This is a genomic window from Psychromonas sp. MB-3u-54 (assembly GCF_002836415.1).
Classification (GTDB): domain Bacteria; phylum Pseudomonadota; class Gammaproteobacteria; order Enterobacterales; family Psychromonadaceae; genus Psychromonas.
Window position 1 is genome coordinate 1 of sequence record NZ_PJBP01000173.1, and the last position, 57,671, is coordinate 57,671.

The 57,671-nt window shown below is 41.1% G+C and carries 54 protein-coding genes; 31 read left to right on the forward strand and 23 right to left on the reverse strand.

Annotation, left to right across the window (positions count from 1 at the left end; translation table 11 throughout):
• The first annotated feature begins 1,348 nt into the window (after positions 1 to 1,348).
• From CXF72_RS14360 to CXF72_RS14395, 6 genes are all read left to right on the forward strand, one after another.
• Positions 1,349 to 1,960 carry a dual OB domain-containing protein gene (locus CXF72_RS14360; protein ID WP_101039890.1) on the forward strand — a complete coding sequence of 204 codons (612 nt, stop codon included), beginning with the start codon at positions 1,349 to 1,351 and terminating at the stop codon, positions 1,958 to 1,960.
• 9 nt (positions 1,961 to 1,969) lie between these two features.
• Positions 1,970 to 2,410, forward strand: coding sequence for a DUF488 domain-containing protein (locus CXF72_RS14365; RefSeq protein WP_101039892.1), 441 nt, complete (start codon positions 1,970 to 1,972; stop codon positions 2,408 to 2,410).
• Entirely contained in the window at positions 2,411 to 3,016 is a 606-nt protein-coding gene (locus CXF72_RS14370) for a DUF4326 domain-containing protein (protein WP_101039894.1), read from the forward strand.
• Between the two features lie 124 nt (positions 3,017 to 3,140).
• Complete coding sequence (locus tag CXF72_RS14375; RefSeq protein WP_101039896.1) at positions 3,141 to 3,416, forward strand: hypothetical protein; 276 nt, start codon at positions 3,141 to 3,143, stop codon at positions 3,414 to 3,416.
• Between the two features lie 1,287 nt (positions 3,417 to 4,703).
• Complete coding sequence (gene leuE / locus CXF72_RS14390; protein WP_101039902.1) at positions 4,704 to 5,339, forward strand: leucine efflux protein LeuE; 636 nt, start codon at positions 4,704 to 4,706, stop codon at positions 5,337 to 5,339.
• Positions 5,340 to 5,470: 131 nt separating this feature from the next.
• A complete protein-coding gene (locus tag CXF72_RS14395; RefSeq protein WP_332870232.1) occupies positions 5,471 to 5,671 on the forward strand; it encodes a YgaP family membrane protein in 201 nt (66 codons plus the stop codon).
• 364 nt (positions 5,672 to 6,035) lie between these two features.
• Here the strand turns inward: CXF72_RS14395 and CXF72_RS14400 are convergent, their stop codons facing one another.
• From CXF72_RS14400 to CXF72_RS14415, 4 genes are all read right to left on the reverse strand, one after another.
• Positions 6,036 to 7,136: an ABC transporter ATP-binding protein gene (locus CXF72_RS14400; RefSeq protein WP_101039906.1), complete on the reverse strand. Its 1,101-nt coding sequence runs from the start codon at positions 7,134 to 7,136 to the stop codon at positions 6,036 to 6,038.
• A gap of 20 nt (positions 7,137 to 7,156) precedes the next feature.
• Positions 7,157 to 8,344: a carbohydrate ABC transporter permease gene (locus CXF72_RS14405; RefSeq protein ID WP_232784996.1), complete on the reverse strand. Its 1,188-nt coding sequence runs from the start codon at positions 8,342 to 8,344 to the stop codon at positions 7,157 to 7,159.
• A gap of 2 nt (positions 8,345 to 8,346) precedes the next feature.
• Positions 8,347 to 9,357, reverse strand: coding sequence for a carbohydrate ABC transporter permease (locus tag CXF72_RS14410; protein ID WP_101039908.1), 1,011 nt, complete (start codon positions 9,355 to 9,357; stop codon positions 8,347 to 8,349).
• A 70-nt stretch (positions 9,358 to 9,427) separates the two neighbouring features.
• On the reverse strand, positions 9,428 to 10,786 hold the full coding sequence (locus tag CXF72_RS14415; RefSeq protein WP_101039910.1) for an ABC transporter substrate-binding protein: 1,359 nt from the start codon (positions 10,784 to 10,786) through the stop codon (positions 9,428 to 9,430).
• A 258-nt stretch (positions 10,787 to 11,044) separates the two neighbouring features.
• On the opposite strand from CXF72_RS14415, the gene CXF72_RS14420 reads away from it, so the two are divergent.
• The 6 genes from CXF72_RS14420 (at position 11,045) to CXF72_RS14450 (ending at position 18,039) form a co-directional block, all read left to right on the forward strand.
• On the forward strand, positions 11,045 to 12,088 hold the full coding sequence (locus tag CXF72_RS14420; RefSeq protein ID WP_198552613.1) for a substrate-binding domain-containing protein: 1,044 nt from the start codon (positions 11,045 to 11,047) through the stop codon (positions 12,086 to 12,088).
• Between the two features lie 347 nt (positions 12,089 to 12,435).
• The gene (locus CXF72_RS14425; protein ID WP_101039914.1) at positions 12,436 to 14,139 is read left to right on the forward strand and encodes a glycoside hydrolase family 13 protein; all 1,704 of its coding nucleotides are present in this window, start codon (positions 12,436 to 12,438) and stop codon (positions 14,137 to 14,139) included.
• 163 nt (positions 14,140 to 14,302) lie between these two features.
• Positions 14,303 to 14,674, forward strand: coding sequence for a DUF302 domain-containing protein (locus CXF72_RS14430; RefSeq protein WP_101039916.1), 372 nt, complete (start codon positions 14,303 to 14,305; stop codon positions 14,672 to 14,674).
• 223 nt (positions 14,675 to 14,897) lie between these two features.
• Positions 14,898 to 16,088, forward strand: a complete 1,191-nt coding sequence (gene hmpA, locus CXF72_RS14435) for an NO-inducible flavohemoprotein (protein WP_101039917.1) — start codon at positions 14,898 to 14,900, stop codon at positions 16,086 to 16,088.
• A 323-nt stretch (positions 16,089 to 16,411) separates the two neighbouring features.
• Positions 16,412 to 16,828, forward strand: coding sequence for a GFA family protein (locus CXF72_RS14440; RefSeq protein ID WP_101039919.1), 417 nt, complete (start codon positions 16,412 to 16,414; stop codon positions 16,826 to 16,828).
• A gap of 620 nt (positions 16,829 to 17,448) precedes the next feature.
• Positions 17,449 to 18,039: a TetR/AcrR family transcriptional regulator gene (locus CXF72_RS14450; protein WP_101039920.1), complete on the forward strand. Its 591-nt coding sequence runs from the start codon at positions 17,449 to 17,451 to the stop codon at positions 18,037 to 18,039.
• Positions 18,040 to 18,148: 109 nt separating this feature from the next.
• Here CXF72_RS14450 and yghU read toward each other — a convergent pair whose 3' ends face one another.
• Positions 18,149 to 19,006 (reverse strand): glutathione-dependent disulfide-bond oxidoreductase, encoded by an 858-nt coding sequence (gene yghU / locus CXF72_RS14455; protein WP_101039922.1) that lies wholly within the window; start codon positions 19,004 to 19,006, stop codon positions 18,149 to 18,151.
• Positions 19,007 to 19,268: 262 nt separating this feature from the next.
• Positions 19,269 to 19,946, reverse strand: coding sequence for a haloacid dehalogenase type II (locus CXF72_RS14460; RefSeq protein ID WP_101039924.1), 678 nt, complete (start codon positions 19,944 to 19,946; stop codon positions 19,269 to 19,271).
• Between the two features lie 315 nt (positions 19,947 to 20,261).
• Between CXF72_RS14460 and htpX the strand changes: the two genes are divergently transcribed.
• The 4 genes from htpX (at position 20,262) to CXF72_RS14485 (ending at position 26,274) form a co-directional block, all read left to right on the forward strand.
• Entirely contained in the window at positions 20,262 to 21,113 is an 852-nt protein-coding gene (gene htpX / locus CXF72_RS14465; protein ID WP_101039925.1) for a protease HtpX, read from the forward strand.
• A 726-nt stretch (positions 21,114 to 21,839) separates the two neighbouring features.
• Positions 21,840 to 24,440 (forward strand): bifunctional aconitate hydratase 2/2-methylisocitrate dehydratase, encoded by a 2,601-nt coding sequence (acnB, locus tag CXF72_RS14475; RefSeq protein ID WP_101040008.1) that lies wholly within the window; start codon positions 21,840 to 21,842, stop codon positions 24,438 to 24,440.
• Between the two features lie 310 nt (positions 24,441 to 24,750).
• Entirely contained in the window at positions 24,751 to 25,587 is an 837-nt protein-coding gene (locus tag CXF72_RS14480; RefSeq protein ID WP_198552614.1) for a winged helix-turn-helix domain-containing protein, read from the forward strand.
• A 315-nt stretch (positions 25,588 to 25,902) separates the two neighbouring features.
• Positions 25,903 to 26,274 carry a YacL family protein gene (locus CXF72_RS14485; protein WP_101039931.1) on the forward strand — a complete coding sequence of 124 codons (372 nt, stop codon included), beginning with the start codon at positions 25,903 to 25,905 and terminating at the stop codon, positions 26,272 to 26,274.
• Between the two features lie 84 nt (positions 26,275 to 26,358).
• Here CXF72_RS14485 and mgtE read toward each other — a convergent pair whose 3' ends face one another.
• The 9 genes from mgtE to kdsC form a co-directional block, all read right to left on the reverse strand.
• Positions 26,359 to 27,720 (reverse strand): magnesium transporter, encoded by a 1,362-nt coding sequence (mgtE, locus tag CXF72_RS14490; RefSeq protein WP_101039933.1) that lies wholly within the window; start codon positions 27,718 to 27,720, stop codon positions 26,359 to 26,361.
• A gap of 14 nt (positions 27,721 to 27,734) precedes the next feature.
• Positions 27,735 to 28,013 (reverse strand): HPr family phosphocarrier protein, encoded by a 279-nt coding sequence (locus tag CXF72_RS14495; RefSeq protein WP_101039935.1) that lies wholly within the window; start codon positions 28,011 to 28,013, stop codon positions 27,735 to 27,737.
• Positions 28,014 to 28,735: 722 nt separating this feature from the next.
• Positions 28,736 to 29,584, reverse strand: a complete 849-nt coding sequence (gene rapZ / locus CXF72_RS14500) for an RNase adapter RapZ (protein WP_101039937.1) — start codon at positions 29,582 to 29,584, stop codon at positions 28,736 to 28,738.
• A 14-nt stretch (positions 29,585 to 29,598) separates the two neighbouring features.
• Positions 29,599 to 30,045 (reverse strand): PTS sugar transporter subunit IIA, encoded by a 447-nt coding sequence (locus tag CXF72_RS14505; RefSeq protein WP_198552615.1) that lies wholly within the window; start codon positions 30,043 to 30,045, stop codon positions 29,599 to 29,601.
• A 92-nt stretch (positions 30,046 to 30,137) separates the two neighbouring features.
• A complete protein-coding gene (locus tag CXF72_RS14510) occupies positions 30,138 to 31,589 on the reverse strand; it encodes an RNA polymerase factor sigma-54 (RefSeq protein ID WP_198552617.1) in 1,452 nt (483 codons plus the stop codon).
• Between the two features lie 223 nt (positions 31,590 to 31,812).
• Positions 31,813 to 32,538, reverse strand: a complete 726-nt coding sequence (lptB, locus tag CXF72_RS14515) for an LPS export ABC transporter ATP-binding protein (protein WP_101039943.1) — start codon at positions 32,536 to 32,538, stop codon at positions 31,813 to 31,815.
• 2 nt (positions 32,539 to 32,540) lie between these two features.
• Positions 32,541 to 33,071 carry a lipopolysaccharide transport periplasmic protein LptA gene (lptA, locus tag CXF72_RS14520; protein ID WP_101039945.1) on the reverse strand — a complete coding sequence of 177 codons (531 nt, stop codon included), beginning with the start codon at positions 33,069 to 33,071 and terminating at the stop codon, positions 32,541 to 32,543.
• A complete protein-coding gene (lptC, locus tag CXF72_RS14525) occupies positions 33,058 to 33,621 on the reverse strand; it encodes an LPS export ABC transporter periplasmic protein LptC (RefSeq protein WP_101039947.1) in 564 nt (187 codons plus the stop codon). The genes lptA and lptC overlap by 14 nt, the downstream gene beginning before the upstream one ends.
• Complete coding sequence (gene kdsC / locus CXF72_RS14530; RefSeq protein WP_101039949.1) at positions 33,622 to 34,170, reverse strand: 3-deoxy-manno-octulosonate-8-phosphatase KdsC; 549 nt, start codon at positions 34,168 to 34,170, stop codon at positions 33,622 to 33,624. It abuts the gene before it with no gap.
• A gap of 556 nt (positions 34,171 to 34,726) precedes the next feature.
• Between kdsC and CXF72_RS14535 the strand changes: the two genes are divergently transcribed.
• The 6 genes from CXF72_RS14535 to murA all read left to right on the forward strand — a co-directional run bounded on the left by CXF72_RS14535 (position 34,727) and on the right by murA (position 39,662).
• A complete protein-coding gene (locus CXF72_RS14535) occupies positions 34,727 to 35,536 on the forward strand; it encodes an ATP-binding cassette domain-containing protein (protein ID WP_101039951.1) in 810 nt (269 codons plus the stop codon).
• Positions 35,536 to 36,312, forward strand: coding sequence for a lipid asymmetry maintenance ABC transporter permease subunit MlaE (gene mlaE, locus CXF72_RS14540; RefSeq protein WP_101039953.1), 777 nt, complete (start codon positions 35,536 to 35,538; stop codon positions 36,310 to 36,312). Before CXF72_RS14535 ends, mlaE begins: the two co-directional genes overlap by 1 nt.
• A 466-nt stretch (positions 36,313 to 36,778) precedes the next feature.
• Complete coding sequence (gene mlaD / locus CXF72_RS14545) at positions 36,779 to 37,249, forward strand: outer membrane lipid asymmetry maintenance protein MlaD (protein ID WP_101039955.1); 471 nt, start codon at positions 36,779 to 36,781, stop codon at positions 37,247 to 37,249.
• A complete protein-coding gene (locus CXF72_RS14550) occupies positions 37,249 to 37,863 on the forward strand; it encodes an MlaC/ttg2D family ABC transporter substrate-binding protein (RefSeq protein WP_101039957.1) in 615 nt (204 codons plus the stop codon). Before mlaD ends, CXF72_RS14550 begins: the two co-directional genes overlap by 1 nt.
• A 271-nt stretch (positions 37,864 to 38,134) precedes the next feature.
• Positions 38,135 to 38,383, forward strand: a complete 249-nt coding sequence (locus CXF72_RS14560; protein ID WP_101039961.1) for a BolA family protein — start codon at positions 38,135 to 38,137, stop codon at positions 38,381 to 38,383.
• 19 nt (positions 38,384 to 38,402) lie between these two features.
• A complete protein-coding gene (gene murA / locus CXF72_RS14565) occupies positions 38,403 to 39,662 on the forward strand; it encodes a UDP-N-acetylglucosamine 1-carboxyvinyltransferase (protein WP_101039963.1) in 1,260 nt (419 codons plus the stop codon).
• A 97-nt stretch (positions 39,663 to 39,759) separates the two neighbouring features.
• Here the strand turns inward: murA and degS are convergent, their stop codons facing one another.
• The 3 genes from degS to CXF72_RS14580 form a co-directional block, all read right to left on the reverse strand.
• Positions 39,760 to 40,848, reverse strand: coding sequence for an outer membrane-stress sensor serine endopeptidase DegS (gene degS, locus CXF72_RS14570; RefSeq protein WP_101039965.1), 1,089 nt, complete (start codon positions 40,846 to 40,848; stop codon positions 39,760 to 39,762).
• A gap of 322 nt (positions 40,849 to 41,170) precedes the next feature.
• Positions 41,171 to 42,580 carry a pyruvate kinase PykF gene (gene pykF, locus CXF72_RS14575; RefSeq protein ID WP_101039967.1) on the reverse strand — a complete coding sequence of 470 codons (1,410 nt, stop codon included), beginning with the start codon at positions 42,578 to 42,580 and terminating at the stop codon, positions 41,171 to 41,173.
• Between the two features lie 136 nt (positions 42,581 to 42,716).
• Entirely contained in the window at positions 42,717 to 44,129 is a 1,413-nt protein-coding gene (locus tag CXF72_RS14580) for a Do family serine endopeptidase (RefSeq protein ID WP_232784997.1), read from the reverse strand.
• A gap of 147 nt (positions 44,130 to 44,276) precedes the next feature.
• Between CXF72_RS14580 and zapE the strand changes: the two genes are divergently transcribed.
• The 9 genes from zapE (at position 44,277) to CXF72_RS14625 (ending at position 51,175) form a co-directional block, all read left to right on the forward strand.
• Positions 44,277 to 45,404, forward strand: a complete 1,128-nt coding sequence (zapE, locus tag CXF72_RS14585) for a cell division protein ZapE (protein WP_101039969.1) — start codon at positions 44,277 to 44,279, stop codon at positions 45,402 to 45,404.
• Positions 45,405 to 45,668: 264 nt separating this feature from the next.
• Positions 45,669 to 46,097, forward strand: a complete 429-nt coding sequence (rplM, locus tag CXF72_RS14590; RefSeq protein WP_011771135.1) for a 50S ribosomal protein L13 — start codon at positions 45,669 to 45,671, stop codon at positions 46,095 to 46,097.
• A 13-nt stretch (positions 46,098 to 46,110) separates the two neighbouring features.
• Positions 46,111 to 46,500: a 30S ribosomal protein S9 gene (gene rpsI, locus CXF72_RS14595; protein WP_101039971.1), complete on the forward strand. Its 390-nt coding sequence runs from the start codon at positions 46,111 to 46,113 to the stop codon at positions 46,498 to 46,500.
• Between the two features lie 139 nt (positions 46,501 to 46,639).
• Entirely contained in the window at positions 46,640 to 47,164 is a 525-nt protein-coding gene (gene ftnA, locus CXF72_RS14600; RefSeq protein WP_101039973.1) for a non-heme ferritin, read from the forward strand.
• A 265-nt stretch (positions 47,165 to 47,429) separates the two neighbouring features.
• Positions 47,430 to 48,020 carry a ubiquinol-cytochrome c reductase iron-sulfur subunit gene (petA, locus tag CXF72_RS14605; RefSeq protein WP_101039975.1) on the forward strand — a complete coding sequence of 197 codons (591 nt, stop codon included), beginning with the start codon at positions 47,430 to 47,432 and terminating at the stop codon, positions 48,018 to 48,020.
• Positions 48,020 to 49,300: a cytochrome b gene (locus CXF72_RS14610; protein ID WP_101039977.1), complete on the forward strand. Its 1,281-nt coding sequence runs from the start codon at positions 48,020 to 48,022 to the stop codon at positions 49,298 to 49,300. Before petA ends, CXF72_RS14610 begins: the two co-directional genes overlap by 1 nt.
• A complete protein-coding gene (locus tag CXF72_RS14615; protein WP_101039979.1) occupies positions 49,297 to 50,028 on the forward strand; it encodes a cytochrome c1 in 732 nt (243 codons plus the stop codon). The genes CXF72_RS14610 and CXF72_RS14615 overlap by 4 nt, the downstream gene beginning before the upstream one ends.
• Before the next feature lie 107 nt (positions 50,029 to 50,135).
• Positions 50,136 to 50,771: a stringent starvation protein SspA gene (sspA, locus tag CXF72_RS14620; protein ID WP_101039981.1), complete on the forward strand. Its 636-nt coding sequence runs from the start codon at positions 50,136 to 50,138 to the stop codon at positions 50,769 to 50,771.
• Between the two features lie 8 nt (positions 50,772 to 50,779).
• The gene (locus CXF72_RS14625) at positions 50,780 to 51,175 is read left to right on the forward strand and encodes a ClpXP protease specificity-enhancing factor (RefSeq protein ID WP_198552618.1); all 396 of its coding nucleotides are present in this window, start codon (positions 50,780 to 50,782) and stop codon (positions 51,173 to 51,175) included.
• 546 nt (positions 51,176 to 51,721) lie between these two features.
• Here the strand turns inward: CXF72_RS14625 and priA are convergent.
• The 5 genes from priA to deoA all read right to left on the reverse strand — a co-directional run bounded on the left by priA (position 51,722) and on the right by deoA (position 57,539).
• On the reverse strand, positions 51,722 to 53,953 hold the full coding sequence (gene priA, locus CXF72_RS14640) for a primosomal protein N' (protein WP_101039987.1): 2,232 nt from the start codon (positions 53,951 to 53,953) through the stop codon (positions 51,722 to 51,724).
• Positions 53,954 to 54,095: 142 nt separating this feature from the next.
• Positions 54,096 to 54,854, reverse strand: a complete 759-nt coding sequence (udp, locus tag CXF72_RS14645; RefSeq protein WP_101039989.1) for a uridine phosphorylase — start codon at positions 54,852 to 54,854, stop codon at positions 54,096 to 54,098.
• A gap of 211 nt (positions 54,855 to 55,065) precedes the next feature.
• Positions 55,066 to 55,473: a cytidine deaminase gene (gene cdd / locus CXF72_RS14650; RefSeq protein ID WP_101039991.1), complete on the reverse strand. Its 408-nt coding sequence runs from the start codon at positions 55,471 to 55,473 to the stop codon at positions 55,066 to 55,068.
• Positions 55,474 to 55,477: 4 nt separating this feature from the next.
• Complete coding sequence (locus tag CXF72_RS14655; RefSeq protein WP_101039993.1) at positions 55,478 to 56,101, reverse strand: hypothetical protein; 624 nt, start codon at positions 56,099 to 56,101, stop codon at positions 55,478 to 55,480.
• A gap of 100 nt (positions 56,102 to 56,201) precedes the next feature.
• Positions 56,202 to 57,539, reverse strand: a complete 1,338-nt coding sequence (deoA, locus tag CXF72_RS14660; protein ID WP_232784998.1) for a thymidine phosphorylase — start codon at positions 57,537 to 57,539, stop codon at positions 56,202 to 56,204.
• Between the last annotated feature and the right edge of the window lie 132 nt (positions 57,540 to 57,671).

Here is a 57,671-nt window from a genome sequence, read left to right on the forward strand (position 1 = left end):
ACGAGCTACGAGCTACGAGCTACGAGCTACGAGCTACGAGCTACGAGCTACGAGCTACGAGCTACGAGCTACGAGCTACGAGCTACGAGCTACGAGCTTTTTTTAGCTTGTTTTTGCATTTTAAGTGTAACTTATTGTTTTTATTGGTTTTGTGATATAATGTGATATAATGTTATTTAATTAGATATTTTTTAGTGCACATTAATAGCTATGAGCGGTTCAATAGCTCTTGGTTTTTAATGTGGTTACTTTTGCATTCTACTTTTCAGTATTATCAATTCTAATTTAGTAGTGGCTTTAATTGAATGCAAATTCAATGGGGCTAAAATCATTTTATGCTTATTGAGTGTTTGTGATAGATAAAATAAAAACAAGAGATCGTATATGCATAAATGCAAATGTTGTGGTGAAGAATTACCGATTATGAGAATGCGTCGAACGTGGAAAGAAAGACATATTACCCACAGAAATACATTTAAATATCGATGTGAACAATGTAATGAAATTACATTTATAAGTATGCTTATGTCTTTTAAATAGCGCTAGTTAAAAGGGGCATTGAGCTTCGAGCTTTGAGCTTTGAGCTTTGAGCTTTGAGCTTTGAGCTTTGAGCTTCGAGTTTCGAGTTTCGAGTTTCGAGTTTAGATATTCGAGCTTTGAGATTCAAGCTTCGAGCTTCGAGCTTCGAGCTTCGAGCTTCGAGCTTCGAGTTTAGATATTAGATATTCGAGATTCGAGCTTTCAAGCCTTTCCGCCTTTCTACTTTCCTGTCCATAAATCTAAACTGACGTTTAATTCACTCCATTATTTCCTTTGCTAATGTCATTTCCCCGTTAAGAAAAAGGTTTGGCTGTCCAGTATTTTCTGTGGTCGCATAACTCGCCTAAAAGAATGCCATATACAGGGACAGGCAGAGCCTGTCCCGCTCATAAGCCTGAACTGCCGTTCAATTCGCTTAGACGTTTTTTATTCTTGTCTGTTCAATAACTTCTTAACGCACCGGCTTGGACAGCACATCCATGTGCAGAGCTAAGCCTAGTGGAAACAACAAGGGCACGCAGAGCTTAGTCCGCTCATAATTCTGAACTGGCGTTCAAATCGCTCCATGTTTCTACTTGCTAAAGGAATTGATTGAGCAAGAAAAACGGTCGGAAATTGCCTATCCGCATTGGCTTGGTTTAAAAAAGGCTTGGGTGTCCCAAACCATTTCTTAAAATATTGATTTATTGAGGTTAAATAGATATTGTTGTGATTATTTGGTATGGGATAGGTATCGCGACTTTTCGTGCATAGTGATGCTTATAAAGCTGTTAAGCACCAATCATATATCAATCAGCATGGAGGCCGAATGAGCCAAGTAGAAATTATTGTTTTAGCTAACTCAGTTAAACATCAACAGCATTGTGTCGCAGGAAAGAGTCTTGCGAATGGACAATGGGTTCGTCCAGTTTCAAGTGAAATTGGAGGAGAATTGAGCCATAATCAAGCAAAATATCAAAACCCTTATGGAATATTTACTGTAAAGCCGCTACAGAAAATTTTGATGAAATTCTCACGTCACGTTCCTTTATCTCATCAACCTGAAAATTATTTAATTGATAATACGGTTTGGAGACAAAACTACTCTATTAATTTAAATGAAATAAATAACCACCTAGACCATCCAAATGACCTATGGGGAGAAAGCAATCTAGTTCCATATATTCAAATTCAATTAGGCACAACTAAAATAGAACAATCACTTTACTTGGTAAAAGTGGACAATATTAAGTTATATATTAAAGATGATAAAAGAAAAGCATCTTTTACGTATAATAGAATAGCGTATGAATTACCTGTAACAGATCCTAACTTTGGTAATCTTGTTGATGACTTTTCAGGAATTACTGGAGTTCTTTGTATTAGCCTAGGGGAAGAATTTAAAGGTAATTGTTATAAACTAGTTGCTACTATATTTTAAGGGCATTAGATGGATATTTTTACTATCGGGTTTACTAAAAAAAATGCAGAAACTTTTTTTACATTTTTAAAAGAAGCAAAAATTTCAACTTTACTTGATGTTAGGTTAAATAATGTTTCTCAGCTTGCTGGCTTCGCTAAACGGGATGACCTTAAGTTTTTTTTAAAAGAACTTTGTGGAACTGATTATATTCATACTCCTGAATTAGCTCCAACGAAAGAAATGTTGAGATCATACAAAAAAGGAGATATGTCGTGGGAAAAGTATGAAGATAAATTTCTTGATTTAATGTCACAGAGGCAAATTGAAAAAATAGTAAAGCCTACTTTATTAGATCATGGTTGTTTATTATGTAGTGAGCATGAGCCACACTTATGCCACAGGCGTTTAGTAGTTGAGTACTTAAATGAAAGCTCTGATTTAAATTTAAAAGTTGAGCACCTATATTAAATGAATAAAATATTAATTTTGTATCCTAAGCAATTTAACTGTTATGAAAAATTTCATAGAAAAGTCACAAAGATAATTAAAAATATCAATGAATTTTCTGTTGTATACCCGAACGATCCTAACAATTTAATTGGTCGGCTTTTTGAGCAGGAATTTCCTGATATTTTCTTATCTGTTATGCCTCATTTTCAAAATTTAAATGTTACTCATGCCATTATATTTGATGATGGTGAAGAATTTCCTGACGATACATTGTTCTTGCAAAACGAAAAAATCCCCCTTAGATTAATTAAAATTAACATTACACGTGTTATCAATATAAAAAAAGATGTTGAATTCTCATCTGAAAAATCTACGCTCAAATATGAATATATTGGAAGAGGAGCATACTGGGGTAACCCTTACTCTATGTATGAAGAAGGTGATAGCCGTGACGAAGTTATTAGGAAATACAAATATGACTTTGATTATGAAAAATTTATTAATAAAGAAAAGTCCGAAGTTTATAAACTGGCAGGTAAGCGTTTAGGTTGTTTTTGTAAGCCACAAAGCTGTCATGGCGATGTATTAGCTGACTTTTTAAATTCATGGGATGATGGAAGTTAATACGAGTAATTGAGGATAGCCAAACCTTTTTATAAATAAAAAAACCGATACGGTTACGAAAATTTCCGACCGTTTTTCTTGTCTGGGAAATCACTTTAGCAAAGGAAATCATGGAGCGACAAATTTGTCAGGAAAAAATTTTAACGTTGGAGTTTATGACAACGACCTGAAAGGCGTAGGGCAGGACGCCCTGAGTCATTTACGCCAGTTCAGGCTTATGAGCGGGCTAAGCTCTGGTGACCTGTATTCTTTTGCTGTTGGAAGAGCATTACGCCCTCGAACTGCGAAACTGCGTTTCGGTTTCTCATTATCTACACGCCGTCAGGGCGGAATACCAACAATCAAAGTTAAACCAAAGGTTCACAAGCGAAGGCTTACAAATAACCAGTACGGTATTTAGATTACAGCGCGGAGCGTGGGAACGAGCGAGGCATTAGGGTCAAGTCTTTCGGGCATTAGGGGCATTAGGGTCAAGTCTTTCATTTTGCATTATCTTGTTTTTTACCCGCAAAATTAGGGGCATTAGGGTCAAGTCTTTCATTTTGCATTATCTTGTTTTTTACCCGCAAAAAAGGTTGGACACCCACTTATATTTCATCATCAATTCAATATATTAGAATTCCAAACCAATACGGTTACGAAAATTTCCGACCGTTTTTCTTGTCTGGAAAATTACTTTAGCAAAGGAAATCATGGAGCGACAAATTTGTCAGGAAAAAATTTGAACGTTGGAGTTTACGACAACGACCTGAAAGGCGTAGGGCAGGACGCCCGGAGTCATTTACGCCAGTTCAGGCTTATGAGCGGGCTAAGCTCTGGTGACCTGTATTCTTTTGCTGTTGGAAGAGCATTACGCCCTCGAACTGCGAAACTGCGTTTCGGTTTCTCATTATCTACACGCCGTCAGGGCGGAATACCAACAATCAAAGTGACACCAAAATCTCACAAGCGAAGGCTTACAAATAACCAGTACGGTATTTAGATTACAGCGCGGAGCGTGGGAACGAGCGACAGCTCGAAGCCCGCAGCTCACCGCCCGCATCTCGCAACTCATCGCCCACAGCCCGCAGCCGACAGCCGACAGCCGACAGCCCGCAGCCCGCAGCTCGCAGCCCGCATCTCGCAGCTCGCATCTCGCAGCTCGCAGCTCGCATCTCGCATCTCGCATCTCACATCTCGCATCTCGCATCTCGCATCTCACATCTCGCATCTCGCATCTCGCATCTCGCATCTCGCAGCTCGCAGCTCACATCTCACATCTCGCAGCTCGCAGCTCGCAGCTCGCAGCTCACATCTCACATCTCGCAGCTCGCAGCTCGCAGCTCGCATCTCGCATCTCGCAGCTCGCATCTCGCATCTCGCATCTCGCAGCTCGCATCTCGCATCTCGCATCTCGCAGCTCGCATCTCACATCTCGCACCTCGCAGCTCGCATCTCGCAGCTCGCATCTCGCATCTCGCAGCTCGCATCTCATCGCCCACAGCCGACAGCGGATAGCTCGCATCCGACAGCGGATAGCTCGCATCCGACAGCCCGAAGCCCGAAGCTCGTAGTCCTCCCTAGATAAATCAGTGTTTATTTTTCCAGCATAATGTAGGATCATATTTTTAATTCTATTGGTCGCAGAAAATAAGAATATCGGCTATTTTGTAGTACTAACCTATTCTGCTTATTGTGAGGAATTGATATGTTCGAAAGTTTTGGTGTCATTAATATCTGGACTTATATTGCCGGTCTTATTTTTATTATCCTGGCACCCGGACCTAATTCACTTTATGTGTTGAAAACCGGCGCAAGTTACGGCATCGCGACGGGTTATCGTGCCGTGGCGGGGGTGTTGTTAGGAGATGCGATTCTGATTTTATTGTCTTATCTTGGGGTCGCCTCGTTGGTTCAAGCGTCCCCTCTTTTGTTTACTGCAATGCGTTATTTAGGTGCCGCTTACCTTTTGTATCTTGGTATAAGCTTAATTTACAGTAACTGGGTAGCCCCGAAAGTGAAAGCATCTTCTCCAAAAATAAAAACAGAAAAAGTTTTCCGCAAGTCGCTTAGCTTGAGCTTGACCAATCCTAAAGCCTTGCTTTTTTATGTGTCATTTTTCATTCAATTTGTTGATTACAGTTATCACAGCACTTGGATTTCATATTCAATTTTGGCCATGATATTAGAGGTTTTTAGCTTAACTTATCTTAGTGTCTTAATTGTGCTGGGCAGTGCGTTGACGCGCTACTTTCATCAAAACAAGTCCTTAGCTAAACTGGGCAACAGCCTGTTAGGTTTATTTTTTATGGGCTTTGCGGCAAGGCTGTCGATCCTGAATTAGTATTGGCTCTTTCGTGAGCAGCTGGTTGCTAATATCAGCATCTATAGCTCAGCTAAAAATGAGTTCGCTAACCCCTGTATCAAAACAGCATTTAGGTCTATGGTTTTATTTTAAGCAAATCAAAGGCGTGAATGATGAAAAATAATGTTGGTGGTCTTGATCGTACCCTGCGTATTATTGTGGGCGTTGTTATTATTGCCGCGGGGGGCTATTTTCAAAGCTGGTGGGGCGCTGTGGGATTAATTCCGCTGTTAACCGGCAGCATCGGCTGGTGCCCGGCTTATTTACCTTTTGGTATATCGAGCTGTGCTGTTGAAAAAAGTGAGGAGTGAACCTTTACAGCTGAATTATTCGGGGGGGCGAGATCAGCATTCTCAGGTAGTTTGAGTCTCATCAGTCATTTATTTATTACCCGTCATTGATCACCCCGTAATATGGAAGAATGATTCAATGTTGTACTTGCGTAGTTTGCTCTATTTCTTCAAAAAAGACGGCTCGTCCTTTACCGGCCTGCTTGGCAGAATATATTTTTTATCAGTAGCAGTTTGGCACTATCCCGTTATTTTGTAGCGATAATACGCATTTTTATAAAGATAAATTTCAAGAAAAAGGTTGTTGGTCATACAAGGAGAGAGGCTAAAGATGAACATAAAACCTCTGGCTGTTCACTGAGGTTTTATGTCGATTAAAAGATGATTAGAGGTAACGTAAAGAGATTCCGTTGGCATCAAAAAGATGCGTTTTATCGGCATCCACGGTCAGGTAGATGGTTTCTCCTTTATGTTTATTAATAATACCCGGAATTTTTACTATCACTGGCACTTTTGATTCCGCGCTATCAAGGTGTAATAGGGTCACTTCGCCTAATGATTCTACAAAGGAGATAGTGCCTGATAACATGCAACTTGCCTGATCTGCTAAACGGAAATCCTCCGGACGCACTCCAATGCTGAGGGTTTGATTTTCAATGTCAGAGTGACTCTTTATAGGGATATCGACCTGATGACCGTTTTGACTTTGAATGCTGGTTAACTCTCCAGATTTGATAAGGGTAACGGTAAAAATATTCATGGCAGGCGAGCCAATAAACTGTGCGACGAACAGATTAGCCGGTTGACCATATAATTCAAGCGGTGTACCCACTTGCTCAATTTTTCCCGCCGACAGCACGACAATACGATCTGCTAAGGTCATCGCCTCAATCTGATCATGGGTGACGTAGATCATGGTGGTTTCTTTGAGGCTCTCATTTAAATTGGCAATTTCAATGCGTGTTTGTACCCGCAGTGAAGCATCAAGATTGGAGAGGGGTTCATCAAAGAGAAATACTTTGGGATTTCGTACAATAGCGCGGCCAATCGCCACCCGTTGTCGTTGTCCGCCGGAGAGTGCTTTGGGTAAACGATATAAATAATCTGTTAATTGCAACATCGCTGCCGTACTCGTTACGCGCTCGTCGATCGTGGCTTTGTCCTCTTTGGCAATGCGCATGGAAAAGGCCATGTTGTCATAAACGGTCATATGCGGGTATAACGCATAGGATTGAAATACCATGGCAATACCGCGCATGGCCGAGGGGATATCATTGACGTTATGACCCTCGATAAACAGATCGCCACTGGTAATATCTTCAAGACCTGCAATCATACGCAGCAGCGTTGATTTACCGCAGCCGGAAGGGCCAACAAAGACGACAAACTCACCCAGTTTGATATCCAGGTCAATACCATGTAATACCTCGGTTTTGCCGTAGGATTTTTTAATGTTTTTTAATGTTAAACCAGTTGAACTAGTCATAGATGTTCCTTAAATTCTTATTATTTGACTGAGCCTGTCAGCAATCCGCGCACGAGGTAGCGTTGTAATGTCCAGAACACAGTTAACGGGACAGCAATGGAAACAAACGCCGATGCGGTTAATATTTCCCAATTTCCTCCTCTTGAGCCCAATAACTCTCTTAAGCGGCCCGTTAATACTAATTCATGTTCCCCATTGCCAAGGAATACAGTCGCGACCAACAGATCATTCCATACCCAAAGGAATTGGAAAATAGCAAAGGAAGCGAGCGCCGGAAATGACAGAGGCAGTATAATTTTAACAAAGATATCAAAGTCATTGGCACCATCAACGCGGGCGGATTCAATGATTTCTTTGGGCAGACCTGAAATGTAATTTCTTAATAAATAAATCGCTAAGGGTAAGCCGAATCCGGTATGGGCCAGCCAAATGCCGAGATAGCTTTTTGCGCTAACGCCGAAGTATCCTCCTATTGTATTGTAGAGTTGTAACAGGGGAATCAAAGACATTTGCAGGGGCACGACCAGCAAACCAACCACCAGAGCAATTAATATTCCTCGCCCGGGTAAACGCATCCAGGACAGTGCATAGGCGGCAAAGGCCGCGATCAAAATAGGAATAATAGTCGCTGGTATAGTCACCGTCAGTGAGTTAATAAATGACTGACCAATCCCCTCTGAGTGTAATACTTCATCATAATTGTCGAGGGTGAATTTAGGCGAAGCTAAAGCGGTGTAAAATACTCGATTGCCGCGACTGCCGGTAAAAGGCGTTGGCGATGCCATGCTATAGCGGCCATCGCCGGCAACGGTCAGCGTGCCACCATCTCTCATTTTAGCAACGCTTCCTGCCAAATAGGCTTCCGGCTCCTGTGATGTCCAACCAAAGCGTAAAATTTCATCCTTAGGATTAAAATCCTCAATTTTTCCCGCTAAAACATACTCACCATCAAGTAAAACTTGCTGATCCGGCGCATCTGTTCTGCCGATTAAGTTTTGCTCCGAGGAGGACAGTGCCTCCCACCAACCGCTCACTGCGAGTTGATCTTTATCACGGAAAGAGGAGATTAATAATCCCGCAGTAGGGAATGTCCATAACAGCACCAGCAACAACACACTCAGGTGTACCAGCAGCATTAAGGGTGAACGCCTCATTTGTTTCAGACTCATCATGACCCGATTAGACTTGTTACTTGGTATTGATTGCATGATTAACGTCCTTCCATTTGTGCATTTGCCTGTCTAACATTCCAAACCATCACAGGAATAACCGCAATCATGATAATCACCGCTATCGCCGCGCCACGGCCAAAATCACCGCCTCCCCTAAACATCCAGTCAAACATCATGTTGGCCAGTACTTGGGTATCCCATTGACCATTGGTCATGGCTAAAACGATATCAAAGACTTTAAGGACTAAAATAGTAATAGTGGTCCATACCACGGCAATCGATCCCCAAATTTGCGGGATAAGAATTTTAAAGAAAATTTGTATGCCATTGGCCCCATCTAATACGGCAGCTTCGACGGTTTCCTCGGGAATACCGCGCAGTGCAGCCGATAAAATTACCATGGCAAAACCCGTTTGGATCCAAATTAAAATCACCATTAATAAAATATCATTCCAAAATGGAATAGTTATCCAGGCTTGTGGTGTGCCGCCAAAATACTCAACAACCGCATTAAGCAGACCAATTTGATCAGACCCTTCGGCGCGGTAATCATAAACAAATTTCCAGATAATAGAGGCGCCGATAAAAGAGATCGCCATGGGCATAAAAATAAGACTTTTGGCAATATTTCCCCAACGAATACGGTCGGTGAGTGCTGCAATAATCAAACCAAAAAACGTTGATAATGCGGGCACAATCAATAACCACATGACGTTATTGATTAAACTTTCAATAAATTCATTGTCGTTAAATAGCCACTGATAATTAGCTAATCCAACAAAATCTTCACCATTGCGGCCGTGTAATGACAAATACACTGAATCAAAGACCGGATAAACAAGGTATAAACCAAGAAAAAATAAGGCGGGACCTAAAAATAACCAGGGCCGAATGGCTGCTGCCCGGCGAATATTTTTTGCCATCTTTTGGTTGGAAACATGATTGATTGGGAAGATGACACCCAACAGCCAGTTACTGCCAAAAAAATAAAAAACACAAGCGAAAACACCCAGTAGCATGGCCAGTAAGGAGTAATATAATTGTTCCATTGGAAAACCTCACACAGGGAGCAAAATAAAAAAATAAGCCGGTGTTTTGCCGGCTTATTAGCAGGAGTCGTTATTTAAGCGCGTCCCACGTTCCTTGAATGTAGTCACCTACTTCTTGCGCTGATTTACCACCAGTGTAATCAACCATACCTGTCCAGAATGCACCTGCACCAATTTTACCCGGCATTAAGTCAGAGCCGTCAAAACGGAAGGTGGTGGCATCCAGTAAAATATTACCTTGTTTTTTCAGTGTGTCATTACCATAGGCGTTGATGTTTACTCCTTTATAAGGCGTTAAGAAACCGGATTGCGCCATCCAAACCTCATGGGCGATAGGCGTTTGCAGAAAGGCAATAAAGGCTTGCGCTGCTTTTGAGTCCTCGGTAATGCCCCACATAGTACCTGCACCTAAGACGGGTTTACCCAGATCTTTAGACGCATAAGCCGGGAAGTAAAAGAAGTCTGCATCGAGACCCAGTTTAGTGCCTTCGGGGAAGAAGCTGGGAATAAATGAAGCTTGTTTATGCAGATAACATTTAGGCGGTGAGCTAAATAGACCAAGCGGACTTTCTCGGAAATCAGAGGTGGCGACAGCACGGGCACCGCCATCAACGAATTTATCATTACTCGCAAACCAACCAAACTCTTCAATGGCCTGAACAACTTTAGGATCGTTAAATTTCAAATCATTGCTGATCCAGCGGTCATAATCTTTAGGTGACTGTGTTCTTAACATTAAATCTTCAACCCAATCGGTTGCCGGCCAACCCGTTGCAGCGCCGCTTCCCAGACCAATACACCAGGGTGTTTCGCCATCGGCAACAATCTGTTTGGTTAGTGCTTTCAACTCTTCCATCGTTTTGGGGACTTGATAGCCTGCATCTTCAAAATTTTCAGGAATAAACCAAACCAGTGATTTCAAATCAACTTTATAGAAGAAACCAAATAAATTTTTGTTGCCTTTCTTATCGGTAAAAGTACCAAGATCCACCCATGATGATCCTGCTGCATAGTTTTCTTTTACCCATTTTTCGGTATCAGCACTGAGCGGTGATAAAAAACCTTTTGATGCAAGGTCAGCCGCTAAGCCGGGTTGCGGGAAAATAGCAATATTAGGTGCACTGCCTGCCTGAACATCAATCACAATTTGTTGTTCGAAAGAATCTGACCCTGCATACTGTACGTCTGCGCCAGTTGCCGCTTCAAAATACGCAATCACACTTTCGGCGAGATCTTTATCCGCCCCTAGCCAAGGACCTTTAATAGTCAGCGTTTCTCCTTTTAAGTTAACGTCCTTTTTAAATTGCTCATAACTTGCCCAGTTAAAGGTATTGTCTTCGCCAGGCTGAAACTTCAAATCAGCTGCAAAAGCTGATGAAGAGCTAAGGATTGCCAGTGCAATGGCGCTATTGAGTATTTTGTTTTTCATCTTTATTTTAACTCCGTTTTTAACAAAAAAGGAACGTTTACTAAATCATTTAAGATAGAAACTATCAGGCGCTGATAATAGACAAAGATGTTGCTAAATATAGTTAATTGTACGGATAATGTGTGCAAAGCCTCTTTTTTGTATGAATTACGTACTGTTTTGGTGATAAGCATCACTTAATTTATAAACTTAGGTTTATAGTGTATGAATAATTTACTAAAACGATTTAGACTGAGTGGCAATATAAGGGGTATCCGAGTGAAAATTCCACAAAAACACACATTAAAAAATATTTCCCAGCAACTGCATGTCTCTTCTGCGACTGTCTCTAATGCTTTTAATAAACCGGCTCAACTGTCAAAGTCGCTGCGCAGTAAAATATTAAAATATTGTGAAGAGGTGGGTTATTTGGGGCCAAGTATGGCCGCAAGAAGCCTGCGCACGGGTAAAACCGGGGTTTATGGTATTGTCTTATCCGATGATATCTCTGAGTCCTTAATGAACCCGGTGGCCAATCAATTTTTAAGCGCTGTTGCCGAGGTGTTTGATAAACAGCATGTCAATATGCTGCTGCTCGCCTCGGATACCAAGCGTTATCTTGTTAATCAAATTGATACTCTGGCGGATGCCTTTATTGTTTATGGTCAACCACAAAATAGTAAAATATTAATACGTCTTGAATTACAAAATAAACCCATTATCACGGTGGATTTTCAATATAAAAACTACCCGTCCATTAATATTAATAACCATGAAGCTGCTTATTCGATCGCTAAATACGCCATTGATCATACTCAAGCCAGCACTATTCATCCGGTTATTTTAGGGCTGCACCTTACCCAGAACAGCGATTCGCAATCTATTCGCGATCAGGCTTTATTCTCAGCCACTGAGTCTATTAGTCGCTGCCGATTAGAAGGCTATAAAGAGGCTTTAAATGACGCTGATATTGCCATTGGAAATGATGCTATCTGGCAAATAGAGCCCTATGATGAGCGCATGATCAAAACTATTATTCGCGGCATATTAACGTCCTCTGAGCCCATTAATTTACTGCTCTGCATGAGTGATAAAATTGCGATTGCCGCTTTAGATGTGGCCTCTGAACTTAATATTACCGTGCCCGGTAAGTTACAGATTGTCGGCTTTGATGGTATAACCCGCGCACTGGAAAAGGGGATCACGACGGTAGGCCAACCTATTAAAGAAAAGGGCAATATTGCAGCAGAGGTCTGCCTTGGTATTCGCAACAGCGAATCAGTTACGCTGTTAACTGACTTAATCATTAATCAAAGTGCATAGCGATACTCAAAATCACTTAAAGATGCTGATTTTAGGATCTGCAAGTAGTTTGGTTATATACAGATAATAATACCAAACGCATCAAATAAGTGATCAGTCTTGCTGGTTAAAATTAACTCTATCTGCGTTATACGTTTTATTCAGAATGTCGTGTTCTTCAGCACTTCGTGGTCAGCTAAAGCTGTTCAAAATCGTTCCATACGATTTTGTGAAAGGAGAGTAACTACTTCCTGCAACTCATGCCTGCTAGTGTTAATTTTTCCGACGCAATGCAAGATCACATTTTGAATATATTTGGTATAACCAATAATTTTATCGAATGATTCATCAATATAAGGAACCGCTGTATGAAGGGGGCAATAACAAAAAGGTGGTGGCATAACTGTGTGGTCTACCAAATTTATCCGCGCAGCTTTAATGACAGCAGCGGTGATGGCTTGGGAGATATTCAAGGTATTATCGATAAGCTGGATCATATTCAGGCATTGGGCGCTAATATTATCTGGTTAAGCCCGGTAAACCAGTCGCCGATGGATGATAACGGCTACGATATTTCCGATTATTATAAAATAGCCCCGGAATACGGCACCATGGCGGACATGGAATTATTGATTCTTGAAGCTAAAAAACGCGACATTAAAATTTTAATGGATCTGGTGGTCAATCATACCTCCGATGAGCACCCTTGGTTTGTTGAATCGAAAAGCAGCTTGGATAATCCAAAACGGGATTGGTATATCTGGAAAGATCCCAAACCCGATGGCAGTGAGCCCAATAACTGGGAATCTTTTTTTACGCCAAAAGCCTGGGAATTTGATGATGCAAGCAAGCAGTACTATTTACACCTGTTCAGTAAAAAGCAGCCCGATTTAAACTGGGAAAATCCGAAGGTGCGTGCCGCAATCCATGACGTTTTACATTTTTGGCTAAAAAAAGGCATTGGCGGCTTCCGCATGGATGTTATCAATATGATTGGCAAACCCTCGGACTTTCCCGATGCCACCATTTTTGATGAAGGTGTCGCGGGCTGGGAGCATTGGGCAAATAACCTCTTATGTCATCAATACCTGCGTGAAATTGATGACAAAGTATTGTCCCACTATGATGTTATGACCGTTGCAGAAACGCCTTTTACTACGACTTTAGATGGCCGTTATTATTCACATCCGGACCGTCATGAAGTCAGTATGATTTTTCATTTTGAACATATGAGCATCGACAGAGAAGAGCATAATGCCGTGCGTAAACCCTTTGATCTCGTTGAATATAAAGAGATCATGACACGCTGGCAGAATGACCTCTATCAAAAGGGGTGGAACAGCTTATATTGGAGCAATCACGATCAGCCGCGTACGGTTTCCCGCTTTGGCAGCGACTGTAAAGAATATCGCAGGATTAGCGCGAAAATGCTCGGCACCCTCACTCATATGATGAGCGGGACACCCTATGTCTATCAAGGTGAAGAGATTGGCATGACCAATAAAACCTTTACTGATATCAGCCAATTTGATGATCTGATGGCCAAGTTTCATTATCAGAAAATATTAGCCAGTGGCCGCAGCGCGCAACAGGCCCTTGATTTTCTTAACTACTTTTCCCGTGATCATGCCCGTCTGCCGATGCAATGGGATAACAGTTTAAATGCCGGATTTACCACCGGCACCCCCTGGCTGGCGCTCAATAATAATCAGGCAGATGTGAATGCACAGACCGAAAGAGACAATGAAAATTCAATTTTCAATTATTATCGGAAACTGATCGCATTAAGAAAATCCACCGTCTATGGTGAGGTCATTACCTATGGTCGATATCAACTGCTGGATCAAGATGATGCTGATGTTTATGCCTATCAGCGCAGCTATAATGGTAAAACCTTATTAATCGTCTGTAACTTTACCAAGCAGAGCTTAACCCGACATTACGACGGGGAAATTAAACAGCTGGTATTAAATAATTATCAAAATAACCCGCTAACACTTGCACCCTTAAGTCTTGCACCTTATCAGGCACTTATTCTGGATATTTCTCCGGGACATGCAGATAAACTATAAACGTTGGATTGATTAATGAATTTGCCGTAATGCCAAACTTAACGGGATAGACTAAATATAAATTAACGTGGTTTTTATTTTAAATAAACAGGCTTAGAATGGGAAATTCGACAGCCTTATTATATTCAACAATAAAAAGGGAGATGAGTTATGTACTACATAGTTGAACACCAGTAAATCATTCGAGCAAGCATCAGTAGATCTTGATGCAGCCGTTAAACGGCACAACTTTGGAGTGTTGTATGTCCATGATTTAGGGGAGACTCTGCGTGGTAAAGGGGGTTCATTTGCTGAGCAGTGTCAGGTTTTTGAGGTCTGTAATCCGGGGCAGGCTGCCAAAGTTATGTCCATCGATATGCGCCTGAATATGGCCTTACCGTGTCGTATCTCGGTTTTTACGGAGAAAGGTAAAACCAAGATTGGTCTTATTAAGCCCGAGCAAATGCTGGCGGCACTCTCGAAGGATGCAGCCTTAATTCAAGTCGCCAAAGAGGTTGAGGAACAGACCATACAGATGGTTGACGAGGCGAAATAAATCCCCGCAAGCACTGAGCCTAATAAGGTGTCGCTGTGCGGCACCGACCTTACTGTCCCGGTAAAAAATCCAACAAAAAAGCAGCTTGAACTCTGTGCATTGAGCGCGGATTCAGGTCAATACTCTTAAAATACTGAAGGTTTTATTTGCATCTTTTTAAATATGCATTTAATATACCTCTTAAGTAAAAAGAAGTATTTTAAATGCACATTAAGGGGTTGACATGTTAACGCAAACTGAAATTAATATAATTAAAGACAGCGCACCGGCACTCGCACAATACGGAGAAGATATTACCGGGCGGTTTTATAAGATTCTCTTTCAGTCTAATCCGGAATTAAGTCATATTTTCAATATGACCAATCAGAAGAGTGGTAATCAGAAAGCGGCGTTAGCCAACGCTGTTTATGCGTTTGCAAAATACGTCGATAATCTTGAGGTTATCCTGGGTGATGTCGAGCGTATTGCACAAAAGCATGCCAGCTTGGGCATTAAAAGTGAACATTATCCGTTAGTGGGCAGCGCATTATTACAGGCGATTGACGAAATTCTACAGCCTCCGCAGTCAGTGATCGATGCCTGGGCAAAAGGTTACGGTATTTTAGCCGATGTTTTCATTACTAGAGAACAGGTACTCTACGAGCAAAAATCAGAGCAGCAGGGCGGCTGGGCTGGCACGCGAGAATTTACCGTCGTGAATAAAGTGATTGAAACGCCCTTGATCACCTCGTTTTACTTAAGACCGAATGACGGCTTGGCCATTTCCAACTTTGTTCCCGGGCAGTATATCGCCATTCATATGCAGCCGCCGGGGGCTGAAAACCATCAAATTCGTCAATACAGCCTATCAAGTGCCTATAATAAAAACAGCTACCGCATCTCGGTAAAAAAAGAGCATAGCCCGCAGGGTGACGGACTGATTTCAAACTACCTGCATGACGGGGTCAATGTTGACGATACGCTTAATCTGAGTAATCCCTTTGGCGAGTTTTATTTACAGGAAAGCAGTAATCCGGTGGTACTGATAAGTGGCGGCGTGGGTATTACCCCGATGCAGGCGATGCTTGAAACCTTAGTATCAGAAAGCTCCCGTGAGGTTCATTTTGTGCATGGTGCGCTGGACAGCGAACATCATGCTTATAAAGAAAAACTTGATAATATGACGGATAAAAAGCAGGTAACAGCGCATGTTTTTTATGAGCAGGCACCCACCAAATTGGCGGACAACCATTATCGAGGGCTTATTAATCTGGATTTGTTAAAATCAGATTTACCCCTGAGCAGTGCCGAATTTTATATTTGCGGCCCGCTTGTCATGATGAAAGCCGTTTATAAACAGTTAAAAATGTTACAAGTCGCGGATCAAAATATCTTCTATGAAGTCTTTGGTCCGTCTAAAACACTGGCGGAATAAAAACTTTTCAATTAACAAGTGCAGATTATCAGCCAGCATAATCTGCCTGTTTTAACGATTTTCTGCCATAACGGTTGATAATAAATATCAACCGTGCGAGCTTCTAACCTTTTATCTTATCTTCCCCATGTATCATTTCTGCCATTAAATTTAATCAATGACCGAGTTTAATGATTTCTCTGTCCCAGTATTAGCTGAATGTAAGAAGAATTAATTGAATAGAAAAGCAATCTAAATTAGGGTGGTTTTTGTTTTAAATAAGCAGGCTGAAAAGTATAAATTCTACAGCCCCGTTAGCTGTTCTTAGTTGTTGGGAGATAATAATGAAAGAGATTAAATATCCGATTAAGGGATCGTGCCAATGTGGCAATGTCACCTACGAGCTTTTAGAGCCGCCCACCATGATTGTGGCTTGTCACTGTATAGCATGCCAAAAATTATCGACAAGCGCATTTAGTATTACCGCAATGGTTCATGCAGATAGCATAAAATTCAAAGGTAATATGAGTGAGTGGAGCAGGGTAGCCGACAGCGGTAATATCAGCAGCGCGAAATTCTGCCCTTCTTGCGGAAACAGGCTCTATCATTTTAACCCCAGTGAACCCGAAAAAATAAAACTCAAACCGAGTACCTTATCCGATACCAGGATCATAAATCCTACTGCTCATATCTGGGTTATTGAAAAACAAGATTGGTATAAAATTCCTAACGATATGAAAGTCTTTGATAAGCAGCCTTAAGTATGCCGCTTTTTTGCAGCATGGGTCTGGGCAGTTAGTGCTGATTATTTCGCTGTGATAATTGGTTTATATCGTCCGTTGTGATTGTTGCTAGCTTACTGGCCTGTTATTTAATCAATAGTTTTGCTGCCACCCCGTTTGGCGAGTAGGCAGGTCAGCGATGCTAAAAGGGCTTTGTCGATATTATAAGCGATTTTGTTTGCTGCCCGACAAAATAGCGACACTCCCCAGATTCTAGCTAATTTTGCATTTCGAAGTGGATTGGCTAGGACTTATTTAGTCCAGGGGAATTTCTCAAATGCGCTGTCAACGGGCGTTTCAGCGAAGTGGTTAACATAGTTACTGATCACTTTCTGTGATGTGCCCTGTACGATTTCCAGCAATTGTCTTTGCTCATAATCTTATTGTTCACTTTAGATAATGGCTAATTAATAAGGATTAAATATAAAAATTTGAGATTCCGACATTCGCTGTGATCCTGCACGTTTATTTATGCCGCTACCGACAAAGTCGTCATTTGTTTATTGTTAGTACCTTAAACAATTAATGTGGAATTACAAAACCGCTCAGGTTATTATTGAACGTCCGTTCATGGCTTTGTTTTAGAGGAGTACTACGTTATGAGTAAATCAGCCAAATTTGATCGCGCTGATGTTGTAGAAAAAGCCACCAAGCTGTATTGGGAAAAGGGTTTTCACGGAACATCCATGCGCAACCTGCAAGATGTGGTTGATATGCGGCCAGGCAGTATCTATGCCGCCTTTGGAAACAAAGAAAACTTATTTAAAGAAGCGTTGCAACACTACGCGAAAGTCAGTTTTTTTCGTCTTTCGGCCTGTAAAAAAGCATCTTCATCACCCCTTGAAGCGCTGCGAACCTTTGTTAAAAGTATCCTAATAGACACTGCTGAATCAGCCCCTAGCGGTATGTGCATGCTGGTTAAATCCGTTGCTGAACTGACCGTTGAAAATGCCGAACTGTTGTCGGAAAGCAAACGATTACTGAGCCTGATAGAAAGTGAATTTGCGGCAATCTTCAAAGAAGCGATTGAACAGGGGGAAATAAGCGCATCTAAAGATCCAAAACATCTGGCTCAATATCTGCAAATTCAGATAATGGGGGTGCGCACCTACGCGGGTGCTCACGATGATGCTCTGGCTATTGAAGCCCTTATTGATGATATTTTTGACAGCAGTGTGGTTCGCGGATAATTTTCTGATCCATGCGTTAGCAGCTGAAATATGCACTATTATCTGACCGTAAGAATCAAAATCGGGCGAAAATTTAGCAGAGTGTTTCATACAACGCTCTGCTGACTTTCTAGCTTTTTTGATTGAGCGCTTCGTCTATGTCGAAGCCATTGTGGCGTTCGCGAACCTGTTCCCAAGGTTCTCCCCAGGTACGGTTCACTACTCTTCCGCGCTGTACGGCGGGGCGCTGCGCTATTTCGCTTGCCCAACGCTGAACATTTTTGTAACTATTAACATCCAAAAATTCGGCAGCGTCATAGAGCTCACCTAACACCAGGTTTCCGTACCATGGCCAGATGGCGATATCCGCAATGCTGTATTGATCTCCTGCGATAAAATGCTGGCCGGCTAATTGTTTGTCCAGCAAATCAAGCTGACGTTTAACTTCCATGGTGAAACGGTCAATTGGATACTCTAATTTCTCCGGTGCATAAGCATAAAAATGACCAAATCCACCGCCTAAATAAGGTGCCGCGCCTTGTAACCAAAATAACCAGTTGAATACATTAGTGCGTTGTTCAGGTTTTTCCGGCAAAAAACACTCAAACTTTTCAGCCAGATACAATAGGATTGAACCAGACTCGAATAAGGGAACGGGTTTATCGGCAGAACGATCCAATAAGGCAGGGATTTTAGAATTTGGATTGATCGCGACAAAACCGGAAGAGAATTGTTGTCCTTCACTAATGTCAATAAGATGAGCATCATATTCTGCCTCTGAAATCCCTAAAGCCAGAAGCTCCTCAAGCATAATAGTGACTTTCTGACCATTGGGTGTTCCCATAGAATAAAGCTGCAAAGGGTGAATGCCGACAGGAAGCGCTTTATCATGTGTTGCCCCTGATATTGGACGGTTTATCTTTGCCCAAGTACCAGCGCTTTCACTGTTAGGGGTCCAAACCTTTGCTGGAGTGTATTCGCTTCCCATAGTATCTCCTCATAAAGTAGTGGTGTTTACTATTGTAAAAAATCGTTCAGATGGCTCTATGCTAACCGGATAAAATACATTGATCAACCATCTAACCCTAAGGTCGGTTGCCATCACCGGGACGCGAATTCAAGGTTATTACAAAGAAATGCGATGGGCTAAAAACCCGCCTATTTGGCAATAAAGGTGAATAAAATAATAGATAAAAAAATAAAGTCAGGGGCAGATCCCGGCACAGGTATCAAAAGCCGGGCTCTGTGTTTTAATTCGGCTTGGGTAGCAAGCTTTTAAGTTCCTTAAGGCTTTTAATAACCGCCGTTGGCTCAACATCCCAAGGGTCAAAAATAGCATTATGGGAACGCTGTACCCATACAGACAGCATTCCTGTTGATATTGCACCAATCACATCAAAGGGATTACTTGATATTAGCCATGCTTGGTTGTGGGTGGCACCTGATTCTCTCAAAAAATGGCAGTAGACAGCTGGATTAGGTTTAAATGACTTGAGATCATCGCAACTGACTATCCCATCGAAAAACGGCCTTATTCCTGCACCGGCAAGCAGCATTTCAATAGCTTCTTTAGTACCATTAGAAAAGGCATAAAGTTTAAACCCGGCATCCTTTAGTTGTGCTAATGCGTTTGCTGTATCATCAAAGGCTGGCAGGGTTTTATAACCGTCCATCAACGCCTGCTTTTGCTCTTTTGAAAGAGAAATTCGATAGAAATTGCAGGTATAGTCCAACGCATTACGGGTGCAAACCGCAAAGCTTTGGTAATTCTGCATTAAGCCCCTGCGAAAAGAGTATTCCAGTTGTTTATCCCGCCAAGTCTGAGAAAAAGCCTGTGCATCATTACCTAACCATTTTTCTAAAATAGCCACTATTCCGTGTGTATTAATTAATGTTCCATAGACATCAAAAGCAAGTATCACTGGCATTTTATCTCCTCATTTTTTTAGCTTTTATTTAACTATATTCTGAACGACTGTTCAATACATATCTGAACTGAGGATCAATAAGATTTTTTTGGTCGACGAAAAAAGTACTTTCTGCGTCAGAAAAGGAGTCCCTCTGTTCAAGGTGCTCCCGCCTTATTAAGTTGAGTACCCGAGCAGATTAATGATGATTGAGCGGGTCACTATTAATATACTTAAACGGTTTTTGATGGCATTGCAGATTGCTCTAAACAGTGATGCGACCTAAACTTTGATTGTATCTGTTGCTGAACCTTTGATCTATGATTGGGAGAGTTTATGAAACGCATTTTGCTGTTTATTGCGACTAACTTTGCAATACTTATTATTCTCGGCATTATTCTTAATATTGTATTACCTTTGTTGGGGGTTCATCTGCAAGATACGGCAGGGCTGTTAATTATTTCTGCTGTATTTGGTATGGGGGGCTCTTTTATTTCTCTGGCGATATCCAAGTGGGTTGCAAAACGAAGCGTGGGCGCTTATGTCATAGAGCAGCCGCATAATGCGCAGGAACATTGGTTATTAAAGACAGTTGCAATACAGGCTACAAAAGCAGGTGTCGGCATGCCGGAAGTGGCCATCTATGACTCTCCTGAAATTAACGCCTTTGCGACCGGTATGAATAAAAACAATGCCCTGGTGGCGGTGAGCAGCGGTTTATTGAACAATATGACGGCAGATGAAGCCGAAGCTGTGCTCGGACATGAAATGAGTCATATTGCTAACGGTGATATGGTTACTATGACCCTGCTTCAGGGGGTAATGAATACTTTTGTATTTTTCTTTGCGCGAATAGTCGCACGGGCGGTAAGTCGAGGCAGTGACAACCAGTTTGTCTACTTTATGACGGTCATAGCATTTCAGATAATCTTCGGTATATTGGCCAGCATAGTCGTGATGTGGTTTTCCCGTTACCGTGAATTCCGTGCCGATGCAGGTGGCGCGAATTTAGCGGGTAGAGAAAAAATGATCAATGCCTTAAAGCGTTTACAAGGAGATAAAGTCGAAAGTCAGCTTGATGGTCAGTTAGTTGCCTTCGGTATCAGTGGTAAACAAGCGTTCTCTGAGCTGCTGATGAGTCATCCCCCTCTTGAAAAAAGGATTAAGGCTTTACAAAGGCAAGCGTAGGGCGGTCGCGTTAATACTCACTTGATAATTGCTGATGCCATATGCTGTCACTCAATATTTTCAACTTATGATGGTATTGGGTAATCGTTATTTAATGCGTTTATTTCAGGGCCTGTTTATCATTGGTGATTAATTTCTGTTCGCGATAAAAACGGTGCGAGTTGTGCCGTTTAGTCATTCTAAGTAAATACCTAGCAACAAAGCGTAAAACGCTTTTAACCTCGCTCTTTAGCCGAAACTGATAGGGCAGATTTTTTACTGTCTTCGCGCTTATTTAGGGTTAATAGCTACTTTAGGGTTAATAATGACAGAAAATAATAGGGTTAATAACGACAGAAAATAAGCTTCGCCTTGTATAATAAATCAACAAATTGCTGTAAAAAAATGCCGAAAGATAAATAAGCCTCAGGCCAAACTCCCTCATTTTTTGTTTGTTTATGCAGATTAAAATCAATTATATCTGCATTTATGAAAATACTTGAGACAGGAGCCGTACTTATTCCCCTGTGCTGGGAATTGCGCACAGGTATCAGCCTGTTTGGTGTGAAATAAATTTTCACATCAAGGGTTGCGTTAACATTTTTATAACTTACTCTATACTCGCTCGCGGGTTTTATATTATTTGTCCCGCTGATGGGGTATACTTTTTGGGAAATTTTTATATCAAACTTATATCAAACGATTCCAATAACGCGAATTATTTCGCTGCAACAAGAGGTTATTATTGTGCTAGAAGCTTATCGTAAACATATCGCTGAACGTGCCGAACAAGGCATTGTCCCACAACCTTTGAATGCTGAACAAACTGTGGCATTAGTTGAATTGTTAAAAAATCCACCACAGGGCGAAGAAGCCTTTTTGGTTGACCTTTTAGAGAACCGTATTCCTCCTGGTGTTGATGAAGCTGCCTATGTTAAAGCCGGCTTTTTATCTGCTATTGCATCTTCTGAAACCACTTCTCCAATCATTTCTTGTGAGCATGCGGTCAAGCTGTTAGGTACGATGCAGGGCGGTTACAATATTCAACCGTTGATTAGCCAACTTGATAATGAAAAGCTTGCGCCACTTGCCGCCACCGCTCTTTCTCATACCTTATTGATGTTCGACGCTTTCTATGACGTTGAAGAAAAAGCGAAAGCCGGTAACGTTTTTGCACAGGAAATAATACAGGCCTGGGCCGATGCACAATGGTTTTTAAAAAAACCTGCTGTTGCAGACAAAATGACCATGAGCGTCTTTAAAGTATCCGGTGAAACAAATACCGATGATTTGTCTCCAGCCCCCGATGCCTGGTCTCGTCCCGATATCCCATTACACGCTTTAGCGATGTTTAAACTCTCACGAGAAGGCATTGTTGCTGACGAGGAAGGTGTTGTTGGACCGATCAAACAGATCAATGCTCTGAAAGAGAAAGGTCACCCGTTAGTTTATGTTGGTGACGTTGTTGGTACCGGCTCTTCGCGTAAGTCCGCAACTAACTCAGTTTTATGGTTTATGGGCAACGACGTTCCATTTGTACCCAATAAACGTGCTGGTGGTGTCTGTATCGGCAATAAAATAGCACCGATTTTCTTTAATACTATGGAAGATTCAGGCGCATTGCCTATTGAGATGGACGTCAGTAAATTTAATAGCGGTGATGTGATTGATATATATCCTCATCAAGGCGTGGTTAAAAACAACGCTACCGGTGAAGTTATTACTGAATTTCAATTAAAAACTAATATTATTCTTGATGAAGTACGTGCAGGTGGACGAATTCCACTTATTATCGGTCGTGGTTTAACGGACCGTGCGCGTAAATCTTTAGGGCTTGAAACATCGACTGTCTTCCAATTACCCGTTGAAGTTAAACCTTCCAAAAAAGGTTATACACTGGCACAAAAAATGGTCGGTAAAGCATGTGGTACTGAAGGCGTACGTGCAGGTCAATACTGTGAGCCTAAAATGACCAGTGTTGGATCGCAGGATACAACCGGACCAATGACTCGTGATGAACTGAAAGATCTCGCCTGTTTAGGTTTCTCGGCTGATTTGGTAATGCAATCATTCTGCCATACCGGTGCATACCCTAAACCCATTGATGTTATCACCCACCACACTCTGCCTGATTTCATTCGAAATCGTGGTGGTGTCTCCCTGCGCCCTGGTGACGGTATTATCCACTCGTGGTTAAACCGTATGTTATTACCGGATACGGTAGGAACAGGCGGTGATTCTCATACACGTTTCCCGATTGGTATCTCCTTCCCTGCAGGGTCAGGCTTAGTGGCATTTGCTGCCGCGACGGGTGTTATGCCGTTAGATATGCCAGAATCTGTGTTGGTGCGTTTTAAAGGCGAAATGCAACCGGGGATTACCCTGCGTGATTTGGTGAATGCAATTCCTCACCAGGCGCTAAAAGAGGGTCACTTAACGGTTGAAAAAGCGGGCAAGGTAAATGTGTTCTCCGGCCGTACTTTAGAAATTGAAGGGTTACCAAAACTTAAAGTTGAGCAAGCATTTGAATTATCAGATGCCTCAGCAGAGCGAAGTGCTGCGGGTTGTTCAATCAAGCTTGATAAAGAACCTATTATTGAATACTTAAACTCTAACATTGTGATGCTTAAGTGGATGATAGCCGAAGGTTATGGTGATGTGCGTACTATTTCTCGTCGTATTGAAGAGATGGAAGCTTGGATTGCAAAGCCTGAATTAATGGAAGCAGATCCTGATGCTGAATATGCCGCTATTATTGAGATTGATCTGAACGATGTTAAAGAACCTCTTCTAGCCTGTCCAAATGATCCCGATGATGTGAAATTATTGTCCGAGGTTGCTGGACAATCAATTGATGAAGTCTTTATCGGATCTTGTATGACAAACATAGGTCATTTCCGTGCAGCAGGGAATTTGCTCCAACAATTCCCTGGTCAATTACCGACTAAGTTATGGATTGCCCCACCAACTAAAATGGATGCAGCGCAACTTTCCGATGAAGGTTATTACGGTATCTTCGGTAAAGTAGGAGCACGAACTGAAATGCCGGGTTGTTCTCTTTGTATGGGTAATCAGGCGCGAGTGGGTGATAATACCACTGTGGTTTCAACTTCAACACGTAACTTCCCTAACCGTTTAGGTAATAATGCTAATGTTTACCTGAGTTCAGCAGAGCTCGCTGCAGTTGCCGCTATTGAAGGGAAACTGCCAACGGTTGAGCAATATATGAAGTATGCTAAAACCTTGAATGCGACCGCCGCGGATACTTACCGTTACTTGAACTTTGATCAAATAAAAAGTTATATGGATAAAGCAAATAGCGTTATCCCGGTGAAAGCCGCCAGCTAACAAGTATGATTTTTTTATAACTTAAGAAATTAAAGCCTCTCTTCTGTTTTTCGTTGAGGGGCTTTTTTATGCCTGTAACTATTTTATTAATATAAAATAATCACAGTGTGTATAAATACCCGGAATATTTTTTAATGTCTTTAGTAATACAAATAAGAGTTGTTTTTTTATTTTAATTTGCTAAAATGGTTGGCTCAAAGTTTAGCATTTTCCTTGTTAAAACTTTCATAGCGTTGCGCATAGGCTTTACTGATCGGATGAAGAAAGGTTGGTGTGAAACCCAAATTCAATAAAGAGAATGAGTATTCCTATGTTAGAAAAAAATTTAGTGGTTGGTGAGTTTCTTATCGACACAAGTCAAAATAGTTTAATTCACACAAACCGAAAAGTTTACCTCGGTCCCTTACGTACTTCCCTTTTACATTTTTTATGTAAAAATGTTAATAAAGTGGTTACTCGAGAAGATCTTGCCCAACATGTATGGGGAAGATTAGTCACGGATCATACAATTAACCAGCATATCTCTCAACTGCGTAAAAGTATTGGTACATTAGTCCTGCACGGTTTAAATATTTCGACTATTCCTAAGCGTGGTTATATTGCGCGTATGGATGGTATTGGCCTTTCTGAAAATCAGGTTGCTCCTATGGCGAGATCTGAAGGGGATGCTAATTCGGTTAAAAATATGAAAGTATTGGTTGTTGAAACCGAAACTTCTGAGCGAACTCTGTTAATTGAGCAATTAAACAATCTGCAAGTGTCTTATGTAGAATGTGTTGCAACAAGTATCGATGCCGAGCGTTCTGTTGCGCTGCAGGATTTTGATTTGATTATTGTAGATTCATTACTTATCAATAATACGGGCATTAAGTTAATTAAAGATGTTCGTACAGGAAAAACCTCTGCTGCTGCTGATATCAGCATTTTAACCTCTCACTTTGATGTTCAACGCGAATTGTTAGGGTTAAACAGTTTGTTAGACATTCAGGGGTTATTGCTTAAACCATTCGACAGTCAGCGTTTAAAGCAGATGTTAATGGTGGCTAATAAAGCCAATGTTATTTTAAAACCGCAAGCTGCCTATGAGCTTGTACCAACGGATGTATTAAGCGATTTTGTTCAACCTAAAGTTGCGGTTAACGATTAATATTAGTTGATTGCATTAAAGCTCCCACGGTAACGTTGGAGCTTTTTTTTTGTCATTTTTATCTAATAACAATGCATTTTAAGTGCTTGAGTTTACACTGCAGTTGACTTAAATATTGTTATATCCCAACGGGTTGATATTTTTTCTAATTATACAAAATCCTATGGAACGATTTTGAACAGCTTTAGCTGGCCACGCAGTGGGGAATAACAGAGACTGAAATATCGTTTTATTTCTCGCCAGCAGGTGTTTTAAGCTGCATAAACAAACAGAAAATTACTGGATTTGGTATAACCTATAGGTTTGAAATAGAGCATGGAATTTGAATTTAGAAAAGATTATTTTAGTGATCAAGCAACGGTAAAGTTATCTATGGATCATGAGGCTTTTGGGACTTGGTTAGAGCAGGAAGGACAGTCTATTGCTTGGGTAGATGCGCTGTTAGTTAATATTTCAGCTGTGCAAAAGCGTGTGCTGACTGATTTTAAATTAGTCGGCAGTGAGTTTTCGTTATTAGTCAATGATGATGAAGCTCAGGTTATCAATCACAGTTTGTTAAATGATTTTGATGAAGTTGATTTAGAAGGAGACTTATCATTTTATGATCTGGAGATTGAAGCATCCTGTGGATTCGATGATTTTATAAACTTCATCGAATCATGGTCAGAATTTTTACACAGTAAATAAATGTCGGCTTTTAAGATTTCGATGATTTGATTTGATGAAGTCTTAAATCAAATCATCGTCAGCATTTTTACTCCGTCAGCAAAGTTATACTTTTAAGACTAAAGTTGCCATACCTAAGAACGAAAACAGGCCAATCACATCGGTCAGGGTTGTTAGGGCCATTCCGCCAGCGAGAGCGGGATCAATTTTATATTTATGCATAACCAGCGGGATGGTCACACCTGCAATGCCTGCTACGGATAAATTTATAAACATCGCCCCAGCAATAATGTAACCCACGGTGATATCCCCCTTCCACAGTGTTACCGCCGTCGCGACTAAGGTCGCCCAAATCATGCCATTAATCAAACCGATTGCGGCTTCTTTGCCAATTAACCAACGGGCATTTGTACTGCCGATATGGCCCACTGCCAGGCCACGAATAACCAAGGCGAGTGTTTGATTCCCTGCAATCCCGCCCATACTGGGGACTATTGTCATTAAAACAGCAAGGGTTGCCATCTGCTCTAGGGTGGCTTCAAACATATTTGATACTGAGGCGGCAATAAAGGCTGCAACAAGATTCAGCGCCAGCCAAACCGTGCGTCGTTTAGCGCTTGATAGAACGGGTGCATAGGTATCTTCATCATCATCCATACCTGCCATGCCCATCATGGTGTGCTCTGCCTCTTCGCGGATAATATCAACCACATCATCAATGGTAATACGCCCTAAAAGATGTCTATTTGCATCCACAACGGGCGCCGAAATCAAATCATGGCGTTCAAATAACTTGGCAATTTCACCGTCATCCATTTCTACTTCCAGCATCTCTGTTTTGCTGTTCATGACCTGCTCTATAGAAAGAGAAGGATCAACGGTTAATAAGGTTGATAGGGGAACGTCGCCAATCAATTGGTCTTCTTTATTAACCACATAGAGCGTGTCCGTTGCGTCCGGCAATTCACCTTTCAGGCGTAAATAGCGTAACACCACATCGACCGAGACATCGGCGCGCAGTGTTATAGTATCGGTATTCATCATCGAGCCTGCGGTATCTTCCGGATAGGAAAGCGCTTGCTCTACACGGTGTCTATCCTGTGCATCCATAGTATCCAATACCTCTTGGTATAGGCTATCCGGAATACCACGTAAAATAGACGCGAGGTCATCAATTTCCATGCCTTCCGTGGCGGATACTATATTGGTTGCATCCATTAATGCTATTATGCTGTCCTGTGCATCTTCATTTAATTCGTCGAGTATGTCACCCTGCTCATCATGATCCGTCAAACTCCATAATATTTTACGCTTGGTAGGGGGAAATGATTCAAGCAGTAAAGCGACATCACAGGCGTGCATTTTGTCAAGAATACTACGAGCTAATACGAACATACCGCTTTCGAGGGCTTTATCTATTTCCTGCAATCTTTCTTGGGCATTTTGAGCATCGGTATTTTCCGGCATGACATGACCTTATATTATTCATCTTCTTCTAGAAACTTATTTTCTATCAGCCTGGTAACCGCAAGCATAGCCTGCTGCGCTTCACTGCCTTCTGCTAGGATTTCAATTTCTTGACCGTAACAAGTTTCTAATACTAATAAACCAAGGACACTACTGGCATCTGCTTGTTTGCCTTGATGTTTGATTATGATAGTAGCATCAAAAGACTGAACTAACTCAACAAGTTTGATCGTGGCTCGTGTATGCAATCCTAATTTGTTTTGGATGGTAATAGTTTGTGTGATGGTGCTCATTATAGGTGATCCTTTAATCCCTTATGCTCAATTTGAACCTGATAATTTTGTTTGTAGCTAGTGTATGCAGCCTAATTTATGTTGGATAATAATAGGTTGTGGGATTACAGCTGATCCTTTAATCCCTTAATCCTTTAATCCCTTATGCTCAATTTGAACCTGATAATTTTGTTTGTCGCTCGTGTATGCAAGCCTAATTTTTTGTATGATGGTGCTCATTATAGGAGCTTCTTTAATCCCTTATGCTCAATTTGAACCTGATATTTTTGTTTGTAGCTTGTGTATGCAAGCCTAATTTTTTGTATGATGGTGCTCATTATAGGAGCTTCTTTAATCCCTTATGCTCAATTTGAACCTGATATTTTTGTTTGTAGCTTGTGTATGCAAGCCTAATTTTTTTGGATAATAATAGTTTCTCTGATTACAGGTGATGCTTTAATCCCTTATGCTCAATTTGAACCTGATATTTTTGTTTGTAGCTTGTGTATGCAAGCCTAATTTTTTGTATGATGGTGCTCATTATAGGAGCTTCTTTAATCCCTTATGCTCAATTTGAACCTGATATTTTTGTTTGTAGCTTGTGTATGCAAGCCTAATTTTTTTGGATAATAATAGTTTCTCTGATTACAGGTGATGCTTTAATCCCTTATGCTCAATTTGAACCTGATATTTTTGTTTGTAGCTTGTGTATGCAAGCCTAATTTTTTGTATGATGGTGCTCATTATAGGAGCTTCTTTAATCCCTTATGCTCAATTTGAACCTGATATTTTTGTTTAAACTGAGCAGCAAGCTGTTCTGCTACATAGACAGAGCGGTGTTTTCCACCCGTACAGCCAATGGCTATGGTCACATAATTACGGTTGTTTTCTTCAAGGTACGGCAACCATGAATGGAAAAGGTTTTCAATTTGGTTAATGGTTTGTTTTACCACAAGGTGATCATTGAGAAACGCTTTTACAGGTTGATCTTTACCCGTGTATTTTTGTAAAGCTGGCTCCCAATGGGGGTTGGGTAAAAAACGCACATCAAAAATATAATCGGCATCATCGGGGTGGATATTTTTAAAACCAAAGGATTGGAAGATGATTAATAAGTTACTTTTAGTCGATCCCTGTAAATGAATTTTAAGACGTTCATTTAAATTATGGATAGAAAGGGTGGTTGTGTCGATCGACAGTGCAGCCCTTTTGTGAATAGGCTCCAACAGTTCATTTTCTAATTCGAGTGCTTGAGATAAGGACAGTTTGTTTTTAGATAAAGGGTGTAAACGTCTTGTTTCACTGTAGCGGCGAATTAATTCAGAGCTAATAGCATCAAGGTAGACAATCTCTACTTCAACTTTTTGTTGTAACGACGACAGCAGCGTTTGGATTTGGCTGGCATCGGTAGGTAAATTACGAATATCTAAACTAATCGCAACTTTATTATTTTTAGGGTCTACGGTATCGATTAATTGCTCAAGCAGCTGGAATGGCACACCATCAATGCAGTTATAGCCTAAATCTTCCAGCACATGAAGTGCAATGGTCTTTCCTGAACCCGAGCGGCCGCTAATGACAATTAATTTCATTGTACCCCCTGCAATTATTTAATTTCTAGCAACAGACATAACATTTCGTTGTTTTTCGCATTTCTTAGTTGACGTAAAAATTGTTTATCTAATAGTTTTTGACTGATTTCAGAAAGCGCAGACAAATACTGTTTACAACGATCTTCCGGTACAAAAATGGCGAAGAGTATATCAACTTTATTACCGTCATATGAATCATAATCTATTGCTGATTCACATTGTATAAAAACAGCAGTAGCGGGTAAAGTGCTATCTATTTTTACGTGTGGAATCGCAATCCCCGTTCCAACACCCGTAGAGCCGATTTTTTCACGCGCAATTAAACGATTAAATAATATTTGTGGATCTATATTTAATTTTTCACCCGCAATATGGCTGATTTTTTCTAATGCGCATTTTTTGCTGGTGCAGGCAGTTTGGGCAAAAACTGATTCTTTATTTAATAAGCTTGAAATGTTCATATTTAATTTGGCTATTACAAAAATTTGCGCGATGTTAGCACTTGCGCTATGAATGATCATCAACAAATATGGTTTTCTTAACCTTTATAAAATCAGAGTAGCATTTTTCGTTGGCTTGATGATGAAATTCCCAATAATTCCCGATATTTTGTGATCGTACGGCGCGCCACTTTAATACCCTGCTGTTCAAGTAACAGTGCTATTTTATTATCACTTAAAGGCTTGCTGCTCACCTCGGCAGAAATTAATTTTTTGATTAATGCCTTAATTGCCGTTGAGGAGCGTTCTCCTCCACTTTCTGTCGCAACATGGCTAGAAAAGAAAAATTTCAACTCAAAAATACCTCTTGAGGTATGCATAAATTTTTGTGTTGTGACCCGCGAAATGGTCGATTCATGCATATCTACCTCTAACGCCACATCATTAAGCACCATTGGTTCCATTGCTTCTTCCCCGTATTCGAAGAATGCTTGTTGTTGGCGCACAATACAATGAGAGACTTTTAATAAGGTTTCGTTACGGCTTTCCAGACTTTTAATAAACCATCTTGCTTCCTGTAAATGACCTTTAATAAACTGAGAATCAGATTTACTAATATTACCTTTACATAAATCTGCATAGGTTTGGTTTATGGAAAGCTTAGCATCGGAATCCGGGTGGAGCGATACGCGCCATTGACCGGCAATTTTTTTGACATAAACATCGGGTACAATATATTGGGGTTGGCTATTCTCTATTTGGTTTCCTGGCCGAGGTTCGAGCGTTTGCATTAAATGCAATATTTCGGCTAATTCAGACTCTTTTAATTTACTTTTTCTTGCCAGAGTACGGTAATCCCGGTTACCCAGTAAATCCATGTGATTAGCAAGTATGGTTAACGCTTCACTGCGCCATGGTGTTTGTTCCGGCAGATGTCGCAGCTGGATTTGCAAACACTCCTGCGTTGAACGAGCAGCAACACCTATTGGATCAAAATGTTGAATGCGCTTAAGAACAACCAGTACTTCATCTAATTCAAGATCATCAGCTTCAGTTGTTAAACTTTCCAAAATTGATTCACAACTCGCGGTTAAATAACCGGATTCATCTATCGAGTCAATGAGGGCTTCGGCGATCATCAGATCAGTGTCAGAAAACGGGGTCAGTTGCATTTGCCAAATCAAATGATCCTGTAAAGAGGTTGAAGATTCTCCCTGGTAAATATTGTCCTCGCCTTCATAACTTGAAGAGGATGAAGGAGAAGTTGTGGAACTGCTTGAATATTCAGAATAAGATTCTTCCCAATTATTTTCAGCGGGTAAATCATTAGAGAGCTCCTGCTGGGTTATTGCTTCAGAAGTGTCAACCTGACTGCTATCCGGTTTTTTGATGACTTCCTGCGTACCGTTGTTATCTTCTTGTTCTAATAAAGGGTTTGAGTCGAGAATATTCTGAATTTCCTGCTGTAAATCCAGTGTAGAGAGTTGTAGCAATTTGATTGCGTGCTGCAATTGCGGGGTCATTGCAAGCTGCTGCCCCATCTTTAAATGCAAACCTTGTTTTATCAAAACATTCTCCTGAACCTGGCCGGTTATTATTAAGTTATTGAGCTGTCATTAGTGCGGAATTTTGTTTAAATTTTTTTATATGTCCTGTATATACCCATGTTATCTCAAGATGCTTTGTCAGGCGCAAGCTCTTCGACCAGAGCAAGACGCAACATGAGGTAATGGATATTCCCTTTCCGATTGGTGCAACGAAAATTGAAGTATCATGGGTATAAGCCTTTTATAATTTAAATTCTTCACCCAGATAGACCTGTTTTACCTGAGCATTGGCTAATATTTCATCTTGATTACCCACTGCAATAATCTCACCGTGACTAACGATATAGGAGTGCTGACAGACATCTAATGTTTCTCGTACATTGTGATCGGTTATTAATACACCCAAACCACGATTCCTTAGGTGTTGGATAATAGTTTTGATATCAATCACTGAAATAGGATCTACGCCGGCGAAAGGCTCATCTAAGAGAATAAATTTAGGTTCGGTTGCCAGTGCGCGCGCAATTTCAACTCGGCGTCGCTCTCCCCCGGAAAGGCTCATCCCTTTGTTATTACGAATATGAGTGATATGAAATTCATCGAGTAATGTATTGAGCTTTTCTTCACGTTGGGCATTGCTTAACTCTTTACGTGTTTGCAAAATACCCATAATATTTTCGGAGACAGTTAAGCGGCGAAAGATGGACGCTTCCTGAGGAAGGTAACCTATCCCCTTTTGAGCTCTGATATGCATCGGATGATGGGAAATATCTTCTCCGTCAATAAATATACTTCCTTCATCCTGCTTTACGAGTCCGACTACCATGTAAAAAGAGGTCGTTTTACCTGCTCCATTTGGGCCAAGTAAACCGACAATTTCGCCTGTTTTTACGGTTAAATCGACACCATTTACAACGGTCCGGCCTTTATAGCTTTTTACTAAACCTTGCGCGATTAAATCTGCCATTTTTATTCTTCTTTTTCTGGGGTATTTTCAGTGTTTTTTTTGTCAAACTGAGCGGGTAAAAAAACCGTTGTTACACGTGTTTCTTTGCCGTCGTTGCTCACTGTTAGTTCTTCTTTTTTCATCAAATAAATGATTTTTGACCCATTTATTTGGCTCTTAAGTTGTTTAACCTGGGCATTACCGGTCAGCGTTACTTGTGCCTTAGCCACATCGTAACGAATCGTCTTTGCCTCTGCATTTATGGGTTTTCCATCTTCTTGGGTCTGGTAAAAAGTGGCTACTTTACCTTCTGCAATCATGATCTCTTGATTAGATTCCTTTCCTCGAATAACGGTCAGTTTGTCAGCGGTTAATTTAATGCTACCTTGAGTGAGTAAGACGTCATCTTGAAATACAACCCGGTCATTTTTCATCGTCACGTGCTGGCTCACCGAGCTGACGTGAATGGGCTGTTCGAAGTCAGATTCCAGCGCCATACTTGCAAAAGAGATAAGTAATGTACTGATAACTAAACTTGATTTATTTATTTTCATTGAAGTATACCGCTTTTATTTGATCTTTTATGATGACTTCTTCGGTTACCAGAGAAGCCCATATGCCAACACCCTGCTGATGAATCTGAGGGCCTTCCCAGGTGACTAGCAAGTCACTGCTGAACTCTTGTTTATCCAGTAAAAGAGTGAGTTGTTCCGTTTTTATTGTTTGTACAAGCTGATCTAAACTGAGATTTTTGACTAATACATTTTTTGATAGCACTAATTTATTTTGTCGATAGAGAGCACCCTCAGCACTGGTCATTTGCCAAACAGTGGTCGTATCTGTTTGCTCGTTATGGGTATAAACAATCACTTTGGGATTTTCAAAGTTAGTCAACTCATCTTCATTAAAGTTGGTGGCTTTATCTGCAAATATTTTATGATCCAAAAAACCTGTTTTATTAAAATGCGTACTCTTAATATCCGTCGCAATATAACTAGGATGATGGACTGGCAGCGAAGGTAAAACAGCTTCCTGTTTGAAAAACAACCAAATCAAGAAAGTGGCTAATAATAAAGCAAATGGGAGACTCTGGCGCTTATTCATTTATTCACTTTTGCCCTGGGTAATATAAAGTTGATTATTGCACTGCAAAAAGAGATCACAGACTTCGCGCACGGCGCCATAGCCACCTTTTATTTGAGTGACAAGGTTTGCCCCTTTTAAGACAAGAGGATGTGCATCCTGTACCGCGATGCCTAAACCACAATCTTCGATAACGGGCAGATCAACCACGTCATCACCAATATAAGCGACCTCTTCAGGTGTTAAACTAAGCTTAGTTAATAAAGATTGGTAAACGCTTAATTTATCTTCTTTGCCCTGAAATATAAAAGGGACACCCAAAGCCTGCATTCGCGTTTCAACAATGACCGATTGACGCCCGGTGATGATCGCAACATTAATGCCCATATTGAGAATCGCTTTGATCCCGAATCCGTCTTTAGTATGAAAAGCTTTTAATTCTTCACCGTGATTGCCTAAATAAATTCTACCATCGGAAAAGACACCATCAACATCGCAAATAAGTAATTTTATTTTTGCGGCGCGGTGGTAATTTTCGACACTAATTTTACCATAAGGTGTTGTGATCATTAAAATTCTCAGTTGATTAATAATTATGTATTACTAATAGGTTAGTGATGACTGACAAGTTAGTAACAAAATAACAAAATGGATGCGTTAACGCGAGCTATGATTATTAGTCTTACTGCCTAGATTATATTGACCGCTATTACACAGATTAATAATATCCAAACCAGCGCTTAACCGACTTTACAATATTTAAGCGCTTTGCGCATTAAAGTGTATCGTTATCCGCATTTTTCGAAAAATAAAGCGTTAGAAAAATATGCGCCAATGCCAAGTAACCTTTAAAGCGTATTTAATATTCGCGAGGCCAGAGTATTATATCGCATTAGTTTTAGATTGCGCAGTCAATGAGTAAATAAGTTATTTTAGTTCGGGCAGTCAGTAAGCAAATAAGTTACTCTATATCAAGGTGTTAAGTTAAAAAAATAGATGTCACTGGTTAATACAAAAATCTGCCGATAAATAAATTCCCAACTTTCTATTTTCAATAAATATTTGTATAAAAAATTTCATCACTTTACACTGTCCATTCGTGTTTATATAAAGAGCGTAACCATTTATGAAAACCCCGCTTCACCTTGAAATAAAAAACTTATGCTTCTCTCGAAGTGATAGATTATTATTTGATAATTTATGTTTTGAGTTTGAGCGCGGTAAAATTACTGCGATATTAGGCCCCAGTGGTATAGGAAAAACAACATTATTAAAGCTTATCGGCGGGCAACTGGCCGTCGATAGCGGCGAAATATTTTTCAACCAAAAAGCGCTTCATAACTGTTCAACGGCTGAACTTTATCAAGCGCGTAAAAAAATGGGGATGTTATTTCAAAGTGGCGCATTATTTAACGAGCTTTCCGTTTTTGAAAATGTCGCATTTCCTTTACGCGAGCACCATCAACTCGATCAATCGTTGCTCGAAATATTAGTTTTAATGAAATTAGAAGCGGTTGGTTTAAGGGGCGCGCGCGATTTAACGCCGCAACAATTATCCGGTGGTATGGCACGCCGTGTCGCATTAGCTCGCGCGATCGCACTTGATCCTGAGCTGATTATGTATGATGAACCCTTTAGCGGGCAAGATCCTATCTCAATGAATGTGTTGCTTAAATTAATTAAACAGCTCAATGAAACCTTAGGGTTGACCTCTATTATTGTGACCCATGATGTCAAAGAGGTTTTGTCTATTGCAGATAATGTTTATGTCTTAGCGGATGAGAAAATTATTGCGCAAGGCTCTGTCGAATCAATACTCGCGCAAACTGAAAATGAATTATTACAACAGTTTTTGCTTGGCCGAAGTGAAGGGCCTGTCCCTTTCCATTTCAAAAGCGAAGATTTTCAAACTGATTTACAAAAGGTAAGTCGATAATGTTAGATTTTGCTGGCGCCGTCGGGCGTTTATCTTTATATTTTATAAAAACGACGGGAAAGTCGTGTTTGATGTTGTTTCATACAATATTCGGCATGCCGCACCCTAAATTGTTTCCTTTATTTATCGGACAGATATTTCAACTTGGTATTTTATCTTTACCTATTATATTAACGGCTGGTTTGTTTATCGGCATGGTATTAAGCTTACAAGGTTATAATGTGCTGGTTGATTATGCTGCAGAAGAGAGTTTAGGCAGCATGGTGGCTTTATCGTTATTAAGAGAGTTAGGGCCCGTTGTAACGGCCTTACTTTTTGCCGGACGAGCAGGTTCAGCGCTGACGGCTGAAATTGGTTTAATGCAAAGTACCGAGCAAATTGCCAGTATGGAAATGATGGCAGTCTCTCCGCTTAAACGTGTGATAGCACCGCGTCTTCTTGCCGGTATTATAACGCTCCCGTTGCTGACATTGATCTTTAATGTGGTTGCTATTTGGGGTGGATATTTAATCGGAGTCAGTTGGATGGGGGTTGATGGTGGTGCGTACTGGTCTGTTATGCAGGGCAGTGTTGATTACCTGCCGGATGTGATGAACGGCGTGATTAAAAGTATTGTTTTTGGTGTGATGATTACCTGGGTAGCACTTTATAATGGTTATCACGTGATGCCAAACGCTATCGGTATTAGTCGTTCAACGACACAAACAGTGGTAGTTTCATCATTATTAGTGTTAGCAATGGATTTTATATTAACGGTGTTTATGTTCGGGAGCTAATTGGTTATATAACAAGTGGTTGTTTCATCACCATTAATAGTGTTAGCAATGGATTTTATATTAACGGTGTTTATGTTCGGGAGCTAATTGGTTATATAACAAGTGGTTGTTTCATCACCATTAATAGTGTTAGCAATGTATTTTATATTAACGGTGTTTATGTTCGGGAGCTAATTCGTTATATAACAAGTGGTTGTTTCATCACCATTAATAGTGTTAGCAATGGATTTTATATTAACGGTGTTTATGTTCGGGAGCTAATTGGTTATATAACAAGTGGTTCTATCATTATTATTAGTATTAACAATCAATGGATTTTATATTAACGGTGTTTATGTTCGGAAGCTAATTCGTCATATAACAAGTAGTTTTATCATTATTATTATTAGTATTAACAATCAATGGATTTTATATTAACGGTGTTTATGTTCGAAATGTAATTCGTCATATTAAAGTGGAAATAAATATGTCTCAGAAAAAAACAGAATTATGGGTTGGCATTTTTGTCATTGGTGCAATGCTCTCAATGGCAATATTAGCTTTTAATGTTGCAGGTCTTTCCTTTAAGGGGGAAGGCCGCAGTTATACTCTGTATGCCAATTTTTCAAATGTTGGTGGTTTAAAAGTAAGATCACCAGTGAAACTCGGTGGTGTTGTTGTGGGCAGAGTTGAAGAGATCACTTTAAATAAAGAGAGTTATATGCCGGTTGTGCGTTTGGCTATGTTTGAAAATAAAGGGTATTATCCAGAAACCTCTTCAGTTTCGATTTTAACCTCAGGTTTATTAGGTGAGCAATATGTCGGTCTGCAACCCGGTTTTATTATCGAGGGTGTTAGTATGTTAGAAGAAGGGGATCGTTTTGAGGATACTAAATCTGCTATCGTTCTTGAAGACCTGATTGGTCAATTTATCTATTCAATGAATAAGGGGGATTAATGCGTCATTTATTAATTGTAATGACACTGCTTTTTTCGAGTATTGCATTTAGTGATCAGATAGATATGAGTAACCCGAATAAGGTTATTCAATCTGTATCAACTAATACATTTGCTAGAATTACTGCTGAGGAAGCGCGTTTAAAAGCGGATCCCGACTATATACAAGTGGTTATTGAAGAGGAATTAATTCCTTATTTTGATTATAAGTATGCTGCTTACAAGGTATTGGGTGCACATTTAAGAAACACCACTATTGAGCAGCGTAATGAATTTGTTGAAGCATTCCGCCTCTATTTGATTAACTCCTATGGCAATATTTTATTCAAATATGATCAACAAGAGATACAAATATCCGCTAATACGAACTTTAAAAATGGGAGCATAGTAACTATTCCTGTTAGGGTTCGGGATAAAGATGGTCAAATAGTCCAATTAAGTTTTAAACTACGGGAAAATAAAAAATCCGGGGAATGGAAAGTGTTTGATGTCATCGCAGAGGGGATCAGCATGTTAAATACCAAACAGTCAGAGATAAGTGAACTCATTCAGAGAGAAGGTATTGATCATGTTATCAAGTTGCTGGAAAAGAAAAATAGCGAGTTTTCCGCGTGACTACAGGCAGCAATGACGAGACAATAGTACTGGAAGGCGACCTGCTGTTGAGTGAGTTGTCCACGAAAAAATTTTCGAATATTAACACCTATCAAAACACAAAAAAAATCGATTTACAGCACCTTACAAACATAGACTCAGCCGGTATCGCATATTTGGTACAAATTAAAACAATTAGTCCAAATGTCTGCTTTGAAGGCGTGTCTGATAAAATATTAATCTTAGCGGGTTTATATGGGGTGAGTTTTCTCTTCAAGTAGCGAGTTATATAATGAATACTGAAACAATCAAAGAAAAATTAGAACAAGCGCTAGCGCTTGATGAATGCATAGTCAAAGGTGAAAATGGCACTTTTCAAGTGATCGCAGTCAGTGCCGCATTTGCAGATATGAGCAGAGTGAAAAAACAACAGGCCATTTATGAGCCGCTAACTGAAGAGATAGCAAGTAACGCTATTCATGCTCTCAGCATTAAAGCCCTAACTCCCGATGAGTGGCAAAAACAAAAGCATTTTATTTAAAAGAGATAAGGATAATTTAATGGGTCAGTTTTTAATTCAAGGTGGTTGCCAATTAAAAGGGGAGGTGACAATCTCCGGTGCCAAAAATGCTGCATTACCAATTTTATTTGCGAGCTTATTATCAAAAGGTAATGTGAATTTAACTAATGTCCCACTGTTAAAAGATATCTCGACAACACTTGAGCTTTTAAAAGAATTAGGTGCAGAAGCATCACAAGATGGACATGAAGTGCATATTAATGCTTCATCTGTGAAAAATTATACCGCCTCTTATGAGTTAGTACGCAGTATGCGCGCGTCTATTTTGGCGCTAGGTCCTTTAGTTGCCCGTTTTGGTGAAGCCGATATCTCATTACCCGGGGGCTGTGCTATTGGCGCTCGCCCGGTTAATCTTCATATCCATGGTTTAGAGCAGATGGGGGCAATCATTAAAGTGCAGAATGGCTTTATTAAAGCGCGTGTTAATGGGCGTTTAAAGGGTGCTCACCTGTATATGGATATGGTCAGTGTTACCGGCACGGGTAATTTAATGATGGCCGCTGCACTTGCTGAAGGTGTTACGACCATCGAAAATGCAGCCAAAGAACCTGAACTTGTTGATCTGGCTAACTTTATTAATGGTATGGGCGGCAAGATTTCAGGTGCAGGAACGGATACTTTAACGATTGAAGGTGTTGAATCTTTAGGTGATTGTACCTATCAAGTGCAGCCGGATCGCATTGAGACTGGTACTTTTCTCGTTGCTGGTGTGGTAAGCGCGGGTAAAGTTAAGTGTCTTAATACAGAACCGCATTTATTAACGGCTGTATTGTCTAAATTGGAAGAAGCGGGTGCCTTGGTAACAACGGGCAGTGATTGGATTGAGGTTGATATGATTGGTCGTCAATTAAAATCAGTCAATATCTCAACGGCGCCGCATCCTGCATTCCCAACGGATATGCAGGCACAATTTACGGTGTTAAATACGGTTGCTCCCGGCACAGGACGAATCAAAGAAAATATTTTCGAGAATCGTTTTATGCATGTGCCTGAATTACAACGAATGGGCGCAAATATTATATTAGAAGGTAATCTTGCCATTTGTGGTGAGCCTGAACCCTTGTGTGGTGCAGAAGTCATGGCGACAGATTTACGCGCATCGGCAAGTTTAGTGATTGCAGGTTTAATCGCCGAGGGTGAAACTATTGTTGATGAGATTTACCACATTGACCGGGGTTATGAAGCCATAGAAAATAAGTTAATTGCGCTCGGTGCAAATATTAAACGTATCGAAAATTAACTTTAATTAATTACCAGGCTATTTTAATGCGGTGAATAACAGTAAAGGGAAGCTTAGTGCTTCCCTTTTTTTGTTATCTCATATTTCTTCTCTAGTGCTATTCGCGTTTTGCATTTTGAGGGGAATTACTCAACTCGCCAATAATGACGTCGATATTAATTTCATCCCCTTTACGCAATACGGTTAATACCGCCTTAGTGCCTGGCGGTATTTCTGCCACCATATCCATGGCGAATATTAAATTTTCAACCGCAATATTATTGATTTTCAGCAAAATATCATTTACTTCAACCCCAGCAACACTGGCAGGTCCTCCTTCCTGAATCTCTTTTATAATAGTGCTGTTTTGTGCTTTTAAGCCCCAAAGACGCGCTAAAAGCGGATCTAAATTTTCTGCCACTATGCCTAAGGAGCCGCGAATAACACGACCGTCTTTAATTAGGCTGTTCATTATCCGTTGCGAAAGCTGATAGGGGATAGCAAAACTAATACCGTAACTGATATTTTGATTACGACTGTAAAACTCAGAGGTATTGATACCGACTAACTCACCGCGGCTATTAATTAATGCTCCCCCTGAGTTTCCTTCGTTAATGGCAGCATCTGTTTGTAGGAAATCCTGGCGACCAGATGAACTCATACCACTGCGTCCGGTGGCACTGATAACGCCCTGAGTAATAGTTTGCCCTAAGTTATAGGGATTACCAATAGCCAGTACTATATCGCCAACTTGAGGGTTATATTGACTGTTCTGGGGGATCACCGGCAGGTTATTGCCTTCAATTTGCAGTACCGCCAAGTCGGTTATTGCATCACTCCCGACTACAGTGGCGGTAAACAGACGCCCGTCCTGCAAAGCGATAAGTATCTGATCAGCCTGTTTAATAACATGATAATTGGTTAAAATATAACCTTCTTCATCAACAATAATGCCGGAGCCCAACCCAGTCGGTTGAAGCTGTTGCTTGTTGTTGTTGAAAGTAGAATCTACGTATCTTTGAGAATAAATATTAACCACTGCGGGGGATGCTTTTTTTACTGATTCGCTATAACTTGCGACCTTATCGTCGGCTAAACGCGATGTTAAAGCTGTTCCTAATCGTACGCCATAAACGATTAATGTCGCGATAATAATCCCCCAAAAGATGGGTTTTAAAAAATACAGAAAGCGCGTTTTAAAGTTCATTTTGTTAACCAGGTGGAGAAGTGGAAGTGACAACGAAGATTATATACAAAATAGGAGGGGGAAGTGTGTTTATTGTATGTTATTGAGAAATTGGTAAAAAAAAAGCACCACCGAAGGTGATGCTTATACCCAAACTACTTGAAGATGCAGAGATTCGTCTGAATCTCCCGAAAGGCAAGGCGATAAAAGCTGCTCTTCGTTGTTAGAAGGTTTTGATTTAGAATAACTAGATCATCAGCCTTCTGCCTAGAATATCACCATTTATCGTCTTGCTGATTTCAGCATCTTCAGTAATTTGGGTATTAAGTATTCTGATTGTTTATTATACAATAACGTGTACAGAAGAGGTATTTGTAGTACCGGAAGCCACAAGCGCACCAGCGACTATTACCACTTTATCACCAGCCGTAACAAGACCAAGCTGTTTACTCATATCCATACCAAGTTGGTAGAATTCTTCCATTGAATTTTGAGCTTCAACAATTTTAGCAGAAACACCTTTTACTAAGGCCAACTGTTGTGCTGTTTTCGGGTTACTGGTTAAGGCCAGGATTTGAGTACTTGGGAAGTATTTGCGTAAAGAACGTGCAGACTTGCCGGCACCCGTTGCTACTATGATTAATTTAGCATTTAGTTGCTCAGCATTGTTAACTGCACCGCTACATACCGCTTCAGTGATACGGATATCTTTTGTAATATTATCAACTCTGGCAGACATTACTTTATCGGTACGCTCACAGATAGTTGCCATTATTTCAACCGCTTCTGCAGGGTATTTACCTTTAGCACTTTCGCCTGAAAGCATGACTGCATCGGTACCATCTAGAATAGCATTGGCAACATCGCCAGCTTCAGCACGTGTTGGGCGTGGATTTTTAATCATTGAATCAAGCATTTGTGTCGCTGTGATAACAGGCTTTCGAGCAGCATTTGCTTTTTCGATCATCATTTTTTGTGCGAAAATTACTTCTTCAACTGCAATTTCAACCCCTAAGTCACCACGAGCAACCATAATAGCGTCGGAAGCCGCTAGGATTTCATCAAAGTTATCAACACCTTCTTGGTTTTCTATTTTAGAGATGATGTGAATTTTTTCGCCACCGTTAGCTTTTAATAACTCACGGATTTCTAATACGTCTTCTTTCTTACGGATAAATGATGCAGCAATGAAATCAACTTGTTGTTCACAACCAAATATCAGATCGCCTTTATCTTTAGGAGATAGAGCAGGCAGTTGAACTTTAACGCCAGGCAGGTTAACACCTTTGTTTTCGCCCAGTTCACCGGTGTTCATGACATCACAGATAACTTCTGTGTCAGTAATACGTTTAACGGTTAGTTCAATTAAACCGTCATCAAGTAATACCGTGTTACCTACCACTAAATCATTGGTTAGGTTTTCGTAAGTTACCGCTACCACAGTGTTGTCACCAACAACGGTTTGATCAGTTGTTAGAGTGAACTCTTGTCCTGCGGTTAATAATACATCAGCACCGTTGGCAAGTTTAACCGTACGGATTTCAGGTCCTTTGGTATCTAACAAAATGGCAACATTTTTACCCGTTTCCCGGCAAATTTCACGGATAGTATTAATTCGACCACCATGTTCGTTAAAATCACCGTGCGAGAAATTAAGGCGCATAACATTCATGCCATTTTTGACTAATTTACCTAACATCTCTTTTGATTCTGATTTTGGACCAATAGTACAAACTATTTTAGTTTTTCTCACCGTTATTCTCCGATAGTTATTGTGTTCATTAATAAAGACGTTTTTATCTCTATTTCTATTTGTATTTATATTTGTATTGATTGGCACATTTTACAGAATTTTTTTTGATAAAGTATGATTTGGAACCATTTAATTTCTATTTTTTTATGTTTTGGTCGGTTTGTGGTCGATATCCGTCTGTTTTTTGTGCTTTATAATGTAAGATTAAATATAATTTTCTATTCTCACGCACTATATTCAGCGCTAATACTGGGGGGGAACTTTTAATAAACTCGGTTAATTCGGTCAAATTTAGAATTTTTTTTCGATTAATACCGATTATTAAATCCCCCTGCTGTAGCCCAAAATCATCAGCGATAGAGCCTTTTTTAACGTGATCCACTAATACGCCTTTATTTTTATTCCCGCCCGCCGGATTCATTAATGTCGCGCCGGCTAATAATGGATGCAGTGGTGGTGGGATAAACTTTATTTTACCCGGTTCGATAGCTTTTAGTGTCGCGCTTAGGCTGAGTGCTTTAGCATCACGAATAATACCCAATTCAACTTTTTTTCCAACACTTAGACTACCAATTTTAGCGCGCAGAGCCGAAAAGGATATAATGCTCAGACCATCTAAAGAGACAATCACATCACCCGCTTCCAGTCCTGCTTGTTCCGCGGCAGAGTCCGGATTTATCTGATAAATGAAAGCGCCATGCTTCGATTCTAACCCAAAGACTTTTGTCAGTTGATGAGTCAACTCACCACCTTTGATGCCGAGAACACCTCTGCGTACCTCTCCAAACTGCAATAATTGATCTACTAAGTTGTTGATCATATTTGATGGAATTGCGAATCCAATGCCAATATTGCCACCACTTGACGCTAACAGGGCGGTATTAATACCAATGAGCTCACCGCTTAAGTTAACCAGAGCACCGCCTGAGCTGCCGCTGTTAATTGTCGCATCGGTTTGAATAAAATTTTCTAAATTTTCAAAATTAAGGCCGCTTCGACCAAGGGCACTAATGATACCAGAGGTCACTGTTTGCCCAAGTCCAAGGGGATTACCTATTGCTATTACAAAGTCACCAACCCGTACTAGATCTGAGTCGGCTAGCAGCATCTGGGTGAGTGATTTATTACTGTTGATCTGCAATAGGGCAATATCACTCTGCTGATCGTGACCTACCAGCAAAGCATTAAATTCTTGCCCTGATGTCAGCGTTACTCTAATTTCCTGTGCATCTTCAATAACGTGAAAGTTGGTAATGATATATCCTTTTGCAGCGTCAATAATAACACCTGAACCTAAGCCTATAACGGGTTGATTCAGAAAGAGGAGTTCGTCATCGCTAAAAAAATCAAATAAGTCGGGCAAAAGTTGCTGATTCGACTGGTTGACGACAATCGAGATATTAGCCACCGCCGGGCTGGTTTTTTCGACGAGGGGGGCGAGACTAAAAGTGTCACTGCCGGCAATGGTTAGCGGCAAAGCAGCATTTGTCATTGCACTAAATGTGATTAAGCTGTAATTAATAATAAAATAAGCAATTAACTTTCTCACGGCAAATTCCCTATAAAAGGTTATTACTAAAAATCATAGTCTCGGTAGCGCTAAAATTAAATTATTTTTCGGAAAATTCAAATTTTGTCGACTTAGCTTTACTGTTATGATGCTCCAATAATGTTATAAAAAATTTGTGAGTGTTCTGTGACCCCCCTAAATTTATATCGTGCCGATTTACAAAAAGACAACTTCTTTGAGGATCCTGCCCAGGCAATTGCCATACAGCAGCTGCAGCGTTTGTATTCGGATCTGCAAACCCCGCCCGTTGAAAATAAAAAAAACAGCATTTTGTCACGCTTGGTTAATAAGGTAACTGCACCAACAAGCAAAAAAAAGTGCTTTAAAGGCATTTATTTTTATGGCGGGGTTGGCCGGGGTAAAACCTACCTTGTCGATCTTTTCTTTCATAGTCTACCAACACAGCGTAAACAACGACTGCACTTTCATCACTTTATGCTAAGAGTGCACAAAGAGCTTTCTGAATTGCAGGGACAGGCGAATCCTTTAGTTAAAATTGCCAAAAAATTTGCGTCGCAAACCGATGTATTATGTTTTGATGAGTTTTATGTTGACGATATCACCGATGCCATGATTTTAGCCGGCATGTTAACCGCGTTATTTGAGCAGGGTATTGTGCTGGTCGCAACGTCTAATATTCATCCCGACGATCTTTATAAAAATGGTCTGCAACGAGCACGTTTTTTACCTGTTATTGATTTAGTTAAGCGCCATTGTGAAGTGTTCAATTTAGACGGCGGGCGCGATTATCGCATTGGCCGTTTAATAAACAGTGAAATTTATCATTACCCTTTAGACAGTAGTGCTTCTCTGCAGATAAAAAGTGCGTTTGAAAATTTAGCGGATGGGGATAAAGTTTATGGACAAGATATAGAAATTAATTCCCGCTTGATTCCTACGATAGCCAATAGCATTGATACTTTAAGCATTGAATTTGGATCACTTTGTGACGGTCCGAGAAGCGTTCTGGACTATATTGAAATGGCGATTTTATACCGCACTATTATTGTAGCGAATATAAAGCAAATGGATGATTTACATAATGATATCGTCAGGCGATTTATTGCGATGATCGATGAATTCTACGATCACCATGTGGCGGTGATTATTTCTGCTGAAGTTAATATAATGGATCTCTATATTGGGAGTAAACTTGATTTTGAGTTCCAACGCTGTGTATCACGTTTGTCGGAGATGCAAAGTAAAACCTATTTAATGCAGTCCCACCATGTTGAACAAAAAATAACAGCTTAAAGGCTTTTTGCCCGCTCGTCGGGCATAAATAAAGCGACGATAAAGAAATACCTAATGTTATCAATAATTATTTCAATATTAAGGTGATTTCTGCATTCATTTTCTGTACAATTCTGTCGCCCACGTTATCCACCTCCCCAAAGTTTAAAGGGTGGATCTGTTTACGCTTGACGTATTCGAAGGGATACGAAATGGCAAAATACATTTTTGGTTGTCAATATTGACAATCATATTTTTTAATATCATTAATTTGGGTATAACTTAATGAAAACTTTTGTTGCTAAACCAGCTGAAGTCAAACGCGACTGGTTTGTAGTCGATGCTGAAGGTAAAACTTTAGGCCGTTTGGCTACCGAAATCGCTTTACGTTTACGTGGTAAACATAAAGCAGAATACACTCCGCATGTTGATACTGGCGATTACATCATCGTTATCAATGCAGAGAAAATTACTGTAACAGGTAATAAAGCTAAAGGTAAAATCTATTATCACCATACTGGTTTCATTGGTGGAATTAAAGCGATTAGCTTTGAAGATCTTATCAAACGCGCACCTGAACGTGTTATTGAAAAAGCTGTTAAAGGTATGTTACCACGTGGCCCATTAGGTCGTGCGATGTACCGTAAGTTGAAAGTTTATGCTGGTACTGAGCATCAACATTCTGCACAGCAACCACAAGTTTTAGACATTTAATAGGATTAAAACAATGGCAAATCAATACTACGGCACTGGTCGTCGCAAAAGCTCTGTAGCTCGAGTGTTTGTAAAAGCAGGTAGTGGTCAAATCACTATCAACAAGCGTAACATCGATCAATACTTCGGTCGTGAAACTGCTTGTATGGTTGTTCGTCAACCACTAGAACTTGTTGGTGCTACTGACAAATTCGATCTGAACATCACTGTTAAAGGTGGTGGCAGTACGGGTCAATCAGGTGCTATCCGTCTAGGTATCACTCGTGCACTAATGCAGTATGACGAAACACTTCGTTCTGAACTACGCGCCGCAGGTTATGTTACCCGTGATGCACGTGAAGTTGAGCGTAAGAAAGTCGGTCTACATAAAGCCCGTAAACGTCCACAGTTCTCAAAACGTTAATATTTCGTTTTCAAGAGTTGCAAAAGCCCAGTTTATACTGGGCTTTTTTTTGCTTGTTATTTAGCCATTTTGAGTTTATGGTTCCTTCATATCTATTTTTAATAGTTGCTACACATCTATTTTGATATAGGGGGATATTATGTTGACAGAATCAATGGTTGAAAAGCTTAATGAGCAAATAAATCTGGAATTTTATTCTTCAAATCTATATTTACAAATGAGTGCATGGTGTGAGGATAAAGGCTTTGAAGGGGCCGCTTTATTACTGCGTGGGCATGCGATAGAAGAAATGTCCCATATGAATCGTTTGTTCACTTACGTCAGTGAAACAGGTGCATTGCCCATTATAGGCACTATAACCGCGCCGCCACATCAATATAAATCATTAAAAAATCTTTTTACGGAGACATTCGATCATGAATGTTTTATCACCAAAAAAATAAATGAATTAACCCACGCTGCATTTACCACGCATGATTATTCAACGTTTAATTTCTTACAATGGTATGTTGCAGAGCAGCATGAAGAGGAAAAATTATTCAAAGGAATATTGGATAAAATTGACTTGGTAGGGGAAGAGGGTAAAGCGCTGTTTTGGGTTGATAAAGATCTCGCCGCACTGGCAAAAAATGCTGCAATGCCAATAATGGATAGCACAGAATAAAGATAAGTAAGCGCCTTTAAATTTACATTTATATGCTGAATTGGCGCTAAGTTCCCCCTGTTAATGAGAGCATGGTCAATTAAGCACTGCTTTTCTCTACTCCCTGTCGCAAAACAATGTTAATCACTTGTAAGTAAGGCGGTATTTCTTTAGAATTCAGCGAGTTTTATGCAATACCCTATCAAGCAATCTGTTTGATAATGTATTGCATTATCAGTTTGGTATAGAGAACTGCTTGAAAGTAGCTCACAATGGAGATGGTTAAATGAGCAATGCGCCTGTTAATTCTGGTCGCCGCAAGTTTCTAACATTAACAACAGCTGTTGTTGGTGGAGTGGGGGCGGCTGCAGTAGCGGTACCCTTCGTGAAATCTTGGAGCCCAAGTGAAAAAGCAAAAGCAGCTGGAGCACCAGTTGCTGTTGATATTAGTAAAATCGAACCAGGACAATTAATTCGCGTTGCATGGCGTGGTAAACCTGTCTGGGTCGTATCCCGCACACAAAAAGTGATTGATGAATTACCGACTCATGACACTCAGTTACGTGATCCTGATTCAAACGAGGCGCAACAACCCGGTTACGCAACGAACTCAGGCCGTTCACTAAAACCTGAGATTTTTATCGCTGTTGGTATATGCACCCATTTAGGTTGTTCGCCTAGTTATCTACCCGATTCCTTTTCGGAACAAGTCCAAGGTGTGGAGTCAGGTTTCTTCTGTCCATGCCACGGTTCAAAATTTGATATGGCAGGTCGTGTCTTTCAAGGTGTCCCTGCGCCATTAAATTTAGTTATCCCTCCTCATTACTACACGAGTGATACGACGATTCTTATCGGCTCAGATAAAGGAGACGCCTAATGCTTAAGAAATTAGTCACCGGTACGCTCGACTGGATAGACGCACGGATCCCGATGACGGAAACGTGGAACAAACATCTAGCGCAATACCCAACGCCGGTCAACTTCAACTTTTGGTACTTTTTTGGTTCTTTAGCCATGCTGGTTCTGGTTAACCAAATCTTAACCGGTATCTGGTTGACAATGCACTACAATCCCTCTGCGGCTTTAGCTTTTGCATCGGTTGAATATATTATGCGTGATGTGCCCTATGGCTGGTTATTGCGTTATATGCATTCAACGGGCGCTTCTGCGTTCTTTGTGGTGGTTTATTTACATATGTTCCGCGGATTAATCTACGGCTCTTACCAAAAACCCCGTGAGTTAATCTGGATCTTCGGCATGTTGATCTTTCTGGTGTTGATGGCGGAAGCCTTCATGGGTTACTTGCTTCCTTGGGGACAAATGTCTTTCTGGGGCGCGCAGGTAATTATCTCTTTATTTGGTGCAATTCCGATTATTGGCGATGATTTGACCCTGTGGATCCGAGGTGATTATGTTATCTCAGGTGCAACCTTAAACCGCTTCTTTGCATTACATGTCATCGCATTGCCCTTGGCATTGGTTGCCTTAGTCTTTTTACATATTGTCGCATTGCATGAAGTGGGCTCAAATAACCCCGATGGTATTGATATTAAAGTGAAAAAAGGTACAGCTTCTGCCGAGGCAAAAGGCCAGTTTACTTTCCATAAACAATACAGCGGCAAAAAAGATATTATCGACGCTATTCCCTTCCATCCCTACTTTACGGTAAAAGACATTATGGGGGTCTGTGGGTTCTTATTAGTCTTCTGCGGGGTGCTCTTCTTTATGCCGGAAGGGGGAGGTTACTTCCTTGAGGCGCCGAATTTTGAACCTGCAAATGGTTTAAAAACACCGTCACATATAGCACCGGTTTGGTATTACACGCCTTTCTATGCCATTTTACGTGCCATACCCGATAAGCTAATTGGTGTCATGTTCTTTGGTGGTTCCATTGTGATTCTTTTCTTCCTGCCGTGGTTAGACCGTTGCAAGGTAAGATCAGTTCGTTACCGTAGTTGGATACATAAAGCTAATATTGCACAATTCATTATTTGTTTTATCGTCTTAGGCGTACTTGGGGCTTTACCAGCAACACCTTTATTAACCATGTTTGCGCAGGTTGGCACGGTCGGTTATTTCGGTTTCTTTATTGCTCTTTGGCTATACAGCAAAAATGAAAAAACTAAACCACTACCAACGAGGTTAACATTCAAATGAAAAAATTAATGATTGCCTTATTGGCATTATTACCAACGCTGCTTTTTGCATCGGGTAATGTTCATCTGGACAAAGCTAATTATGATTTAACGGATAAAGCGTCACTGCAAAGTGGTGCCAAACTGTTTATGAATTACTGTGCTGCGTGTCATTCGACGGCACACCAACGTTACCAGCGGGTAGCAACAGACTTGGGTATCCCTGAAGAGTTAATGGTTAATAATCTGATGTTCACCGACAGTAAAATTGGTGAATTGATGAAAAATAATATGGATCCAGCCGAAGGCGGGAAATGGTTTGGAGTGACACCTCCGGATTTAACCTTAGAAGCACGTCTTCGAGGTCCTGATTGGATCTATACCTACTTACGCTCTTTTTATGCCGATCCAACGCGTCCATTTGGCGTGAATAATACGGTCTTTCCGTTAGTTGGTATGCCCCATGTACTGGAAGAGTTACAGGGTATTCCTACCGCTATCTATGAAACAACCGAGCATGAAGGTGTTGAGCATAAAACCATCATCGGTTTTGAAAGTAACGGACAGGGTGAAATGAGCTCCGATGAGTATGACAAAGCGGTCCTAAATCTGGTAAACTTCCTAGTCTATTCAGGTGAACCAAATAAATTAGAGCGTCAAGCCCTAGGTTTTTGGGTGATGGGCTTTTTAGTTATCTTATTCATTCTTAGTTATTTACTGAAGAAGGAGTATTGGCGCGACATTCATTAATCGTGAACTTTATCTCACCTAATTTAATTGGCAGCAGTGATATTTATCACTATTGCCTTTTTAGTTTTTAAACATTCAACATTTTATCCATATATTAGGGGATTTTCATGGCCGTAGCTGCGAATAAACGTTCTGTAATGACACTGTTTTCAGGTGCTTCAGATTTATATAGTCATCAAACACGTATTGTACTGGCAGAAAAAGGCGTCACAGTCGAAATCACTTTTGCTGATGAAGAGAATTGGCCTGAAGAGTTAGTAGAGTTAAATCCTTACAATACAGTGCCAACGTTAGTTGACCGTGAATTGGTTTTATACAATTCACGCATTATTATGGAATACTTGGACGAGCGTTTTCCGCACCCGCCATTAATGCCTGTTTATCCCGTTGAGCGTGGTAAAGGGCGTTTAATGATGCAGCGTCTCGAAAGTGATTGGTATCCATTGGTTGATATTATCATGAATGGTAATACCGAAGCGGCGGATGCTGCGCGTAAAAAACTCCGTGATGCTATTTTATTAGTGGCGCCGGTATTTGATCACTTTGCCTACTTTATGTCGGAAGATTTTACCCTGATTGACTGTTACATGGCGCCATTGTTATGGCGTTTACCTGAATTAAATATTGATTTAGGTTTTGATAATGTTGCAGGCATAAAAAGTTACATGGTAAAAGTTTTTGAACGCGAGTCATTCCAAGCGTCAATGACGGAAACTGAACGTGAAATTAGAGTGGGAGCATAATGACTGATATGTTAGTGCAAAGGCCGTATCTTCTTCGTGCCTTTTATAATTGGATTGTTGATAGTGAATGCACACCGCATATCATTGTTGACGCAACACAAACTGGTGTTGAAGTACCTCAGAAATTTGTTGAAGATGGAAAAATCGTCCTTAATATTGCGCCTCAATCGGTTATGCAATTTTCAATGGACGATGATGCTGTCGCATTTAATGCCCGTTTTTCAGGGCAGCCAATGCAGGTTTATGTGCCTTTATATGCGATAGAAGGTATTTACGCGCGCGAAAATGGCGCCGGAACCATCTTTCCTGAAGAGGCCGCTTACCAGGCTTTGGACGGGTCAGTAGAAAATGTTGAACAAGAGACTAAGCCAAATAAGCCACCGACACTGACTATTGTAAAATAATCTGATTTTATCTGATTAAAAAAACCGAGATTTATCTCGGTTTTTTTACGTTCGGCTTTCAGCTTTCGGCTTTCGGCTTTCAGCTTTCGGCTTTCGGCTTTCAGCTTTCGGCTTTCAGCTTTCGGCTTTCAGCTTTCGGCTTTCGGCTTTCAGCTTTCAGCTTTCGGCTTTCGGCTTTCAGCTTTCAGCTTTCGGCTTTCGGCTTTCAGCTTTCAGCTTTCGGCTTTCAGCTTTCGGCTTTCAACCCGCAACCCGCAGCTCGCAGCTCGCAACCCGCAGCTCGCAACCCGCAGCTCGCAGCTCGCAACCCGCAGCTCGCAACCCGCAGCTCGCAGCTCGCAACCCGCAGCTCGCAGCTCGCAACCCGCAGCTCGCAGCTCGCAACCCGCAGCTCGCAGCTCGCAACCCGCAGCTCGCAGCTCGCAACCCGCAGCTCGCAGCTCGCAGCTCGCAACCCGCAGCTCGCAGCTCGCAGCTCGCAACCCGCAGCTCGCAGCTCGCAGCTCGCAACCCGCAGCTCGCAGCTCGCAACCCGCAGCTAGCCTCTTAAACAAAATCAATTGGATCAACATCAATAGACCATCTTACTTTTCGCCCTTCCGGCAGGTTATCAAAAGCGGGTAATGCCCGATGCAGTGTTTGCGTGATCACGGCGCGCTGTTCACTTTGTAATAATAGCTGAAAACGATACTTTCCGGCTCGCCTTTCCATTGATGCGGGAATCGGTCCTAAAATTAATAACTTATCAAGGCTGTTATTGTTGATGCATATTTGTTCCAAGGTTTGCTTGCATAAAGACAGGAAATTTTCAGCCAGAGTTGCATTATCGGACTCCGCTCTTAATAAAGCCTGAAATGTACTGGGTGGCAACTGCGCAAGCTTGCGCTCCTGCAGCGCATTACGGGAAAATTCAAAATAACCGTTATTGATAAGATCCTGAAGTAAACTGTGCTCGGGATGATGGGTCTGCAGTACCACTTGACCCTTTTTTTCTGCGCGTCCCGCGCGACCAGACACTTGCGTAAACAGCTGTGCTAATCTTTCGCTGGCACGATAATCATTACAAAATAGTGCCCCGTCAACATCTATTAATGCGACCAGTGTGACATCGGGGAAGTGATGGCCCTTAGCAAGCATCTGGGTGCCGAGTAATATTTTATATTTACCGCTGTTAATATCGGTTAAATATTGATTAAAGCTCTCTTTTTTGCGGGTATTATCACGGTCAATACGCACTGTCGGATGATTCGGGAAAAGGTCGTTTAAGGTCTCCTCTAACTGCTCTGTGCCCACACCTGTCGAGCTTAATTGTGTCGAGCCGCAATCAGTACACTGCTGAGGTACGGGAAGGGTGGAGGTGCAGTGGTGGCAGTGCAGGTAATTAGCTGATTTATGGTAAGTGTAAAAAGCATCACAACGACCGCATTTAACTAACCAACCGCATTCATGACACATTAATACCGGCGCATAACCACGGCGGTTTAAAAATAATATAACCTGATTGTTTTTAGCCAAGTGTTTTTTCATTAACTCAATTAACTGCGGGGATAGTCCTGATTTTAACGGTAAACCGGCTAAGTTAATCAGGCTGTTGGTCGGTGGTTTGGCGTTACCCGGGCGTTCGGTAAGATGCAGATGCTGATATTTTCCCTGCAGGGCATTATTCAATGTTTCTAAGGATGGCGTAGCAGATCCTAGAATAATGGGTATTTTTTGCAATGCGGCACGTTTGATTGCAAAATCACGTGCATGATAACGAAAACCATCCTGTTGTTTAAAAGAGGCATCATGCTCCTCATCTAAAATAATTAAGCCTAAATTTTTAAAATCACAAAATATGCTGCTGCGTGTGCCGATAATAATGGCACCGCTGCCTTGTTTTGCGTGCAGCCAGGTATCGAGTTGCTCTCTCGGGTTTAACCCCGAATGTTTAAGATAAACAGGGACATTAAAACGTGCCTGAAAGCGTTTAATGGTTTGCGGGGTTAAACCGATCTCAGGCACTATCACTAATGCCTGTTTTCCCGCAAGTAACACCGGTTTAATAATATTGAGGTAAACTTCGGTTTTTCCACTGCCGGTGATCCCCTCTAATAAAAAGCAGTTAAAAGCCTTTGCCTGCTGATTAATGGAGCTGATGGCAACTGCTTGTTCGACTGTTAAAGCGGGTTTTTGTGCTGATTCTTCAAATTCAGCTAACCAATTGAGGTTGCTGACGGGCTGTTTATCAACGGCTTCAATGACCCCTTTTTCCTGCAATGCTTTGAGCGTCGGGCGACTTATCCCTTCTGCGCTTAACTGCTGATTAGATAAACTCGATTCGCTTAACCTTTGCAAAGCAGCCTGCTGTTTTTGGGCACGCTTAAAATCATTCAAATCAAAAGGATTAGCGGTTAATTGCCAATGTTCATGGCCCTTGAAAACGGCCTCTTTACCTTGACGCAGTGACGTCGGCAGTGCCTGCTGAAAGACATCCCCAAAAGCATGCTGGTAATAAAAAGCTGCCCAACGCAGTAGCGACCAGATATTTTTATTCAATAAAGGGGTTTGATCTATTAACTGAGTTATTTTTTTTAGTTTATCGATGGCGTAATCACATTGTGGATTAACTTCGCAGATCACGCCAATAAGTTGTCGTTTGCCGCCAAAGGGGATGCGTACTCGGCAGCCTACCAGGTTGTTGGGATCTGTTTTTAGCAGATAATCAGGCAGCAGATAATCAAATTGTTTATGCAGAGGGATCGCTAATGCAATGCGGCAAATGGTCGGTTGGGTCATAAACTCAATCAGCTAAGAATAAAAATCTATTGTAACCTGTTTCACATTAAGCGCGTTAAAAAACTCCGATGGAAATTCTTTCTGTTAATAAATTAACAGCAAGCGCCGGGAATAGAGCGCTTGCTGTTATTGATACCGCGGGTTAAGACAGCAGTTTTCTGGCCGCTGTAACAACAATGGATATTGCACTGACTTCGGTTTTTTTCATTGTTGATTGATCCGGGATTTCTTGTTGTGTCCGGTTTACTATTACACCTGCAACACAAGCTGCCCGCCATCCCTGTGAAGCGCACATAGTAAAAAGCGTCGATGATTCCATTTCATAGTTGAGTACGCCTAATTCCTGCCACTCTTGCATTGAACCTTTAAGGTGACGGGTTACACGGCCTGAAACGGTATCGTAACGCTCCTGACCCGGGTAGAAAGTATCCGAGGATGCGGTAATGCCAATATGGGGGGCAATACCCGCTTCCCGGCACGCAGCAACCATAGCCGTGGTACATTCAAAGTCAGCAACAGCCGGGTATTCTAAAGGTGCAAAATGCAAACTGGCGCCATCAAGGCGAACCGACGCTTGGGTGACAATGATATCACCGGGATGAACCTCTGGTTGAATTGCGCCGGTCGTGCCGACCCTTAAGAAGGTAGTAACCCCTAACTGTGCCAACTCTTCAACGGCAATGGATGTGGACGGACCACCGATACCGGTAGAGCAAACCACCACGGCTTTACCATCAATATAAGCCAGGTAGCTGGTATATTCGCGATGACTTGCTAGAAAGATGGCACCATCCATTAGTTCCGCTATTTTTTTTACACGATCCGGATCACCCGGTACTATTGCAAGGCTTGCACCATCGAGCATTTTTTTGGTTAGGCCTAAATGAAATACGTCTGACATAATAAAACTCCTGTATAAATTACTCACTTTTGGGCGGTTATAATTCAGCACCTAAAAAAGCAAAGGGTAATAACTTATTGATGACTTATGGACTGTTATAATTCAGCATCTAAGAAAGCCAAGGGTAATAACTCGGTGATGACTTATGGACTGTTATAATTCAGCATCTAAGAAAGCAAAGGGTAATAACTTATTGATGACTTTTGGACTGTTATAATTCAGCACCTAAAAAGGCAAAGGGTAATAACTCAGTGATACTGTGCTGCTCAATTTCGGTTGCTGAAGCATAACTGTAAACAACTGCGTCATTGCCGGATTGTTCAGCAATCACTTGCCGGCATCCGCCGCAGGGCTGTGCTTTAATCAACGTTTTTGCTGCGTTACGCGCGAGTATATGAACTTCTTTAACTTCGCCTTTTTTCATGCCTTCGGTGACGGCTGTCTGAATAGCATTACGCTCCGCACAGATAGTTGTCGGGTACGCAGCGGATTCGACATTGACACCTTTATAAATATTGCCGTTGCCGGTTATAACAAGGGCTGCAACATTAAATCCTGAGTAGGGCGCTTGAGCATTATCAAGTAGTTTTTTAAGTTCAGTAAAATAGTTTTTGTGCATAATATTAGAGCCTCTTCATATAGGTTGGTGATTGATTGTCGGACTGGGCAACAAAGCCCATTTTATTAAGATATAAACAATGATCCCGATCGCCGGCGGTGGTTTTTAGCGCGGTGATCCCTTTCTCTTTAAGAAATTCGGGATGGGTGTTGTAATAATAGCTGCCCAGTTTAAAGTCACGGTATCTGGGGGTGACGTAATCAAGCATAATGACAAAAGTACCGTCAGCCTCTTTTGTGCCCGCAAGCACTCCGGCGATATTGTTATCGCGCAGCATATAAAATAATGTGTCAGCAAAGGTTAACTGCTCCAGACTTATCTGTTTTTCAATATCCTGACGATTAATGTTAATAAAGTGCTGAAAATATTCAGAACCTTTCGACACTGAAATTATTTTAAACTCTTCTTTGCTGCGATAAATTTGATACAGAAAATAAAGGTTAATACAGGCAATGCTGAGATTCATAAAGATCGTCGGTACTGAATCAATAAAATAGGCAAAGCTTGCAAAAAGCAGACAACCGATAATGTTAATCACTCTTAACTTGATAATTGAAGACATAGTGAAGGAAATCAGCACCACTAGGGATGCTAAATAACCAAACCATTCTACCCAATCTAATTCCATTATAATTCCTCTGTCATTAAAAAGCCCAAGCGAATAGTTCGCCTATGCTGTGCTGATTTACATTCCTAACTTTAATCTCAGTCCAATATTCGATGATAGTTTAGAATATGTCTTGTACACGAATACGGCGGTAAACCTGAGTCTGAGCTTGAACGCTGTCCGTGCCGCAAATAATAGCGCTTTGAATGGTGTGCTGTGCTTCGCTGAACTGCGCCTCATTCTGAGCGTGGATCATCGCCAGCGGTTTTTCCGGACCTGCCGGCTCACCCAACGAGATAATAGCGCTTAGACCAACGGCATAATCAATCGAGTCCGATGGGCGAAGTCTTCCTCCACCCATACTCACCACCGCCATTCCCAATGCTCTGGTATCCATGGATTGTACAATCCCTGAATGTGGAGCATAAACAGGACGGATAATGGCCGATTTTTGCAGATAATTATCATGATTTTCAACAAAGTCAGCGGGGCCGCCCAGCGCGCTAACCATTCGGGCAAATACTTCTGCGGCTTTGCCGTTATCAAGCACGGTCTGCAGTTTTGTCCTCGCTTCTTTTATATCCGCTGCCAATCCGCTTAACAGCAACATTTCAGCGCATAATGCTATGGTGACTTCATGTAAACGGGGATTAACATTTTCCCCCTTAAGAAAGCGCACGGCTTCACGCACTTCAACGGCATTGCCTGCACTGCTTGCCAGTACCTGATCCATATTAGTAATTAACGCACTGGTTTTACATCCGGCACCATTAGCGACGCCAACAATACTGTTGGCCAAAGCCTCAGACTGCTCAAAAGTCGGCATAAATGCACCACTGCCGGCTTTAACGTCCATCACTAGAGCATCAAGACCTGCCGCTAATTTTTTCGATAAAATGGATGCGGTTATTAACGGAATAGACTCCACCGTCGCGGTAATATCACGGGTTGCATAAAAACGTTTATCAGCCGGCGCCAGATCGCCGGTTTGACCGATAATAGCGACGCCCACCTGTTTGACTATTTTACGGAAATGATCCAAGCTGTCCGGCGTGGTTTTATAACCGGGAATCGCATCGAGCTTATCTAAGGTGCCGCCGGTATGGCCGAGTCCCCGACCTGAAATCATCGGTACATAACCGCCACATGCCGCCACCATCGGACCTAATATTAGTGAGGTAACATCTCCGACTCCGCCCGTTGAATGTTTATCAATCACCGGACCGTCCAGATTGAGAGATTGCCAGTTTATTACCTGTCCGGAATCTCGCATTGCAGATACCAGCAGAACACGTTCATCCATGTTCATGTCCTGGAAATAGACTGCCATTGCAAAGGCGGCAATTTGACTTTCTGTTACTGAGTTATTGGTGATCCCTTTGATAAAAAAATCGATTTCCTGCCGGCTTAAGGTTTTGCCGTCACGTTTGTTACGAATAATTTCTTGCGGCAGTAATATCATCTGTTGTCCTCCTGTAGATTTTCGAGTTCGCTGCAGAAGGTGTCAATTTCTGCAGAATAATGGTCATAAAAATTCACCAAAAGCCATGTTGTTAGCATTTTTAATCCCCCAATGTTCTGGTATAAACCG

Coding starts and splice junctions, on each gene's coding strand:
- CXF72_RS14360 (WP_101039890.1), top strand. CDS start 1,349: ATGAGCCAAGTAGAAATTATTGTTTTAGCTAACTCAGTTAAACATCAA.
- CXF72_RS14365 (WP_101039892.1), top strand. CDS start 1,970: ATGGATATTTTTACTATCGGGTTTACTAAAAAAAATGCAGAAACTTTT.
- CXF72_RS14370 (WP_101039894.1), top strand. CDS start 2,411: ATGAATAAAATATTAATTTTGTATCCTAAGCAATTTAACTGTTATGAA.
- leuE (WP_101039902.1), top strand. CDS start 4,704: ATGTTCGAAAGTTTTGGTGTCATTAATATCTGGACTTATATTGCCGGT.
- CXF72_RS14395 (WP_332870232.1), top strand. CDS start 5,471: ATGATGAAAAATAATGTTGGTGGTCTTGATCGTACCCTGCGTATTATT.
- CXF72_RS14400 (WP_101039906.1), bottom strand. CDS start 7,136: ATGACTAGTTCAACTGGTTTAACATTAAAAAACATTAAAAAATCCTAC.
- CXF72_RS14405 (WP_232784996.1), bottom strand. CDS start 8,344: ATGCAATCAATACCAAGTAACAAGTCTAATCGGGTCATGATGAGTCTG.
- CXF72_RS14410 (WP_101039908.1), bottom strand. CDS start 9,357: ATGGAACAATTATATTACTCCTTACTGGCCATGCTACTGGGTGTTTTC.
- CXF72_RS14415 (WP_101039910.1), bottom strand. CDS start 10,786: ATGAAAAACAAAATACTCAATAGCGCCATTGCACTGGCAATCCTTAGC.
- CXF72_RS14425 (WP_101039914.1), top strand. CDS start 12,436: ATGAAGGGGGCAATAACAAAAAGGTGGTGGCATAACTGTGTGGTCTAC.
- hmpA (WP_101039917.1), top strand. CDS start 14,898: ATGTTAACGCAAACTGAAATTAATATAATTAAAGACAGCGCACCGGCA.
- CXF72_RS14440 (WP_101039919.1), top strand. CDS start 16,412: ATGAAAGAGATTAAATATCCGATTAAGGGATCGTGCCAATGTGGCAAT.
- CXF72_RS14450 (WP_101039920.1), top strand. CDS start 17,449: ATGAGTAAATCAGCCAAATTTGATCGCGCTGATGTTGTAGAAAAAGCC.
- yghU (WP_101039922.1), bottom strand. CDS start 19,006: ATGGGAAGCGAATACACTCCAGCAAAGGTTTGGACCCCTAACAGTGAA.
- CXF72_RS14460 (WP_101039924.1), bottom strand. CDS start 19,946: ATGCCAGTGATACTTGCTTTTGATGTCTATGGAACATTAATTAATACA.
- htpX (WP_101039925.1), top strand. CDS start 20,262: ATGAAACGCATTTTGCTGTTTATTGCGACTAACTTTGCAATACTTATT.
- CXF72_RS14480 (WP_198552614.1), top strand. CDS start 24,751: ATGTTAGAAAAAAATTTAGTGGTTGGTGAGTTTCTTATCGACACAAGT.
- CXF72_RS14485 (WP_101039931.1), top strand. CDS start 25,903: ATGGAATTTGAATTTAGAAAAGATTATTTTAGTGATCAAGCAACGGTA.
- mgtE (WP_101039933.1), bottom strand. CDS start 27,720: ATGCCGGAAAATACCGATGCTCAAAATGCCCAAGAAAGATTGCAGGAA.
- CXF72_RS14495 (WP_101039935.1), bottom strand. CDS start 28,013: ATGAGCACCATCACACAAACTATTACCATCCAAAACAAATTAGGATTG.
- rapZ (WP_101039937.1), bottom strand. CDS start 29,584: ATGAAATTAATTGTCATTAGCGGCCGCTCGGGTTCAGGAAAGACCATT.
- CXF72_RS14505 (WP_198552615.1), bottom strand. CDS start 30,045: ATGAACATTTCAAGCTTATTAAATAAAGAATCAGTTTTTGCCCAAACT.
- lptB (WP_101039943.1), bottom strand. CDS start 32,538: ATGGCAGATTTAATCGCGCAAGGTTTAGTAAAAAGCTATAAAGGCCGG.
- lptA (WP_101039945.1), bottom strand. CDS start 33,071: ATGAAAATAAATAAATCAAGTTTAGTTATCAGTACATTACTTATCTCT.
- lptC (WP_101039947.1), bottom strand. CDS start 33,621: ATGAATAAGCGCCAGAGTCTCCCATTTGCTTTATTATTAGCCACTTTC.
- kdsC (WP_101039949.1), bottom strand. CDS start 34,170: ATGATCACAACACCTTATGGTAAAATTAGTGTCGAAAATTACCACCGC.
- CXF72_RS14535 (WP_101039951.1), top strand. CDS start 34,727: ATGAAAACCCCGCTTCACCTTGAAATAAAAAACTTATGCTTCTCTCGA.
- mlaE (WP_101039953.1), top strand. CDS start 35,536: ATGTTAGATTTTGCTGGCGCCGTCGGGCGTTTATCTTTATATTTTATA.
- mlaD (WP_101039955.1), top strand. CDS start 36,779: ATGTCTCAGAAAAAAACAGAATTATGGGTTGGCATTTTTGTCATTGGT.
- CXF72_RS14550 (WP_101039957.1), top strand. CDS start 37,249: ATGCGTCATTTATTAATTGTAATGACACTGCTTTTTTCGAGTATTGCA.
- CXF72_RS14560 (WP_101039961.1), top strand. CDS start 38,135: ATGAATACTGAAACAATCAAAGAAAAATTAGAACAAGCGCTAGCGCTT.
- murA (WP_101039963.1), top strand. CDS start 38,403: ATGGGTCAGTTTTTAATTCAAGGTGGTTGCCAATTAAAAGGGGAGGTG.
- degS (WP_101039965.1), bottom strand. CDS start 40,848: ATGAACTTTAAAACGCGCTTTCTGTATTTTTTAAAACCCATCTTTTGG.
- rplM (WP_011771135.1), top strand. CDS start 45,669: ATGAAAACTTTTGTTGCTAAACCAGCTGAAGTCAAACGCGACTGGTTT.
- rpsI (WP_101039971.1), top strand. CDS start 46,111: ATGGCAAATCAATACTACGGCACTGGTCGTCGCAAAAGCTCTGTAGCT.
- ftnA (WP_101039973.1), top strand. CDS start 46,640: ATGTTGACAGAATCAATGGTTGAAAAGCTTAATGAGCAAATAAATCTG.
- petA (WP_101039975.1), top strand. CDS start 47,430: ATGAGCAATGCGCCTGTTAATTCTGGTCGCCGCAAGTTTCTAACATTA.
- CXF72_RS14610 (WP_101039977.1), top strand. CDS start 48,020: ATGCTTAAGAAATTAGTCACCGGTACGCTCGACTGGATAGACGCACGG.
- CXF72_RS14615 (WP_101039979.1), top strand. CDS start 49,297: ATGAAAAAATTAATGATTGCCTTATTGGCATTATTACCAACGCTGCTT.
- sspA (WP_101039981.1), top strand. CDS start 50,136: ATGGCCGTAGCTGCGAATAAACGTTCTGTAATGACACTGTTTTCAGGT.
- CXF72_RS14625 (WP_198552618.1), top strand. CDS start 50,780: ATGTTAGTGCAAAGGCCGTATCTTCTTCGTGCCTTTTATAATTGGATT.
- priA (WP_101039987.1), bottom strand. CDS start 53,953: ATGACCCAACCGACCATTTGCCGCATTGCATTAGCGATCCCTCTGCAT.
- udp (WP_101039989.1), bottom strand. CDS start 54,854: ATGTCAGACGTATTTCATTTAGGCCTAACCAAAAAAATGCTCGATGGT.
- cdd (WP_101039991.1), bottom strand. CDS start 55,473: ATGCACAAAAACTATTTTACTGAACTTAAAAAACTACTTGATAATGCT.
- CXF72_RS14655 (WP_101039993.1), bottom strand. CDS start 56,101: ATGGAATTAGATTGGGTAGAATGGTTTGGTTATTTAGCATCCCTAGTG.